This window comes from Spirillospora sp. NPDC046719, assembly GCF_040645715.1.
GTDB lineage: Bacteria > Actinomycetota > Actinomycetes > Streptosporangiales > Streptosporangiaceae > Spirillospora.
On record NZ_JBEYYT010000018.1, the window covers coordinates 1 to 52,564 of the forward strand.

Sequence of the window (52,564 nt, forward strand, 5' to 3'; positions counted from 1 at the left end):
CCGTCCACCGGGGTGGACGGCACGCCGCGAGCCGGCGGGGGTTCAGGCGGGCGTCTCGGCGGGCTCGGGGGCCTTGACCGGGACCTGCTCGGCGTGGGCGGGGAGTGCGGGGACGAGGAGCGCGGCGGCGGTTCCGGCGGCGAGGGCGGCGACGGCGAGCCAGAGGGCGGGCTGGAGGCCGTCGATGAACGCCTGCGGGGTGGTGAAGTCGCCCCGGGCGGCGAAGACGGCGCCGAGGACCGCGATGCCGAGGACGGTGCCGAACTGGCGCAGCGAGTTGCTCACGCCGGACGCGACGCCGGCCAGTTCGGGCGGGGCGAAGCCGAGGACGGCGCGGGCGATGGGCGGGAAGAACAGTCCCATCCCGATGCCGGCGAGGACGAACGCGGGGACCATCTCGCCGTAGGAGGCGGTCGGCGACAGGACGGCGGCGAGCCAGCCGAGGCCGGCGGTCTGGAACGCCAGCGCGAGGGCCAGCACGTTGCGGACGCCGATGCGGGCGATGAGCGGCGCGGTCAGCGGGGCGACGAGCAGCGGCATGCCGGTCCACGGCAGGGAGCGGACGCCGGCGTCGAGCGGGCTCATCCGCAGGACGCCCTGCATGAACTGGATGAGCAGGAACGTGGCGCCGAACATGGCGAACGACATGATCAGTGAGAGGACGTTGACGAGGCTGAACCCGCGGCTGCGGAACATCCGCATCGGCAGGACCGGCTCGGCGGTGCGCAGCTCGCGGACGATGAAGGCGGCCACCAGCACGCCCCCGCCGATCAGGGAGCCGAGGACCTGCGCGCTCGTCCAGCCGTGCTCGTTGGCGCGGACGAGGCCGAGGACGAGGCCGAGGACGCCGCCCGCGATGAGGACGGTGCCGGCGAGGTCGAGGCGCTTGGCGGCGCCGCGGCTCTCGGTGAGGAACCCGGGGGCGAGGGCGAGCAGCACGGCGCCGACGGGGACGTTGATCCAGAAGATCCACTGCCAGGTGGCGGCCTGGGTGACGGCGCCGCCGAGGACGGGGCCGAGTGCGACGCCGAGGCCGCTCATCATGCTCCAGGCGGCGAGCGCGACGCCGCGCCGGGCGGGCGGCACGGCGGCGGCGAGGAGGGTGAGGGTGAGCGGCAGGACGATCGCGCCGCCGGCGCCCTGGACGGCGCGCGCCGCGATGAGCGTGCCGATGTTGGGGGCGAGCGCGGCGGCGGCGGACGCGGCGGTGAAGACGGCGAGGCCGGCGATGAACATCCGGCGGCGTCCCCACCGGTCGGCGATCGCGGCGGCGGGCAGCAGCAGGACGGCGAACGTGAGCGTGTAGGCGTTGACCGTCCATTCGAGACCTTCGAGGCCGGTGCCGAGGTCGGTGCGGATGTCGGGGAGGGCGTTGGTGACGATGAGGTTGTCGAGCGCCACCATGAACAGCGCGATGCCGGTGACGATGAAGGTGCGGAGGGGGTGCGGCCGGTTCATTAGTTATCACTCACTAACTTCAGTGGGCAAGAAAAAAGGGGATGGGACGGCGGGTCGCCGATGCCGTCCCGCTACCTACGACTCCTCCTCCGGGACCGTGGCCGTCGCGTCGAGATCGGCTCCGCGCAGGCTCTCCGCCCAGTCGCGCAGCGACTCGGGGAGCAGGTGCTCGCCGGGGACGTACGGGACCTTGAACGCGGTGAGCACGTTGATCAGCATCCCGATGGACAGGAAACGGGTGACCACCTCCGGCTCCGTGCCGGACACGTCGGCGACCAGCCGCCACAGGCGCGCCCACCGGGCGTGCCCGATCCGGCTGATCTCCTCGTCCTCCACGGCGGCGGCGTAGAGCTGCAGCTGGAAGCGCAGGAGGTGCGGGTCCTCCTTGAGGAGGCCCCGGTAGGCGTCGGCCATCGCGGCGGTCGCGTCCTTGCCGCGGCGGCCGCCGGCCGCCTCCCGGAGCAGTTCCTCCAGGTCGGCGAAGCAGCGGTCGGCCGCGGCCAGGAACAGGGCGCGCTTGGTCGGGAACAGCCGGAACATGTACGGCTGCGAGACGCCGACGCGCTCGGCGATGGAGGCGGTGGACGTGCCCTCGTAGCCGCCGCGCGCGAACTCGGCCATCGCGGCCTTGATCGCCATCTCGCGGCGCTCGTCGGCGCTCATCCTCGGGCTCATGGAGAGAAAGTTAGTGTCCAATCACTAACTTCGTCAAGAGGGTCGCCGATCCCGTTCTGGACGGCCTCCAAAGCGCCTCCTCCACCGCGCCGTCGAGGCGTAGCGGCGCTCTCCGGGCGCGGCCGCCGGGTCAGCCGCCGAGCCCGCGCTCCCCGGGGTGGTCGGCGTCCCAGCGGGCGCGGGCGGCGGCGATGCCGTCCTTGTGGTCGCGGGACCAGTCGGCGAGCGCGGCCACGGCGCCCGCGAGGCTGCGGCCCGTCGAGGTGAGGCGATAGTCGGTCTGCGGCGGGATGGTCGGGTAGGCGGTCCGCTCGACGAGCCCGTCCCGGCACAGCCGCTTGGTCGTCAGCGTCAGCATGCGCTGCGAGATCCCGGGGATCGCGCGCTGCAACTCGCGGAACCGGCGCACGCCCTTCGACAGCTCCACGAGCACCAGGACCGTCCACCGGTCACCGAGCCGGTCGAGCACGTCCCGGATGCCGCAGTCGTCGTCACCGCACGGCCCGGGGGCGGGCGCCTCCCCCGCCTGGGAGGTTACGGCGGTGTTCGTGACTGACATGAGAATGCCTCCTTACGGACCCGCCGGATAGCGCGGATGCTCGGACCTGCCTTCATCCGATCAACACAGGGAGTGTCCCGATGATTCTCGTGACCGGCGTCTCCGGCTCGCTCGGCGGCCTGATCCGCGACGGCCTCTGCGCCGCAGGCGGCCTGGAGGTGGTGGGGGGCACCCGCTCCGGCGACGGCCGCACGGCCCGCCGGATCGACTTCGACGATCACGCGAGCCTCGCCGAGGGCTTGCGGGGCGTCGACGTGCTGGTGCTCGTGTCCGCCGGATACGCCGAGGACGACGTCGTCCTGGCCCGCCACGGGGCGGTGGCCGACGCGGCGGCAGCGGCGGGAGTGCGGCACGTGGTCTACACGAGCCTGGCGGGCTCGGGGGACCTGACGACGCTCGCGCTCCCGCATCGCTGGACCGAGTCCCGCCTGGCGGCCGGGCCGTTCGACGTGACGTTCCTGCGCAACGGCCTGTACGCGGAGGTGCCGGTCGGGCTCGCGGCGGCGGGCGCCGCCTCCGCCGCGCAGACCGGCGTCTTCGCCGCCGCCTTCGGCGACGGCCGGGTGTCCGTGGTGGTCCGGGAGGACCTCGCGGACGTGGCGGTGCGCGTCGCGGCCGAGACCGAGCGGGACCTCGCGGCGGGCGGCCGCGGCCGGCACGCCGGGAAGACCTACGAGCTGGAGGGCGTCACCGCGATCGGCGGCGCGGACATCGCGGACGTCCTCACCGAGGCGCTCGGCCGTCAGGTCCGCTACCAGCCGATCTCCATCGCCGACGCGCGCGGCGCCCTCGCGGGCAGCGGCCTGGAGCCGTACCAGATCACGCACACGCTGTCGGTGTTCTCCAACATCGGCGCGGGCCTGATGCACGCCGGCCGCACCGACCTCACCGCGCTCCTGCCGGCCGCGCCCCGCTCCGTCCGCGACCTCATCGTGGACGCCGTGAAGGCGGGCGGGTTCCGGTCGGAGTCGATCACCGTCCGGTCGCCGGCCGCGACGTAGTGACCCGCTGCGAGGGGGCCCGCGCGGGCCGCCAGGGCACGCGGGCGGTGGTTCAGAGGGTGACGCCGACCATGACGGGCTCGTTCACCAGCTCCACACCGAACGCGTCGCGGACGCCCGCGCGGACCTCCCGGGCCAGCTCCAGCAGATCCTCGGTGGACGCGCCGCCCGGGTTCGTCAGCGCGAGCGTGTGCTTGGTGGAGATCCGCACCGGGCCGCGCGCGTGGCCCTTCGCGAACCCCGCCTTGTCGATCAGCCAGGCGGCGGACGTCTTGGTCCGCCCGTCCGGCTCCGGGTAGCGCGGGAACGCCGCGTCCGGGCCGAGCCGCTCGGCGACGCGGCGCTCCAGCGCGGCGAGCTGCTCCGCGGTGAGGATCGGGTTGGTGAAGAACGAGCCGGCGCTGCGCGAGTCGGGGTCGGCGGCGTCCAGGACCATGCCCTTGCCGCGCCGCAGTTCCAGGACGGCGTCGCGCGCCTCCTTCAGCGACACCCGCTCGCCGGGCGACACACCGAGGCGCTTCGCCAGCTCCGCGTACGCGATCGGCTGCGACTCCTCCGTCTCGCGGAGCGCGTACGTCACGTCCAGGACCACGTACCGGTCGTTGCCCTTGAACACGCTGTGCCGGTAGGTGAAGCGGCACGCGTCGCGGTCGAGGGTGACGCACGCGCGCGCCTGACGGTCATACGCGCGGACTTCCACGATCGTCTCGCTGACGTCCTGCCCGTACGCGCCGACGTTCTGGATCGGGGTCGCCCCGACCCGTCCCGGGATTCCGGACAGGCACTCGACGCCGGCCAGCCCGTCCGTCACGCAGCGCGCGACGAACGGGTCCCAGTCCTCGCCGGCCCGCACCCGGACGAGGACGGTGTCGCCCTCGCCGGCGGTGCGCTCGACGCCGCGCGCGCCGACGTGCACCACGGTCCCGGGGAACCCGGCGTCCGCGACCACGAGGTTGCTGCCGCCGCCGAGCACCAGCACCGGCTCGCCCTCGTCGTCGGCCTTGCGGACCGCCGCGACCAGCTCCGCCTCCGACGTCGCCTCGACGAAGCGCCGCGCCGGACCGCCCAGCCGCAGCGTGGTGTACCCGGCCAGGTTCACCTCTTCCGCGAACACCGCCACCGTGCTGTCCCCTCCCCGTACGTGCACGTCCGCACCGGCCGGACGTCCGGCCGGTGCGTGCCCCGGCGCGCCTCAGGCGAGCCGGACGACGGCCTTGGCGCGCGTGAGGACCTTCTGGTCGTTCGACCGGGCGGTGAGCGCCACGACGACCTTGTTGTCGTCGAGCTTCTCCTCCACCTTGCCGCTGATCTCCAGGGTCGCGCCGCCCTCGTCGGGCACCACGACCGGCGTTGAGAACCGTACCCCGTAGTCCACCACGGCGCCCGGATCGCCGACCCAGTCGGTGACGTACCGGCCGCCCTGCGCCATCGTGAACATGCCGTGCGCGATCACGTCCGGCAGCCCGACGGCCTTGGCGAAGCTCTCCCGCCAGTGGATCGGGTTGAAGTCGCCGGACGCGCCCGCGTACATCACCAGGTTCGCGCGGTCGACCGGGTAGGTCTGCGCGGGGATCTCGGTGCCGACCTCGACGTCTGCGTAGTTCACCTTCGCGGTCATCAGGCCCCCCGCTCCACGATCGTGTTGTAGGACTTGCAGATCAGCTCGCCCTCGACGGTCTTCACGTCCGTCTCGATGACCATCTTCTCGTTGTTGCCGATCGACCTGATCTCGGTGATCGTCGAGGTGCAGGTCACCACGTCGCCGGCGCGCATCGGCCGGGTGTACTCGAAGCGCTGCTCGCCGTGCACGACCATCGCGTAGTTGAGGTTGAGGTCCGGGTCCGCGAGACCGGCGTTGCCGAGCGACACCACGATCGGGAACGTCGGCGGGGCGATGACGTCGGGGTGGCCCGCCGCCTTCGCGGCCTCGCGGTCGCGGTAGATCGGGTTGTGGTCGCCGATGGCGTCCGCGAACTCGCGGATCTTCACGCGGGAGACCTCATAGGGCTCGGTGGGTGGGAAGCTTCGCCCGATGAAGTCGCGGTTGAGTGCCATGCAGTCCGTCCCTCCAGGTCCCGGCGGGGTCGCGCGGCGGCGTCGCCCTCGTCCGAGCACATTTGCAACGTCTCGACGGACCGTAACAGAATGACGTTCAGCCCGCCCCCGCGGGTCTCAGTAGCGGGAAACGGGCTGATCGATGTCAGGGCAAGCGTGCCGAGAAGTCCGTCGCGGTCCGGTCGCCGGAGCGCCGTGATCGCCGGTTCTGCTGTTCTGCCGGGGACGGCGCGGGCGTGGCCGCGGGCCGTCCGGGCCGCTGGTTAGCGGGTCTCCCGGTGCGGGCGGTGGGTCCGGCAGTTGGGGCAGTACTTCTTGATCTCGAGGCGGTCCGGGTCGTTGCGCCGGTTCTTCCGCGTGATGTAGTTGCGGTGCTTGCACTCCTGGCAGGCCAGCGTGATCTTCGGCCGTACGTCGGTGGCAGCCACGATGGAGTGCCTTTCTGAGCTAGGAACATGGACTACGCATCCCGGCCGCCCGTGGAAGGGCGGCCGGAGATTCGACCCAGCCCTGCTCACCCCCGCGGGGGTGAGAGAGATGGGTAGTAGCGAGGGCCGGACTTGAACCGGCGACACAGCGATTATGAGCCGCTTGCTCTGCCTGACTGAGCTACCCCGCCGCGCTGGTCGGTGTGGACCGGTTAGCAAGGATACCGGATGCTCACCTGACCTCGGAAACGCGAATTCCCGGACCGTGATCGGGGAATCGGTGTTCCGCGGCCCCGCGGGCCGAACCCCAGAGTACCCGGTGGATGTGGGTGACCCGGCGAACGCCCTGCTGGAACCGGTGGGACGGTATCACAGGGCCCCGTTCGGAGCGAATCGGTCCGCGCCCGCCCGTCCCGGCGCGCACGGAGGTTCCCCCGTGCGGCGGACGGCGGCCCGGAACGACGAAGGCCGCCCTCCGAGTGTTCCGGATGGCGGCCGTGGTGCCGTTGAGCCCCTTTACGGAATCGAACCGTAGACCTTCTCCTTACCATGGAGACGCTCTGCCGACTGAGCTAAAGGGGCTTGCGTCGTTCGCGCAGGGAAAACGATACACGGACTCGGGACCGCGCGCGAACTGGATTGCCCGGGACTCCGCCGGCAGGCGTCTCCGCTGGTCAGCGCAGCAGGCTCCGGGCGATGACGAGCTGCTGGATCTGGCTGGTGCCCTCGTAGATGCGGAACAGGCGCACGTCGCGGAAGAACCGTTCGACGGAGACGCCGCGCATGTAGCCCATGCCGCCGAAGACCTGGACGCCGCGGTCGGCGACGCGTCCGACCATCTCGGAGCAGAAGTACTTGGCGCAGGACGGGCCGAGCTTGGTGTCCTCGCCGGCGTCGTAGGCGCGGGCGGCCTCCAGCACCATGGACCGTCCGGCGTAGAGCTCGGCCTGGGAGTCGGCGATGAGGCCCTGGATGAGCTGGTACTCGCCGATGGCGCTGCCGCCCTGGCTGCGGTTCTTGGCGTACTCGACGGTGTCGTCGAGGATGCGCTGGGCGAGGCCGACGCAGAGGGCGGCGATGCTGAGGCGCCCGTGGGCGAGGGACGCCATGGCGGTGCGGAAGCCGGTGCCCTCGGGCCCGACCATCGCGGTCGCGGGGACGCGGACGCCGTCGAAGAACACCTCGGCGGTGTGGGCGCCGCGCTGGCCCATCTTCTGGTCGGCGGGGCCGACGCTGAGGCCCGGGGTGCCGCTCTCGACGAGGAAGGTGGAGATGCCGCGAGAGCCGGTGCCGCCGGTCCGGGCGAAGACCATGAAGACGTCGGCCTCGGGGGCGTTGGTGATGAACCGCTTGGCGCCGTCGATCACGTAGTCGTCGCCGTCGCGGACGGCGGCCGTGGACAGCGTGCTCGGGTCGGAGCCGGCCTCGGCCTCGGTGAGCGCGAACGCGCCGACGATCTCGCCGGACGCGAGGCGCGGCAGCCAGGCGGCCTTCTGCCCGTCGGTGCCGGAGTGCACCAGGACCTGCCCGGCGATGCCGTTGCTGGTGCCGAACATGGAGCGGAACGCGGGGCTGGTGTAGCCGAGCTCGAAGACGAGCCGGACCTCCTCGCTCAGCGACAGGCCGAGCCCGCCGTACTCCTCGGGCAGGGCGTATCCGAACAGCCCCATGTCCCGGGACGTCCGCCGCAGCGGCTCCGGGATCTCGTCGGTCTCCTCGATCTCCTCCTCGCGGGGGACGACCTCGTCGCGGACGAAGCTGCGGACGGCCTTGAGCACGTCGGCGAAATCCTGTGGCTCCATGCCGACATTCTAGAATCAGATTCCACAATGTTCGCGCGGCGCCCCGGCTGTGCCAGGGTGATCTTCATGAGTGCGGCGTTCAACCAGATCGTCGACGAGATCGTCCGTGCGGCGCTCGTCGAGGACCGGTCCTTCGGTGACCTCCTCTCCCGGCTGATGCGGGAGGCGCAGGCGGTGCCCGTCGCCGCGAAGACGGCGGCGCTGCCCCGGATGGCGGAGGGCATCCGCGAGGCGCCGGTGAACCTCGGCGGGTGGCTCGCGGTCGTGTCCGGCGCCTGGATCGAGGACGGCGCCGACCCCGACCCGGTCGGCCCCGCCCTCGTCCACCGGCTCACCGAGGCGACCGCGGCGGCCCTCGCGTTCGGCAACGCCTGGACGGAGGCGACCGGCGGCAAACCGCCCGACATGGAGGAGGAGCAGCCCTCCCAGCAGGTCTTCGACACCGTCCGGCCGGTGCTCGGCGACGGCACCGTGACCGCGATGATGTCGTGGTTCGCGCTGCCGCAGTTCGCGATGGCGTCCAGCACCGTCCTGCAGACGTCCCCGGCCACCCGGACCGGCCTCGACGACCGCGACTTCCGCGCGTTCGCCGCCGGAAAGGCCGCCGAGTACCTGCCGCACATGGACCACGTCCAGGCGCTGCTGCGGGTGCTGGACGGCGAGCGGATCCTCGTCCTGGACCGCGCCACCCGGCACGGCTGGACGGTCACCATCGGCGGCATCGGCGACAACTTCCAGCTGCACATGCTGCTCGGCGGCGCCCTCATCGGGCGTCCCGGCTGCATGCCCGGCACCCCGCCGCCGGCCGAGATCGTCGCGTCCTTCCTGGACGCGGACGTCCCGCCGGGCCGGCCGATCGCCTCCAGCCCGTGGAACCTCGTCGACGCCCACGGCGAATGGATCTACAACGAGGGCGTGCCCGCCGACATCCCGGCCGTCAACGGCACCCGCGTCGTCGTCCTGGACCCGCCGTCCTACGAGCGCACCTTCCCGGCGGGACGCCGGTTCCCGCGCATGCCCGCGACCCTGCGCGTCGACGGCATGCACCTGCCGGACGACCTCGCGGCCTGGTGGTCGCACATCGCCCCGGCGACCCGCTGACCCGCCGACCCGCCGGGCCTCCGGGCCGCTGACCCGGCGGGCCGCTGACCGCGTCCTAGAAGCGGACGAGGACGGCGGTCGCGTCGTCGTGGCGCTTGCCCCGCGCGACCGCCTCCTCCGCCTCCTCCGCGGCCCGGGTCCGCCGGACCAGCTCGCGCGGGCCCTCGTCGTCCAGCACGCGCAGCAGGCCGTCCCAGTCCAGCAGGCCGAACCGCTCCACCAGCCGGGACGCGCCGTCGCTCAGCACCGCCGCCCGCCGCAGCCCCGCGGCGGGCACCTCGCCGGTCAGCCCCTCGTACGCCGCCTCCGGCTTCGTGCTCGCCACCCAGAACCCGCCCGGGCTGTTGCGCGCCTTCCGGACCGCGTCCAGCGTGTAGCTCGGCAGCCGATCGACGCGGTCGTCCCGGACCACCCGGACCTCCCCCACGTCCAGCACGATCGGCGAGTCCGCCAGCACGAACCACTCCACCGCGCCGCCACGTCGCCTTAGTAGCGACACCGTGGCGGACGGGCTGTCCGGGTTCGCCAGGTCGCACGTGCCGGTGTGCGCCTCCCCCGTCACCTTGATCGCCTCGGCGACCAGGTCCGGCAGCGGTTTGCCGTCCTCCAGCGCCATCCGCGCCGCGATCTGCCCGCCGAGCCGCCGCACCAGCCACGCCGGGTCGTGCACGCAGCCGCTGTCCACCCCCGGCGGCGCCGTCGCCCCGTCCAGCAGCACGACCCACCCGGGGCCCGCCGCGACGAAGTCCTCGTTCGGCCGCCCCGGCGTCGCCTCGCTCGCATAACTCACCTGCACGAAGCCAGGTCTACCCGTTCGAACCCGACATGCCCGAAACGTCCACGAAACCCTCACCCTCCGTCCCGTGAACCTTGCCCTGAGCAGGGATCACTCGTCGACGGCGACGCCGAATCCGCGGGCCAGCTCCGCGAGCCCGAACTCGTGCCCCTGGCCGACCACCCGCAGCCGCCAGACGTCGCCGCGCCGGTAGACCTCCGCGAGCAGCATCGTCCGCTCGCTCGTCCCCGCGTCGAGCGTCGCCTGGACGAACGCGCTCTCCGCGTCGTCCGGTCCCACCACCAGCTCGACGGCGCCGAGGTCGCCGAACGTCGCGTCGCCGTCGATCGCGGCCGAGACGGTGACCGTCCGCACGGCCTCCGGCAGCGCCGCGAGGTCCACGACGACCTGCTGCTCGGCCGGGCCGTCCGCCACGAGCCGCACCGCCCCGTCCGGCGTCTCCGCCGCGTTGTAGAAGACGAAGTCCTCGTCGCCGGACACCTGGCCGTCCTCGTCCAGCGCGAACGCCACCACGTCCACTTCGCAGGACGGGTGCCGCACCCACGACGCCTCGACCGTCCACCGCCCGCCGCGGGGCAGGTCGACGGCCCCGCCGCGCGGCAGGACCCGCGGCCCCGCGCGCACCGGCCCGCGCTCGGGCGCCTCCAGCCAGCCCTCCTCGTGCACCGGGAGCTCCAGCTCGGCCACCCGTTCCATACGGCGGTCGCCCCCGTCGAGTGCCACCACGTCAGTGACGCTCGCCGAAAGGTTGATCGCCGCCGCCCCTCCCAGTTCCACGACCCGCCCTCGCGCCTGGGACGCCTTCGGATGGGTCCCGCCGAGCACGAGCACCCGCCGCCCGTCCAGCGGCCGCGCGGCCTCGGCTTTCGGAACCGGCGCCCTGACCACGGACCGCGTTTCACCGTGCGGCGCGCCCGGACGCACGTCGTCGAGCAGCCGCAGGAATGCGCGCTCATCGATGACGGGCACACCGTTCTCCCGCGCCTTGCGGGCCTTGGCCGTCGCGGAAGAACCGTCATTGGTCACGAGCACGCTGGTGAAACGGCTGACCGACGACATGACGTTCAACCCGGCGGCCACCGCCCGCGCGACGAGTTCCTCGCGCGGAACACCCGTCTCGCCGGTGATCGCGATTTTCATGCCCTGGACGAGCGGCGCCCCGCCTTCGAGACGCCCCGGGCACCGGAACGCGCAGCGGACCTTCGGCGCGGACGGCCGGAAAACCCCGTTCTGCTTGGGCGGACACGTCACCAGCGGCAGCCGGACCCCCAGCCGCGCCGCCTCGTCGAGCGACCCGCGCAGCACCCCGGCGAGCGCCCGGACGTCCTCCCTCGCGTCGTGCGCCCGCCCCATCCGCACGCCGTAATGCGCGGCCAGGGTGGCGAGCTTCAGATCGGACGTCGCCGGAGCCAGACGCCGGTTGAGGGCGAGCGTGCACAACCTCGACTCGACCGGAAGGCTCTTGCCCGCCCGCATGAACTCCTGAGCGAGGAATCCGTAGTCGAAAGGCGCGTTGTGCGCCACGAGAACCCGCCCTTTGAGCATTCCCGCGACCCGCTCGGCGACGTCGCCGAACTTCGGAGACCCCTTCAGCCGATCGGCCGTCAGCCCATGAATGTGCACCGGCCCCGGATCACATCCCGGATCGAGCAGCGTCGAGAACTCCTCCCCCGGCCGCCCGTCCTTTCCGACCGTCGCCACGGCAATGGAGAGCACCCTGTGCTGGACGGCCCGGAACCCGGACGTCTCCACGTCCACCAACGCCCACTCCTGGGAGAACACGACCATGGCGAAACGCTAGGCATCCCCTCACGCGAATTCGTTCCCCTGCCCACAACCGGTCACGAACCCCGGGGAAAACCCGGACCCGAAAGCGGCAATTCAGGCCGAGACCTCCGATCACCAGGTGGACGGGAACATGCGGTGTCTCAGGACGGCGTCGACCCGCACGGCCGCGGCCTCCACGTCACCGCAGCGCGCGAGGAAGCGGCGCCCACCGCCCACGTCCTCGAAGTAACCCCACGCCCCGCCGGACGTGGCGTGGACACCGACCGCCACCCGCACGTGCCGGTGCCCGCGCCCGAACGCGAACACCCACAGCAGCAGCGGCCGGGCCGGCAGTTCCTCGGCGCGGTAGAGCTTCACGAACCGGTAGCCCTTCGCGAGGACGGCGGTGGCGAGCAGATCGAGATGATGCGTCGCGGCGGCACGGTGCCCGATGCGCCGCCGCAGGACGCACGGCCTCAAGGCGCGTAGGCCGCCCATACGACCTTCCCCTCCTCGACGAGCGGCCGGACGCCCCAGTCCTGCACGAGCTGCGCCAGCATCAGCAGGCCCCGCCCGCTGGTCGCGTCGTGATTCTCCGGACGGACTTCGGGAGTCCCCGCGCCCTGGTCCCAGACCTCGATCCGCACGAGCCCGTCCCGCACGTCCGGCAGGACGCGGACGACGATGTGCCCGAACCCCACGTGCTTGTAGCTGTTGGTCACCAGCTCGGTAACCACGATGCGGCCGACATAGGTCTCCGCGATCCCCAGTTCCTGGAACCGCTCCACAAGGAAGCGGCGTGCCTGGCCCGGCGCCTGATCGGTCGGCGCGAGCACGAGAGCCGGTGACTCCGGCGTGAATGCTGCTGGCTCCATCGGTGTACGCCCTTCGAGCGCGAACGTCGGCGACCTCGGACGGCCCACACCACGAATCGGCAGATCCCGCCCTAAATCACTCTCTGTTATCGAACGAACACCATGAGGCCACAGAAAGCCGTACGATGACAGGCGACTTCAAGAACACTCTCAATCGGGTTGCTTTTACTAGCACCTCGATTGCTCCCCCCGGCAAGGAAGATCGTCATGGCCTCCACCATCGAAAACAGGATGCGCACCCCGGAACTCCAGTCGTTCGGCGCCGAGGTCAGGAGATTGCGTGAAGCCGCGGGACTCAAGCAGGCCGAACTGGGCGCCCTGACGAACGTCACCCGCGCGTACATCGGCCACGTCGAACTCGGCAAGACCCGATGCCGCCTCGACTTCGCCACGCGCCTGGACAACGCCCTCCAGGCCGACGGGGACATCATCCGAGCGTGGCACGAGTTGCTGGAGAAGATGAAGTCCATCAAGTACGCCGCGTACTTCGTCAACTTCCCGAAGGCCGAGTCAACGGCCAACCTCATCCGCGTCTACGAGACTCACATCGTCAACGGACTGTTCCAGACGGAGGCATATACAAAGGTCATCATCAAGGACCCAGACATGCTTGCAACGCGTTTGAACAGGCAAGCACATGTCCTAGCCGAACCCACTCCCAGAATCTTCGTGGTGCTAGAGGAAAGCGTCCTCTACAGGGAGGTCGGTTCACCAGTAATCATGCGAGAGCAACTTCAATACCTAGTCGAGTTGTCAGAGCGGGCTGGTATCCGAATTCAGGTGCTCCCGACCGTATACGTGGAGGAGGCGCGAGCAGCCTTCGCCATCGCCACGCAAACGGATCGTAGCGATGCCGCGTACATCGTCACCGCGACAGAGGGCATGACCAGCGCAAATCCCATCGATCTTGCCAACCTCAACGAGGCATTCGCTAGTCTGCAGTCAGAGGCGCTCAATGTGAGAGACACACGAGCACTGATCAGAAGGGTGATTGACGAGAGATGGACCTGAGCAAAGTAGTGTGGCGCAAGGCTTCGCGTAGCACGGCACAGGGAGACAACTGCGTCGAAGTCGCGGGCGTCTCGAAGGTTGTCGCGCTCCGTGACAGCAAGGACCCCAATGGCCCCAATATCATCGTAAGCCGCAGCGACTTCCGACGCCTGGCCGAGACCGTCAAAGGCATCTAGCCTGCAGGTACAGGCTTCCCCCGTAAAGACGAGGTGTCGAAGTTGAGCAACGTCACCTGGCGCAAATCCTCTTACAGCAGCGAGCAAGGTGATAACTGCATCGAACTCGCAGTGGTGCCGACGTCCGAGCTGGTCTGGCGCAAGGCGTCGCGGAGCACGGCCGAGGGCGACAACTGCGTCGAGGTCGCGTCCGTATCCGTCGCTGAGGACGCCTGGCGCAAGACGTCCCGTAGTCATGACGATGGAGACGCCTGCGTCGAACTGGCCGCAGTGTCGGACTCCGAGCCAGGCTGGCGGAAGGCGTCGCGGAGCACGGCGCAGGCTGACAACTGCGTTGAGGTGGCGGACGGGACGGGTGTCGTGGCGGTTCGGGACAGCAAGGACCCGGACGGCCCGATGCTCGTCCTCAGCCGCGGCGAGTTCCGGCACCTCACCGACGCCATCAAGCACCTCTAGCCCCCACAACTCAACACATGACGGCGGTGGTCACCTCGCAGGCGGCAGCCGGGTCTTGGGAACCGATCGGTGCCCGGCTAGGGCAGAGTATGCGGCTATGGGTCGTATCTCTGTTGTCACGGGGGCCAACCAGGGGCTCGGGTTCGCTCTCGCCGAAGGGCTGGCGCGAGGTCTCGCCGCCGAGGACGTCGTCTACCTGACAGGCCGCGACGCCGGAAGGATCGAGGCGGCGGCGGGACGCATCGCCGCGCCGGTCGCCGAAGTCCGCACCCGCGTGCTGGACGTGACCGAGGACGCGGCGGTGGCCGCGTTCGCCGACGAGGTGCGGGAGCGGCACGGGGGCGTGGACATCGTGTTCTCCAATGCCGCCGCGCGGCTGACGCCCGACACGCCATGGGCCGAGCTGGTGGGACCGTTCGTGGACACCAACAATCTGGGCACGACGCGCATGTTGCGGGCGTTCTCCCCCATCCTGCGGCCCGGCGGCCGGCTGCTGGTGGTGGCCAGCGACTTCGGCACCCTGCGCAGCCTCCCCGCGAGCCTGCACGGAAGGTTCGACACCGAGACGATGTCGTTCGACGACGTCGACGCCGCCATGCTGGCCTGGCGGGACGCGGTGATCGCCGGCACGGCCGCCGCCGAGGGCTGGCCCGACTGGATCAACATCCCGTCCAAGGTGGGGCAGGTCGCCGCCGTGCGGGTGCTGGCCCGCGAGCGCCGCGAGCGGGACGAGGCCGACGGCACGCTCGTCGCGGCGGTGTGCCCGGGACTGGTGGACACCGCGGCGTCGCGGCCGTGGTTCGAGAACATGGCCGAGGCCCAGACGCCCGAGGCAGCCGCCGCCGCGCTGCTCCGGCTGGCTCTCGGACCGGTCCGTCCGGAAACCTACGGTGAGCTCGTGCAGTTCGGCGAGGTCCGCCCCTGGCGGTGAGGTCCCGCCACAGAGCTTGATGACGCCAGCTCCCATTCGTCCAAGACTCCGGTGGGCGGGGTCGATTAGCGTCCGGGGCATGACGACGAACTCGGACGGGCGGCTTCCCGTTCACCGGGCGCCCGGCGAGGGGCGCCACTACGCCATGGGGCGCATCAACGCGGTGTTCAAGGCGGACGGCGCGGAGACGGCCGACCGCTACTCGATCTCGGAGTGGTGGCTCGAACCGCACACCACAGGGCCCGGGGCGCACCACCATCCGGAGGACGACGTCTTCTACGTCCTCGATGGCACGATGACCTTCCTCATCGGGGACCGCTGGATCGACGCCCCGAAGGGCTCGTTCGTGCTGGCCCCCGGCGGCACGCCCCACGACTTCCAGAACCGCACCGGGGAGCGGGCCGGGGCGCTCAATATCTCCGTCCCCGGGGCCTTCGAGCCGCGGATGCCGGGCATCGTGGAGTGGTTCCTCCAGAACCCGCCCGGCGATCCGGCGGACGCCTAGAGCTTGCTCAGGACGGCCGGTGGGGCGATCACCGGCCGCTGTCGAGCGGGATCTCCTGGAAGCCGACCGCCGGTGCCCCTGTGGCGGGACCCGCACGATTACATGGCAGGTAATCGCTGCGGAGCAGGAGGGGCTGTCAAGGTTGGCCGTCCGACCCGGTGGGGATCTGAGGAGGCCGACCATGTCCGTTGACGCCACGCCGACGAGCACGCGAGCAGTGGTGGAGGAGTTGCTGCGCCGGATGGGCGAGGGCGACCCGGAACGGATCGCCGCGATGTACGCCGAGCACACCGACTGGAAGGTGAACTGGCCTGAAGCGGAGCACGGCCGTGCCGCCACACCCTGGATCCGGCACCGGTCCAGCCGTGCTGATGTCGCCGCCCACTTCCGGGAGATCGCCGAGCACCACGTCCCGGAGAAGGCCGACACTCAGGTGGAGCGCGTCCTGGTGGACGGTGATGACGCGGTCGTGCTCGGGGAGATCCGGCTGACCTCCCGCTCCACGGGACGCGCTTATCGTGCCCGGTTCGCCCTGCACCTCACGGTCGAGAACGGCCTCGTCACCCGCTACCACGTCTACGAGGACAGCCTCGCCGTCGCCCAAGCCTTCACGCCCTGATCGGCGACGGCGGCCTCGGCTCGCACCCGTGGCGCGGCCGAGCCGAGCCGTCAGGGTTCAGTTCTCGCGGGTCCAGGCGGGCGTGATCCGCACCTCGCTGAGGCGCCAGCCCGCCGGGGTCCGCACCGCGGTGCAGTCCTGCCGCAGGCCGCCCGTGAAGTGGGGCGCTCGGCCGTCGCGGTAGTAGTACACGATCGAGTTGGACGAGGCGGACGCCCCGTCGCCGTCGAGGTCCACCAGCAGGTCGGTGGTCGTGTGCTGGGTGCGCTGCCCCTCGACCTCGCCCTTTCGCATGAATTCGACGACCGCGCCAAGGCCGCTGAGGTCGCCGCCGCGCGGCGAGTGCACCGTCACGTCGTCGGTGAAGACGGTGCCGGCGTCGTCCCACCGCGCCTCGTCGAGCAGGCGGGCGAAGCGGGCGAACAGGTCGGCGATCTCGATGCGGTCGGCGGTCGGGGTGTGCACGGACATGGGGCGCCTCATTTCGTTGGAGCAACCAACATTGGTAGCACCAACCATAGAGGAATCCGTTGGCCTTGCCAACAGTAGGGCGGTCCGCGAGGACGCTCAGGCGACGTCCGCGCGGGCGTGCGCGCGGACCTCGCCCAGGTAGTCGGCGATCGCGTCCCGGTTGCGGGCGAGGCACTCGATCCGCCGGGTCATGCGGTCGAGCTCGGCCTCCAGGGTCGCGAGCATCTCCGGTGTGGCGTCGGAGAAGACGATGTTCCGCGGCTTGTCGAGGCACGGCAGGATCTGCTTGATGATGCGGGTCGGCAGTCCCGCGTCCAGCAGCCCGCGGACCTGCAGGACGCGGTCCACTGTCTGCTCGTCGTAGTCGCGGTAGCCGTTCGCGCAGCGCTGCGAGACGATGAGGCCCTGCTCCTCGTAGTAGCGCAGGAGCCGCCGGGAGACGCCGGTCACTTCCGAGAGCTGCCCGATGCGCATATGATCCACCTCACGCGATGCCGGGTTGACCTTCACATGGATGTGAAGGTTTGACGATACCCGGCATGTCGACCGAGAGCATCGACCGGCCCGCCGATGCGCGGGTGCCGGTCCGCGAAGAGAAGCTTCCGATGGCCGCGCTGACGGCCCTGGCGACCGCCGTCTTCATCACCAGCCTGACCGAGACGCTCCCCGCCGGGGTCCTGCCCGCCATGAGCGACGGCCTCCAGGTCAGCGAGTCCGCGGCGGGCCAGGCGGTGACGGTCTACGCCGCCGGCACCGCCCTCACCGCCATCCCGCTGACCGCCGCCACCGCGGGATGGCGGCGCAAGCGGCTGCTCCTGGCGTCCATGGCCGGGTTCGCCGCGGCCAACACGGTCACCGCCGTCTCGTCCGACTACCCGCTGACCCTGATCGCCCGGTTCGTCGCCGGGGTGGCCGCCGGGCTCGCCTGGGCCCTCCTCGCCGGCTACGCCCGCCGCCTCGCACCGGCCAACCTCCAGGGCAAGGCGGTCGCCGTCGCCATGTCCGGGATTCCCGTCGCCCTGTCCCTGGGCGTCCCGGCGGGCACCTTCGTCGGCGGGGCGCTCGGCTGGCGGTCGCCCTTCCTGATCATGACGGGCCTCACCGTCGTCCTGCTCGGCTGGATCGTCGCGACCGTCCCCGACCACCCGGGGCAGCCCTCGCAGGAGCGGCCCGGGATGCTGCGGGCGCTGACCGTCCCGGGCGTCGCGCCGGTTTTGTTCGTGACGCTCGTCTTCGTCCTGGCCCACACCATCCTCTACGCCTACATCGCCGCGTTCCTGAAGCATGCCGGCATGGGCGGCTCGACCGACCTGGTCCTGCTGGCGTTCGGGATCGCCTCGCTGGTGAGCATCTGGTTCACCGGGGCCCGCATCGACCGGCGCCTGCGCGCCCTCGCCGTCGCCAGCGTCCTGCTGGTCGGCGCGGCGGCGGGCGTCCTCGCCGTCCCCGCCCACGACGAGGCGCTCGTCTACCTGGCGGCGCTGCTGTGGGGCCTCGGCTGGGGAGGCGTCCCCACCCTGCTCCAGACGGCCGCCGCCGACGCCGGAGGCAGCGCCGCCGACGCCGCCCAGGCCATGCTGGTCACCCTGTGGAACGTCGCGATGGCCGCGGGCGGGATCGTCGGCGGGGTCCTGCTCGACGCGCTCGGCACGGCGTCCCTTCCCTGGAGCGTCCTGCTGCTCCTGGTCCCGGCCTTCGCCGCCGTCGCGGGCGCCCGTGTCCACGGCTTCCCGGCCGTCCGGCCGCGCGCGTCCGAGTGAGGGCGCCATGGGCGCGGGCGGCCCCGCCCGCGCCCCCGGCGCGCGGTTCGGCGCCGGTGCTCAGGACTTGCCGTCGAAGGCGTCCTGCAGCGCCTGGACGTCCAGCTTCTTCATGGCGAGCATGGCCTTGGTCGCCCTGGCCGCGCCCTCCTGGTCCGGCGAGAGGATCATCTCGTGCAGCGCCCGCGAGTCGATCTGCCAGGACAGCCCGAACCTGTCCTTCAGCCACCCGCAGGGGCCCTCCTCGCCGCCGGCCGCGGTGAGGGTGCTCCACAGCTCGTCGATCTCCTCCTGCGAGTCGCAGGTGACGTGGACGGACACCGCCTCGTCGAAGGTGAACTGCGGGCCGCCGTTGAGGCCGATGAACTGCTGCCCGTCCAGCTCGAACATCACGATCATGACTGAGCCCGGCTCGCCCGGGCCTGCCTCGCCGTACGGCACGACGCCGGTGATCCGCGAGTTCTTCACGACGGACGTGTAGAACCGCGCCGCCTCCTCGGCCTGGCCGTCGAACCACAGGCAGGTGCTGACTTTCCCCATGTCCCCGCTCCTGACGGTCGTGGGTGGTCACTACCCAGGCAGACCATCCCCATCCCCGGAACTCATCGCCGCGCCGCCCGCCCGTCTCACCAGTCCCGCCACCGGTCCGTGAGCGCGGACGGGTCGATGCCCTGCCGGCGGGCCAGCGCCTCGACGTCGACGCCGGCGGCCGTGACCGCGTGGTCGATGTAGTCGCAGAGTTCTTCGCGGTCGACGGTGTCGAAGCCGCCGCCGTCGGTGCCGTCGACCTCGTTCAGCGCGACGACCACGTGCTCGACGGCGGCCATGACGGCCTGGTCGGAGGTGACGTCCAGGGCGGTCAGCTCGTTCTCGAACGCGCGCAGCGCCCGGTCGACCCGCTCCAGGAACGCGTCGGAATGGACGCCGAGCGGCCGCCAGTTCTCGGTGGGGCGGGAGATCATGCCGGAACGGTAGCGACCACGTCCGACAGCGCGCCCGCCCGGACCGGGCCGCGCGGACGTCAGACCGGGGAGCCGTACGGACTGCTCATCAGGGCGAGGACGGCGGCGAGGATCGCCACGGAGAGGACGGCGACGATCCAGGCCACCGCCAGCCGGTCCGGCTTGTCCTTGGCGTTGGGCTGCTCCCGGGTGCCGGGCTGCTCGCTGGTGTCGCGCTGCTCCCGCTCCGCGAGGTACGCCCTGAGCATCCGGCCGCGCACGGGGAAGATCGCGATCGGGATGGCGGCGAACGCGACGCTGAACAGGAACAGCATCGGCGACGACGGCCCGGGACGGAGCAGGCTCGTCGCCAGGACGCCCGCGGCGAGCAGCGGCGTCACCACGTAGAACGCCCGCTTGCCGGGCCCGCTGCCCGCGGCCCACTCGGCGCACACGTCGTCCGGGACGTCCAGCCCGGCGGGCAGGGCGCGGATGCCCAGCAGGAGGAACGCCGTCGCGGCGATCGCGATCGCCCACCAGCCGGGCTCGGGGATCGAAAACAGCATGTCGTCTCGTCCTCTGCCGTCGCGGTCGGCGACGGGTGCGGAGGGGCGGATCCGGACGCGCGCGGCCCTCCGGTGGGAGCGGCCGTGCGGTTCGCCCGGTCAGACCTTGATTATCCCCGTATTGATCACGGTGCGGGACGGCCGCCCGGCGGTCACGGGATGGCTTCGAGTTCGAGCTGCTCGGCGACGGGCGTGGGGGCCGGGGCGGGCGGGGGCGGCGGGACGGGACGGCCCCGGCCGGGCCACCACCAGTTCGCGTGGCCGAGCAGGCTCATCAGCGCGGGGACCAGGACGAGCCGGACGATCGTGGCGTCCACGGCGACGGCGACGGCGAGGCCGAGCGCCATCATCTTGACGGTCGGGTCCGGCTGCGGGACGAACCCCGCGAACACGAAGATCATGATGAGCGCGGCGGAGGTGATCAGCCGGGCGGTGGCGCCGATGCCGATCACCACGCTCTCGTGCGGGTCGCCGGACCGCTCGTACTCCTCCTTGATCCGCGACAGCAGGAACACCTCGTAGTCCATGGACAGCCCGAAGATCAGCGCGAACATGAACAGCGGCACGAACGACATGATCGGGATGGCCTGGTCGACGCCGAGGAGGTGGACGCCCCAGCCCCACTGGAACACGGCGGTGACGACGCCGAACGAGGCGCCGATCGACAGCAGGTTCATCAGCGCCGCCTTGATCGGCACGACGATCGAGCGGAACGCGATGACCAGGAGCAGCAGCGCGACGCCGACGACGGCGATCACGACGGTCCGCATCCGGGACCCGACGGTGTCGGCGAGGTCGATGATCGCGGGGTTCTCGCCGCCGAGGTAGACCTTCGCGCCCGGGTGCGCGTCGCGGACGGCGGGGATCGCGGTGTCGCGGAGCCGGTGGACGAGGTCGGTGGTCGACTGCTCGTGCGGGGCGTCGCGGGGGACGACCAGCAGCGTCGCGGTGGTGCCGATGACGACGGGCTCGCCGACGGACACCACGCCCGGCACCGCGGAGATGCGCTGCCGGAGCTCCTGGGCGATGAGCGTGGCCTGCTTGTCGGGCTTCTTGCTGAGGTCGGGGGCGCCCTTCACGGCCGGCGCGGCCGGCGCGGACGACGCGGGCGGCTCCGTGGCCGGGCCGGTGAGGCCGCCGAGGCCCTGGGGGCCCTTCACGACGGGCGGCTTGCGCTTGGCGGTCCGCTCCGGGCCGGGCGCCTCCGCGACGACGACGAACGGGCTGTAGTGGCCGGCGCCGAACTCCCGCGCGACGATGTCGTACGCCTGCCGCGCCTCCAGCTTCTTCGACGACATGCTGTCGGCCATCACGCCGAACCGCAGGCTGAGGGCCGGCACGGCGAGGGCGAGCAGGACGAGGGTCGCGACGATCGCGTACGGCCAGGCGTGCCGGTCGACGTGCCGGCCCCAGGCCGTCCAGCGAGCGGACGAGCGGTCCGGCCGGACGCGCGGCAGCCGGTACCGGTCGATGCGGGGGCCGAGCGCGCCGAGCACGGCGGGCAGCAGGGTCAGCGACGCCGCCACCATGATCGCCACGGCGACGGCGGTGGCGAGCCCGATCCGGCCGATGAACCCGACGCCGGACAGGAACAGCCCGCAGATCGCGAACACGACCGTCCCGCCGGCGAACACGACGGCGTGGCCGGAGTGCGCCATGGCGCGCCCGACGGCGGTCTCGGTGTCGTCGCCCTCGGCGAGCTGCTGCCGGTAGCGGGTGACGATGAACAGCGCGTAGTCGATGCCGGCGCCGATGCCGAGCATCGCGGCGACCTCCGGCGCGGTCGGCGCGACCTGGAAGAGCGACGCGGAGAAGTGGATCAGCGAGTAGGCGACGGCGAGCCCGCACAGCGACACGATGATCGGGATGCCGGCGGCGAGGAACGACCCGAACGCGAGGAGCAGCACCAGCATCGCCAGGAAGAGCCCGGCGCCCTCCTGCGGGCCGGTCTTCGGCTGGTTGAGGAGCATCGCGGCGATGCCGCCGAACTTGACGTCCAGCCCGGTCATCCGGGCCGGTTCGACGGCCTCCCGGAGGCGGTCGAGGTCGGCGGCGGTGAGGTCGCTCATCGTGCCCTTGAAGTTGACCTGCACGACGACGGCCTTGTCGTCCTTGAGCCCGCCCATGCCGGTGGCGTACGGGTTCTGCACGAACGCGACCCGGTCGAGCCTGCCGATGTTCTCGATCGACTGGCCGATGGTGAGGGCGACGCGCCAGTCCGCCGGGCTCGCCTCCGGCGTCTGGGCGAACACGACCGTCGCGGTGGGCCCGGTCTGCGCCGGGAAGTCCCGGGCCAGGGTGTCGATCGCCTGCTGGGTCTCGGTGCCGGGCAGGCTGCTCTGCTGGACGAACATGCCGCCGTGCATGAGGCCGAGGACGCCGGCGCCGAGCATCAGCGCGAACCAGAGCTCGAAGACGGTGCGCCGCCGGCGCACGCACGAACGCCCCAGAGCGTCCAGGAAACGGGCCATGCTCGCAGAACAGCATGTCTCCATGCATATTTGCAATAGATGCAACTTTGCAGTCGTGGTAACGTCCGTCACATGGACGAGCGGACCGGCCTGCGCGAGCGCAAGAAGCGCCGCACCCGGCACGCCATCGCGACCGCCGCGCTGCGGCTGTTCGCCGAGCGCGGCTACGAGGAGACGACGATCGCCGACATCGCCGCCGCCGCCGACATCGCGCCCCGCACGTTCTTCGGCTACTTCCCGAGCAAGGAGGACGTCGTCTTCGCCGAGGTCGACGACCGGCTCGCGGAGGTCGCCGAACGCCTCGCCGACCGCATCCCCGGCGAGTCCCCCATCCAGGCGATCCGGCGCGGCGTCGTCGACGTCCTGGAGGCGATCGTCAGCGAGCACGGCGAGTACGGCGCCGTCCAGGTTTCGCTGGTCCTCGAACGCCCTGGCCTGCAGGCGCGCGCGCTACAGCGCCTCACCGACACCCAGGAGAAGATCGAGAGCCTCCTCCACGACCTTTGCCCCGCCATAGACGAGATCGACGCCGCCGCCGCGGCGGGCATCGCCGTCGGCGGGATGCAGGCCGTCGTGGTGCACTGCCGCCGCCACGGCTACGACCCGCTCTCGATGCGGACGGCCCTGGACCGCGCCGTCACCATGATCGAGAACGGCCTGGTCACCGTCGACGCGCTGAACCGGCCCTGGGACGAGCCGTCCCCCTAGAACGTCGGGCACCGGGAGCGGAGGCGCCCGCTCCCGGTGCCCGACCCCTTCAGTCCTCGATCCTGATGCGCAGGCGGCGGAAGCCGCGCCCCTTGTTCTCCACCTTCGCCACCGTGATCCGGCCGATCTGCCGCGTCGAGCCGACGTGCGTGCCGCCGTCCGCCTGCGTGTCGAGCCCGACGATGTCGACGATCCGGACGTCCTGGACCTCCGGCGGGACCAGGTTCGTCGCCGTCCGGATGATGTCCGGGATCTCGAACGCCTCGTCGCGCGGCAGCGTCCGGACGTCGATGCGCCGGTCCGCCTCGATCTCCTTGTTGCAGGCGTCCTCGACGGTCTGCTTGAACCCCGGCGGCACCTCGCGCAGATCGAAGTCCATCCGCGCCGTCAGCGGCTCCATGTTGCCGCCCGTCACGAGGCAGCCGTAGTCGCGGAACACCACCCCGCACAGCAGGTGCAGCCCCGAATGGGTCCGCATGAGCGCGGTGCGGCGCGCGTCCTCGACCGCGCCGCCCACCACCGTGCCGACCGGCGGGACCGGATCGTCCTCCACCGGGATCAGCACCAGGTCGTCGCCCTTCCGGACGCCCGCGATCCGCGTCTGCACGCCCTGCCACAGCAGGACGCCGTGGTCCGGCGGCTGCCCGCCGCCGCCCGGATAGAACGCCGAGCGGTCCAGGACGATCCCGTCCGGACCCGCGTCCAGGACGACGGCCTCCCACTCGCGCAGCGCCTGGTCGTCCAGTTCCAGCCGGGTCGTCCGCCCCAGGGTCTCCGTGCTCATGCGATCACCCTAGAACCCCCGCCGCAGCGCGCGCGGCCGGTTCACCAGGGGCCGTACGGGCCCATGTTCGTGCTGCCGCGCCCGCCGCCGCGCTTCTTGAACGGGGCGACGGCCGGCCGGACGTCGGCCAGGTAGACGGCCCCCGCGATGAACGCGGCGACCGGCAGGATGTTCAGCAGCAGCGCGATCGGGTGCACGCCGAGCGCGTAGGGCACGGCCGCGTACGCGCCGCCGACGACCGCCGCGACGATCAGGATGATCATCCACAGCTTCTTGCTCTGCTTGCTCGCCGCCGCGTACGCGCCCTGCGGCACGGTCAGCGCGTCGATCAGCGCCCAGGCCTCCATCACGAACGCGATGATCAGCAGCAGCCAGAAGAAGTAGTCCAGCACACTGAAGTCCGCCATCGGTGATCAGCACTCCCGCTCGTCTCGGACGGCGACCCTCGCGTCGCGCACCTTGCGTCCCAACCCTATGCGGCCCGTCCAGCCCCGGCCCGGAACCACGGTCGACAGGGCCGGATACCGTCCGCCGGGCCCCTGATCCGCGAGCCCGCGACCGGGCCCGGCGGGCCTCCTGGCCGGGTCCCGTTCACAGTGAAAGACGTCAGGGCCCGCCCGTGTGTTCCCCGAGGGGCCCTGAATCCGCTGCTCAGGCGGGTGCGCCTCAGGCGCCGCTCTTCTTGGCGGAGCGGGCCTGCGGGGCCTTCCTCGGCTGCGCGGTGCGCGCCTTCGGCGCGGGCTCGGCGTCCGCCTCGGCGATCGCGGCGACCTCGGCGGCCTCGCGGTGCACGACGCGCTTGCCGCGCTCGGTCAGCTCGTCGATGAACTCGACGGTGCGGGTGCCGACGTGGGTCACGTACGCGACCGCGGCGCCCGGCAGGTCCTTGGCGTCGACGCGCTCCTGCACGCGGCCGACCTCGTCGCGGTAGCGGTCCACGGTCTTGCGGACCTCACCGCGGTAGCGCTCGACGGTCTCGCGGACCTCGCCCTGGTACTTGGACGCGGCCTCGCGGGCCCTGCCCTGGTACCGCGTCACCTGCTCGGGGACCTCGCGGAGCTTCTCCACCGCGAAGTCGCCGGCGCCGGCCACGGCGTAGACGGCCTTGTTCTCACGGAGACTGCTGGCCAGCGTCATCCGACCTCTTCCTTTCCATCCTGCTCTGGGGTGTCGTGCCCGGCTTCTCCGAACACGCCTGCGGCTTCGTTCTCCTTGCGGAACGACTCGTAGATGTCGAGCAGCACCTGCTTCTGGCGCTCCGTGAGGAGGAGGTCGGCCCGGACGGCGGCCTGCACGTCGGTGTCGGCCTCGCGTTCCTCCAGGATTCCGGCCTGCACGTACAGCGCCTCGGCGGAGATCCGCAGCCCCTTGGCGATCTGCTGCAGGATCTCGGCGCTCGGCTTGCGCAGCCCGCGCTCGATCTGGCTCAGGTACGGGTTGGAGATGCCCGAGACGTCCGCGAGCTGGCGCAGCGAGATCTTCGCCCGCGTCCGCTGCTCCCGGATGTACTCCCCGATCGAGCCGACCTTCGAACTTGCCATGTCTCCACCCTGCGTCATCGTGCTTGCTATTGCAAGCACATCAGCTAGCACTCGGCCGTGAGTCCCCTCACAGTCACCCACACCAGCATCGGGCCTCGCGCACCCGGGGTGCGCACACACCGGCACGCCCCCGCGCGAGGCGGTCGCCACCCCGCCGGGAACGACCCCGGAAATGGCGCTCGCCGCACACCGGCCCCACCACCGGACATCACACCCGGACGGGCCGACAGGAGGGCACAGCGGTTCCACGACAATGATCGGGGCCTCCGGACCGACAAGGGATTCCCGACGCCAATCGCCGTTCCGGGGCGAAAAAAGGTGGGCCGATTGGAGAAACCGGTGCGGCGCGCGCCGGAACGGCTCCCGCCGGAGGAACCGGAGAAAAGCACGGCCGCGCGTTGTCCGTGGCCCCCGGTCCGGAGGCCGTCTCGGAGCGCAGGCCGTAACCTGCGCGAACGAGGGACGTTCGGAGTTGTCCCGCGTTGGCCGGGAACCGGGGTTGTCCACTCGTTCACTCCTTGACAAGCAGACTGACCGGGGCTGTCGCGGACAACAGGTCCTTGACACCCGGCGCGGCCCTCGCTGATAGTCATCGAGTTGACCAAAGACGGCGTGCGGCGGCCGGCCGGCCGATGAGTCCGTCCGTCGGAAAGTCACGGTCGAAAGCCGTCCCGGCGCCGCGAACGCCCGTTGCGGGAATGGCGGGAAACGCGTGTCGCCCGCTCGGCGCCATCGTCGACCGAGCCGAATTCCATTCAGTGACGTGAAAGGGGAAGAACGACGTGCGCACCTTCCCGCCGGCGCGGCGGAGCGCGCCGCCGGGGGCGGCAGGGCCGCTCTCGGCGGCGGTGCGCTCCTAGCCGGGCGCGGCGATGCCGCGACCCGAATCCCCCCTCGACCCCTCGGAAGGGCCTGTCCCCGCGTTCGCCCAGGACCTGCGGCACCTGAGGGCCAACGCCGGGAACCCGAGCTACCGGGCCCTGGCGGCGGTCTCGCACTGCGGGCGCACGACGCTCGCCAAGGCGGCGGCCGGGCGGCGGTTCCCCAGTTGGGAGGTCACGCGGGCCTACGTCGAGGCCTGCGAGGGCGACGTCGAGGCGTGGCGCCGGAAATGGCAGGCGACGGACGCCCTGCTGAAGGCGGAGGGCCGCGCTTCCGGTGATCCCGTCCCCGCGCGGGAGCTGGCCAGGACCGCCGCCCCCGGCCGCCGGTCGCACGGCCCGTCACCGCAGGGCGACGATCCGCTCCAGGCCGCGACACCGGACGAGCTGGTCGGCATGCTCCGGCGGCTCTGCAGGCGGGCCCGGATCGAGCCGCATCAGCTTCCCCGGTTGTCCGCCAAGGCCGGCGGCACCGACGCATACGCGGCTCTGTCGGGAGCGCAGATGTCCGGCCTGTTCTACGGGCACCGCGCCCCAAGGGCGCACGAGGTCCTGCGGATCGTCGAACTCTGCCGCGTCGACACCGGCCAGATGCGCCTCTGGGCGATCGCCTGCGCCCGCCTGCTGGACGCTCCGGCGGCCCGGCCGGAGGAGGCGGGGAGCGATCATCCGGGCGGGAACGGCCGCGCGAAAAACCTCGCACGGCGACCGGCGGGCGCCGCCTACCCGGAGCGCGTCCTGCTCGGGATGATGCTGCACCGGCTCCGCGAGGCGCGCGGCCTCCCCGCGCGCGAGGCCGGCGAGGCCATCGGCGCGTCCCCCGCCAAGATCAGCCGCATGGAGCTCGGGCAGGTGAGCCTCCGGGAACCTGACGTCGCCGCGCTCCTGACCCTCTACGGCGTGGAGGACGGCGCGCTGACCGCCTCGCTGCTCGAACTCGCCCGGAGAGCCCCGTCCCCCGGCTCGGCGAACCGGCAGGATGACGGTCCCACCGCCTGGCTGCGCGCCTACTCGGGGCTGGAGGAGTCCACCTCGCTAATCCGGACATGCGGGATCCGCCACATCCCGAGCCTCCTGCAGACCGAGGCGTACGCCCGCATCGTCACCGCCAGGAGCGGCCCGCACCTGGCGGCGGACGACGTCGACGAACTCGTCCGGCTGCGGATGGCGCGGCAGCGGCGGTTCAGCGCGGACGGCGAGCGCCGGCTGTGGGCGATCGTGGACGAGAGGGTGCTGCGGCGGCCGGTGGGCCCGCCGCCGATGTGGCGGGAGCAGATCGCGCACCTCATCGGCATGACCACGTGGCCGAACGTGACGCTGCAGATCCTGCCGTCGGAGTCGCGGCCCCGCCGGGCGTCCCGCGGCCAGATCACCTGGCTCCGCTTCGGCGACGAGGCCCTCCCGGACATCATGTGCCGCGAGGGGCTGACCGGAATCGACTACGTGACGGAACCGTCGGACGTCAACGCGCACATGGTCGCGCTGAACACGCTCGGCGTGCACGCCCGCTGGCCGGAGAAGAGCCTGGAGATCCTCACCGAGATCCTCCACGACCCGACCCCGGAGGCCCCCGGCTGGTTCACCGGCCGGCCCACGCTGCCGCCGCCCGGCGGCGACCGGGAACGGCGGTGAGGGTGGCCGTCCCGCGCATGGCCGTCCCACGCGTCCCGTGCATTCCGCGAGCACCGCCGCCGGACCGGCCCGTGAACGCGACGAGCCCCCGCGACCCTGCAAGTCGTGGGGGCCTGCCGCGGGCGGCGTCCTGATTGCGCCAGGACGCCGCCCACCGTGGCGAGCAAACCCGGCCAGAAGAAGGCATCCACCGGAAAGGTTCACCCTTATGGGCAGAGTAGTGCCCGCGATTCCCCACGAGATTTCGGACACGCTCGAATGGCGTAAGAGCCGCTTCTCGCGGGACGGCAACGAGTGCGTCGAGATGTGCCGTCCGGCCGGCGGGCTGGTCGCGATCCGCGACAGCAAGGACCCCGGCGCCGGCGCGCTCGTCGTCACAGGCGACGAGGGCCGTGCGCTGATGGCGCGGATCCGGAACGGCATGTTCGACCCGCCCGCGCGCCGCTGAGCGGAGGCGTCCATGCGTCCGGCCTCCGCGCGCCGCGCGGAGGCCGGAACCGGCCATGCGGCCCGGCGGGCGCCGGGTCACGCGGACGGGGTGGCGAAGGGGTCGTGCTCGGCGAGCAGCTTGTCGAGCCGCGCCTGGTCGACGCGGCTGGTGACCGCCTGGCTCTCCTGGCGGTCGCGGACGCACTTGGCCAGGGTGAACGTCGAGGTGATCACGTACAGCAGGCCGACCGCCAGGAACGCCCGGACCCACGCGCTGACCGGCAGGTAGACCACGCCGGCGGCGACGGCGACGCTGGAGACCACGAACGAGATCGCGGCCTGGACGAAGAACGCGGTGCTGCCCGCCTGCGCGGGCGGTGTGGAGTTCGTCATGGCCCGAGTCTGCGGCGGCGCGGCGCGGCGGGCATGAGTACCGAGGCTCAATTACCCATGAGTAGCCCGCACCCGGCCCACACGGGCCGGCGGGCGGGGCCGGGGGTCAGCTGACGTCGGAGGGCGGGACCGTCCAGGTGTTGCAGACCGACAGGTCGCGGCCCTTGAAGCCGGCGATCACCCAGCCCGCGTAGTGCCGTCCGGACCCGTGGTCGCGCTGGTCGGGCGGCAGCCGCTCGTCGCCGCGCCCCCGCACGTCGATGATCATCGCGGTGTACTGGGCCTGCGTCATCGGCAGCGTCGCCCGCTCCGAGCTGAGGAACGTCCCGGCGAAGCACTGCGCCTGCAGCTCGATGCGGCGGCTCGCCTCCGTCCGGGTCGCGGTGTCGCCCTTCTCCATCTCGGCGTCGCCGTACAGCAGGATGCCCGCCCGGTCCTGGACGTGGTGGCCGTACTCGTGCGCGATGACCCGCGCGAACACCGCGTAGTGCGACAGCGGCTCGCCGCCGGACGTCTCCACCACGTTCGTCAGACCCACGTACATCGTGTTGTTCGCCGGGCAGTAGAACGCGGACGCGCCCGGCGCCGGGTAGCTGCCGCACGGGCTCGACCCCGGCGTCTGCCAGAAGACCCGGTTCGGGGTGTCGAACCGTATCCCGGCCTTCTTGAACTGCTTGCTCCACGACGCGTCCAGGCAGTCGCTCAGGACGTTCATGAACCGGCGCATCGACGCTGGGCCCGGCACGAGCCGGGGCAGGACGCACCGCACCGGCGTCAGCGCACCCGTCGCGTACAGCTTGTTGTCGGTCGCCGTGCTGCGCGACGCCGTCCGCGGCGCGGCGGAACGGACGTGGGTGCCGATGCCGCCCTCGCCGCCGAACAGCGAGAAGCCGAGGATGCCGAGGACGACGAACGCCGTCAGCCCGCCGAAGATCCCCGCGATCGTCCCGCCGGCGCTGCGGCGCGGCGGCCTGCGCGCCGGGACGTACCGGTACTGCGGCGGCGGACCGTAGGCAGGCGGACCGTACGGAGGCGCCGGCCGAGGCGGGGGGTAGTGACCTGCCATAGCGAAGAATCATCGCACGCATAGCCGATACCATTTGCGGCCATGTCTGCTCTTGCGGCGTTGTGTCGTTTGCGACCGGTGGTGCTCGCGCTGGCGGCCGGTTCCCTCCTGCCCCTGGCGACCGGCGTATCCGCGGCGGCGGCGGACGTGCGTTCCGCGGCCGCGCCCGGGCGGGCCGCCGGGGCCGAGCGGGTGCTGAAGGACGACGTGGCCCTGGCCCCCGGCAAAGGCGGCGTGATCCGGGTCAAGGAGACGATCGTCTACCAGTTCGCGGGGCGTTCCCGGCTGCAGCGGACGTTCCCGACGCGCAGCCACGAGAGCATCACCCAGGACCGCGTCTACGAGATCGGCTCCCTGCGCGCCACCAGCCCGGACGGCGGCCCCACCCGCGTCTCCACGTCCGCCGGCGACACCGACACCACGGTCAAGGTGACCGGAAGCGGCAAGCTGACCGGCGCGCACACCGTCGTCCTCGAATACGACCTGCGCGGCGCCATCGACCAGCTCGGCTCCGCCGAGGAGCTGCGCTGGCCCGCCGCGGGCGGCTGGAGGGTCCCCGTCGACGCGGCCACCGCGACCGTCGACGCCACCGCGATGATCCGCAGCGTCAACTGCTTCGCCGGACCGCTGAAGAGCACCATCGGCTGCACGCAGTACTACACCAACCACGCCCACACGCAGGGCGTCTACAGCCAGCGCGAGATGCTGCCCGGCGAGTACCTCACCGTCGTCGCCGGGCTCCCGCCCGGCACCACCGGCGGCCGCGCGATCTACGAGCGGCGGCACACCGTCGCGACCGCGTTCTCCGTCAACGCGGTCACCGGCGGCGTCCTGCTCGGCCTGCTGGTGCTGCTCGGCGGCGGCGTCGCCGCGCTGTACCTGCTGCGCGGGCGCGACGCCCGCGTCGTCGGCAAGCACGCCTCCGTGGGCGACCAGGCGCCGGTCGTCGGCGCCGAGTTCGAGCCGCCGAACGGGGTGCGGCCCGGCCAGATCGGCACCCTGATCGACGAGCAGGCCGACGTCATCGACGTGACCGCGACGATCGTGGACCTCGCCGTCCGCGGCTACCTGCTCATCGAGGAGGAGGACCGGGCCCGCACCGGCCGCCTCGACTGGACGCTGCGCCGCCTCGGCCGGCCCCCCGTCGACCTGCTCCCCTACGAGCGGATCCTGCTGGACGCGCTGATGACCGGCCGGGACGGCGCGCCGCGCGACGCGGTGAAGCTGTCCGAGCTCGGCGGCACGTTCGCCACGAAGCTCGCGCAGGTGCGCGCCGCGATGTACGACGACGTGGTGAAGCAGGGCTGGTTCGCGCGGCGGCCCGACACCGTCCGGTCCCGGTGGACCGTGTTCGGCATCGCGCTGACCGTCCTCGGCATCGCCGCGACCGTCGCGCTCGCCCTCACCACCGAGTGGGCGCTCGCCGGCCTCGCGCTGATCATCGCGGGCGCCGCCCTCGCCTACGGCGGCCAGTACATGCCCGCCAAGACCGCGCGCGGCTCCACCGTCCTCGCGCACACGATCGGCTTCCGCGCGTTCCTGGAGCGCGGCGCGATCCCGGACGGCGAGGCCGTCGCGTCCCAGCAGCGCATCGCGCTGTTCTCCCGCTTCCTGCCGTACGCGGTCGTCTTCGACGTCGTCGGCAAGTGGGCCGAGACGGTCAAGGACGCCGGCGAGCGCGCCGAGGGCGCCGACAACCTCTACTGGTACGAGGGCCCCGCCGAGTGGGACCTGTCCAACTTCGCCGAGTCGATGCGCACCTTCACCCTCGCGACGTCCGGCTCGATCTCCCAGTCCCGCGGCCTCTGACCTGGCGGAACCGTCCCCGGCCCGTCCCGGCCGGGGACGGATCGGGCACGGAGGAACCCGCGAGGGCGGATCGGACCCGCGACGGGCGCCGGGATGGGTCCCGGCGGCCGCCGCGGGGTCGGACGGCGCCTGCCGATCCGGGGGGTGGGTGAGTGGCCGTTCCGGCAGGCGCCGCGTCGGGGGGAGATGCGGTCCGGGCTCGCATCACCTGACCTGGCGGATGTCGCCCGCGTGCCTCTTGTGGATCCAGCGGAGCGGGCCGAACTTGCGCCGCGTCGCGGCGGCGCGGGCTTTCGCGGCGCGTTCCCGTTCGGCGGCGTCGCGTGCGGCGGCCTCCCGGCGCGCGGCCTCCTCGCGCTCGGCCTCCAGCCGCGCCAGCTCCCGCTCGGCCGGGGTGAGCGCCGGGTCGCGGCGGTTGCGCTGCGACGGGCTGCCGCGCAGGACGCCACCGGTCACCTCGCCGCGGTGCGGCATCTGCGTGTCCCGGCCCGCCGACCGCCGGGGATCCTTGGACGCGAAGATCGTGAGGAAGAGCCAGCCCGCGATCGCCAGGAAGATCACCACGGGGGCGATCGTGTACAGGTAGATGTCCCCGATGTGAACGGAACTGCCGAGCATGTGGCGACACCTCCTCGCCACGGGTGGGTACCCGGTGTCCGCGTTTCAACCATCCGACCGCGCACGCCCCGCCCCACGAACGCCCCCCACACCACGAACGCCCCCACGCCACGGGCGGGCGCGGCACCAGGCGAGCCTTGAGACCGTCCCCCACCTCTCGAAGGCGCGAGGGCATTTCGTAAGATGTCTGACATCTTACAGAGGGAGGTCATGGTGGCGCTGAGTCCCGTTCCGAGCGGGTCGACCGTCGACGCCGTGCTCGACCAGCTCCAGCGGCAGGTCAGCGGCGGCTCCTGGCCGGTGGGCGAGCGCATCCCCGGCGAGCTGGACCTCGCCGCGCAGCTCGGCGTGAGCCGGCCCGCCGTCCGCGAGGCGATCCGCGCGCTGTCGCACTGCGGCGTGCTGGAGGTGCGGCGCGGCGACGGCACCTACGTGCGCAGCAGCGCGGACCCGCGCCCGCTGCTCGGCGGGGTCGCGCACGCGACGGCCCGGGACGTCTTCGAGGTGCAACTCGCCTACGACGTCCAAGCCGCGCGGCTGGCCGCGCGGCGGCGCACCCCCGCAGACCTGGAGCGGCTCGAGGAACTGCTGCGCGCCCGCGACGAGGCCACCGGCGCGGACGAGCACGGCGCCGCCGAGTTCGGCGCCGCCGACGCCCGCTTCCACCTCGGCGTCGCCGAAGCCAGCGGCAACCCGGTGCTCATCGAGGCGATGCGGTTCTTCATCGTCCGGCTCGGCGAGGCGATGCGCGCCGTCCGGCTCGACCACGAGATCCCGGAGGCCGGCCCGGCCAGGCACCGGGCCGTGCTCGACGCGATCGCCGCGTCCGACCCGGACGCGGCCGCGCGGGCCGCCGCCGAGGTCGTCGAACCGACCCTCGCCGTGCTGGACGCCCTGCTCGGCCTCGAGGAGGACCGGTGACGGCGCGGCGGACCGGACTGCTCGGCTCGGTACTGCTGATCGTCCTGGTCGCGGTCAACCTGCGCCCGGCGATCTCCGCGGTCGGGCCGGTGCTGACCGAGATCCAGGACGCCTTCCACCTGTCCGGGACGGCGGCGGGCGCGCTCACCACGCTGCCGCTGGTGTTCTTCGGGTCCTACGGCCTGGTCACCCCCTTCCTGCGGCGGCCCCCACGCAGCGAGACGCTGCTGGTCATCGCCATGGGCCTGCTGATCGCCGGGCTGCTGCTGCGGCTCGTGGACGCCCCCTTCCCGCTGTTCGCCGGGTCGCTGGTCGCGGGCATCGCGATCAGCGTCGGCAACATCGCGATGCCCGCCATCATCAAGCGCGACCACCCGGACTCCATCACCACCGTCACCGCGGTGTACACGCTCGCCGTCAGCGGCGGCGCGTCGATCTCGTCCGGGCTGGCCGTGCCGGTCGAGGACGCGTTCGGCTCCTCGTGGCGGCTGCCGCTCGGGCTGCTGGCGGTGCCCGCGGCGATCGCGGGCCTGATCTGGCTGCCGAAGGCGGTGCGGGCCTCTCGCGCCGCGCGGTCGGCGCCGTCCGCGCCCCCCTCCCGCGCCGCCGCGGCGCTGGTGTGGCGCACGGGCCTGGCCTGGCAGGTCACGGTCTTCATGGGCCTCCAGTCGCTGCTGGCGTACGTGGTGCTCGGCTGGCTGCCGACGATCTGCCAGGACCGCGGGATGACCGACACCGCCGCCGGCTACGTCCTGGCCCTGACCGCGGCGATCCAGGCGGTCGGCTCGCTGGGCGTGCCGCTGCTGGAGCGCCGGATGCGCGACCAGCGCCCGCTGGTGACGCTCACGTGCTCGCTGTGCGTGGTCGGCTTCGCCGGGATCGCCTGGGCGCCGATCGCCACGGTGTGGCTGTGGGCGATCGTCCTCGGCATCGGGCAGGGCCTCGGGTTCGCCACCGCGCTGTCGTTCATCGGCCTGCGCGCGCATGACGCCGGGGTCGCCGCGCAGCTGTCCGGCATGGCGCAGGGCGTCGGCTACGTGATCGCGGCCCTCGGCCCCCTCGTCATCGGCGCGCTGCACGACGCCACCGGCGGCTGGACCGTTCCGATGATCGCCGTGCTGGCGGTCTGCGGGGCGCTCGCCGTCCCCGGCCTGCCCGCCGGACGCAACCGGACGCTCGGTTCGACGGTACCGATACCAGCACCTGAGGTTAATGCGGCGAATTAACGGACACACCCCTAGGCGTCGCAACGGCCGACCATCGGGAGGTGGACGGGATGCTCGCCATGGCCTACGCCAACACCGATCCCATCGGACCGATCTTCTGGGCCTGGATCATTCCCCTGATCGGCACGGTGGCGCTGTTGGCCTGGCTCTACGTCACGATCAGCGCGTCGTCCCGGAAGGTCCATCCGGAGCGCCGCAACGACCAGACGAACCACCGCGGCATGGAGCAGGGCGGGCTGTACTACTACCGTCCCGGCATGTTCTCGCACAGCTACCCGCCGACCTCCGAGCAGGAGGAGGAGTTCCTGTACGAGAACCCGCAGCCGGGCCGCGAGCCCCGTGTCCAGACCGGACCGGGCCTGGCCAACAAGACGCTCAAGGAGCGCGCCAAGATCGTTAAGGATCGGCAGGCCCTGAAGAACGAGGTCGACTCCCTGAAGCGCCCGAAGCGCAACACCTGACCACGCCCCCAGCCCCATCCAGGCCCCGGCCCACCCGCCGGGGCCTCCCCCTTTCCACCCCCTTTCGCCCCCTTTCCACCCTCGCCCCACCCCAGCACCCCCAGTCGCCCACCCCCGCCAACTCCCAGCCCCCACACCGGCAGCCTCCCGGGCCGACGGACTCCCAGCCCGGCTCTGGCGGCTCCCCACCCCCACACCGACAGGCCCCCGCCCCTGCACCAGCAGGCTCAGGGCCCCCGCTCCGACAGGCTCCCGGTCCCCGCACCAACAGGCTCCGAGCACACCCACCCGCACAAGCTCCCAACCACCACACCGGCAGGCGCCCGACCGCACACCAGCAGCCTCCCCGCTCCACACCCGCCAGGCCCCCGCCCCCGGCACCGGCGGCCTCCCCGCCCCGCACCAGCAGGCTCCCGGTCCCGGCACCAGCAGGCTCCGAGCAGACCCACACAAGCTCCCCACCCCCGCACCGGGAGGCGCCCGGCCCCACACCGGCAGGCTCCCCGCCCCTGCACCCGACAGCCTCCGATCCCACCCACACAAGGTCCCCGCCACCACACCGGCAAGCGCCCGACCGCATACCGGGAGCCTCCCCGCCCCACACCGACAGGCTCGCCGCCCCTGTACCAGCAGGCTCCCGGTCCCCGCACCAACAGGCTCCAGGCACAACCGCACAAGCTCCCAACCACCACGCCGGCAGGCGCCCGACCGCACACCGACAAGCTGCCCGCTCATGCACCGGCTGGTTCTCGGCGCCGCACCGGCAGGCTGCTGGCACACCCACGCAGGGACACGGCTCGCGTTCCTCTCGCGCCGTACGGCCACGCTGGGCAGTGCCACGGGTCGGCGTGGGCCGGGGTCACCTGAGCGGTGGGTCCGGGGTCACGTGGGCGGTGGGTCCCGGGGGCACGTAGGCGCTGGGCACGGGGTCACGTGAGCAGTGGAGCCGGTTACGTGGGTGGTTGAGTGAAGACTTCGGGGGCTGGGCGGATGGCTCCCACCTGCGCTTCGCCGCCGTGGAGGGGGACGGTCGCCAGGTCGTCCAGGGCGCTCGGGGCGTCCTGGTCGATGCCCAGGGCGCGGACCAGGGCGACCGTCACCGGTGTGCGGGCTCGCATGGAGCCGTCGTCGATCTTGACGGCGCCGGCGCGGCCGTCGGTGAAGGCGAACGCGTCCACGCCCTCGGCGCCGCATTTGACGAGCAGGCCCGGGACGGCGTCCATGAGCAGGCGCTCCTCGCGGCGCGTCCCGGACGTCCACTGCGGGTGCGCGCGCATCGCGTCGGCGACGCGGCGCTCGGGGGTGCCGGGGCCGGCGAGGACCAGGGCGCGGAACGCGCGGGCGACGCCGGCCACGGACACGGCGAACAGCGGCGCGCCGCAGCCGTCCACGCCGACGGCGCCGACGGGCTCCTCCGCGAGTTCCTCGACGACGGCGCGGACCGCGAGCTGCAGCGGGTGGCCGTGGTCGAGGTAGCCCTCGGTGGGCCATCCGGCGGCGACGCAGGTCGCGAGCATGGCGGCGTGCTTGCCGGAGCAGTTCATCCGCATCCGGGACGGGCCGCCGCCCGTCCGCGCGACCTCCTGCTGGGTCGCGGGGTCCAGCGGCCACTGCTCGGGGCAGCGCAGGTCGGCGGCGCCGAGGCCGGCCCCGGCGAGGATCTTCTCCACGCCTTCGACGTGGAAGTCCTCGCCGGAGTGGCTGCCGGCGGCGAGGGCGAGCAGCTCGCCGTCGAGGTCGAGCCCGGACCGGAGCATCGCGACGGCCTGCATCGGCTTGTTCGCCGAGCGCGGGAAGATCGGCTCCTCCGGCGCGCCCGCGCGCACCGCCGGTTCGCCGCCGGTGTCGAGGCCGATCGCGGCGCCGCGGTGCCGCGACTCCACGAACCCGGACCGCTCGACCTCCACGAGTACGGGATTGATCTGCACTGCGCCCCCTGTCGTCGGTGAACGCGGGCCGCCCGAGCCCGCGTGTCACCATGGTGGTTACCCACCGCACCGAAGTGAATCCGAACTGTGTTCTGTGGATAACCGTCTGGCGCCGCCCCCGCCGGGAATCGGCGGGACGGACGGTGTCCGCGCAGGTCAGCGGCGTTTGACGGCCAGGAGGGCGCGGGCGTCGGCGACGGGCATCGCGGGCCGTTGCGCCAGCGCGGCGGCGGACGCGGCGCGCTCCACGAGCTGAACGTTGGCGGTCACCGGCTGCCCCTTGGCGAAGGTGACGGTGTCCTCCATGCCGACCCGCAGGTGCCCGCCGGCCGACAGTGCGGCGAACATGACGGGCAGGGACGTCCGGCCGATGCCGGTGGCCGACCATGTCGCCCCTTCGGGGAGCGCCTCAACGGCCGCGACCAGCGAGCGCGCGTCCCCGGGCATCCCACCGGGGACGCCCATGACGAGGTCGCAGTGCACATGGCCGCCGTATGGCGGTCCGTGCTTGTCCAGGAGGCGGTTCAGGGCCGCCACCTGTCCGAGGTCGAACAGCTCGAACTCGGGCACGACCTCCAGCTCCTGCGTGCGCTGATACAGCTCCACCATGAACGGCCACGGGTTCATGAAGACGTCGTCGCCGAAGTTGACCGTGCCGCAGGTGAGCGAGCACATGTCCGGTTCCGCGTCCAGGACGCGCAGGCGGTCCTCATAGGGGTCGGTGACGGCACCCCCTGTGGACAGTTGGACGATCAGTCCCGTGCTCTCCCTCAGCGCCGCGACCGTGTCCCGCAGCCGGGACGGGTCGAGGGTGGGCCGCGCGTCGTCGTCGCGGATGTGCACGTGGATGACGGCCGCACCGGCCGCCTCGCATTCCTTGGCCGTCTGGACCAGTTCATCCAGGGTGACGGGCAGGGCGGGGACGTCCGCCTTGGCGGACTCCGCGCCCGTGGGCGCCACCGTGATGAGCGTCGTTGCTCCCATAGGCGGCAGAATGCATGGTCATGCGTGCCGTAGTCCAGAGGGTGAGTCAGGCGAGCGTGTCCGTGGAGGGGCGCGTCGTGGGGCAGATCGACGGGCCGGGACTGATGGTCCTGGTGGGGGTGACGCACGACGACGACGAGGCGAAGGCGCGGAAACTGGCGTCCAAGCTGTGGGGCCTGCGCATCCTCAAGGACGAGAAGTCGTGCTCGGACCTGAACGCGCCGCTGCTCGTGGTGAGCCAGTTCACACTGTACGGGGACGCGCGGAAGGGCCGCCGCCCGACCTGGACGGCCGCCGCGCCCGGCCCGGTGGCGGAACCCCTGGTGGACGCGGTGGTCCAGGAGCTCCGGACGCTGGGCGCCAAGGTGGAGACGGGCGTCTTCGGCGCCGACATGGCCGTCTCGCTGGTGAACGACGGCCCGATCACCCTCGTCGTCGACATCTGACCCGCAGCGCCGACGCCCCCGGAACGGCGCCCGGGGTCAGCCGAAGCCGTAGATCATCCCGACGACCGTGACGATGGTTCCGGCGCCCGCGAGCAGGATCAGGGCCCGGTCCGCCGGGGCGAGCCGTCCGCGCACGCTGGCGGAGTGCACGACCACGCCGGTGCCGCCCTCCGCCTCCTCCGGGCCGGGCTTCCTGCGGGACGGGTTGCGCATACCGATGAGCTTCCACAGCGCGTCGTTCTTCACGTGCTGGTGGCTGGACGAGCACGCGAACAGCCGTCCGCGCGCGCGCTCGATGCAGGGGGCTCCCTGACGCGTCAGCACCCGGCACAGCGTCGGGACGAGCAGGAACTCGTACAGGCACCAGCCGAGGAGCCCGAGCAGCGCCACCCGCCACGAGTGCAGGTACCAGGCGGCACCGGCGACCACCGCGAACAGGGCCCACCACACCAGCGCGGACTCCCGGCGGGGACGGCGGCGGCGGGTGCCCCTGCGCGCGGCCGGCGGCTTCTCTCTCCCCAGGTTCGCGACCATCGGTAGGAATCCACCTTCCCCGGGCGGTGGCCGGTCAGAAATCGTCTATATCAGACGATATTGCCCCGCAGGTCGCCGCTTTACCCGCGATTTGCGGGCCGCCTCCGGAGATCGATCTGCGCGTTGGCCCCCGTTTCCGGCGACACCACGACCTCCTGCGCGGCGGCCACGCCGCCCGCCAGCAGCTCCGCGTCGACGGGCACGTTCCGCTTGACCAGCGCCAGCGCGATCGGCCCCAGCTCGTGGTGGCGCGCCGCGGACCCGACGAACCCGATCGTCCGCCCGCCGGGGACCTCGACCGGGTCGCCGTGCGCGGGCAGCCGGTCGACGCTGCCGTCCAGGTGCAGGAACACCAGGCGGCGGGGCGGGCGCCCCAGGTTGTGGACGCGCGCGACCGTCTCCTGGCCCCGGTAGCAGCCCTTGTTCAGGTGGACGGCCGTCTCGACGTACCCCACCTCGTGCGGGATCGTCCGGTGGTCGGTGTCGAGGCCGAACCGGGGGCGCCGCTCGGCGATCCGCAGCGCCTCGTACGCCCAGATCCCGGCGGGGCGCAGGCCGTCCGGGAAGCCTTCCGACCTCGGGACGATCCGGGTGAACGTCCCGGCGACGTCGGGCCAGGCGAGACCGCCGCCCTCCGGCCCGGTGATCACCGCGTACTCGTCCGACACGTCCGCGACCTCGACGCGCAGCATGAACCGCATCCGGTCGAGGAACTCCGCGAGCGCGGGCGCCCGGCCCGGCTCGACGTGCGCCCACACGGCCTCGCCGTCGTCGATCAGGAACATGTGGTGCTCGATGTGGCCCTGCGGGCTGAGCAGCAGCGCCTCGGTCGGCTCGAACGGCTTCAGCGCGTCCAGATGCTGGCTCAGCAGGCTGTGCAGCCAGCTCAGGCGGTCCGGCCCGGAGACCCGCACCACGCCGCGGTTGCCGCGATCGACGAACGCCGTGCCGCCTTCGAGGGCGCGTTGCTCCTGCGACGGCTCCCCGTAGTGCGCGGCGACTTCCTGGTCGGGCTCATCGGCGGCGACGGCTCCGGGCGACTGCAGCAGCGGGCTCTCCATGGAGCCAGACTATGTCGCGCGGCAGTCCTTGCACCGCCCGTAGACCGTGAGGTGGTGCACGTCCGTCTCGAACCCGAAATCGTGCTCCAGCAGGTCCGCGAGACCGGCGGCGGCCTTCGGGTCGACGTCCTGCACGGTGTGGCAGCCGCGGCACACCAGGTGGATGTGCTCGGCCTCGGCGGCGAGGTGGTAGTTCGGCGGTCCGTGGCCCAGGTGGGCGTGCTTGACGAGCCCCAGCTCCTCAAGCAGCTCCAGCGTCCGGTAGACGGTGGAGATGTTCACGCCGCGGGCGGTGCGCTGCACCTCGGTACAGATGTCCTCGGGTGTCCCGTGTTCGAGGTTGGTGACGGCCTCGAGCACCAGCTGGCGCTGGGGGGTGACCCGGTACCCCTTGGCCCGCAGCTCCTCCTGCCACGACTCGACCATGCCCCGAGTGTATGCCGGACGGGGTCGCCGAAAACTCGTTTGCCTCCACGCCGGGGGCTCGCATAGCGTGCGGGGTACGCGCGAAAGGAGGTGGTCCAAGAAATGGTTGATTCTGGGACTCGCGAGGTGGCTGTCCGCTAGTCGCCGTTCCGCCTCGGCGCCGCCGCCCTCGGGCGGTGGCAACCGGTCGCGACGGTGACCGGCGAATACCAGGCAGTTACCCGATCCCCGGACCGATGGACCAGTCCTGTCCATCGCCCCGCACCCGCGGGAAGGTCCGGGGATCGTTCCATGTCCGGGCCGTCAGCCGACGCGCTTCAGCTGCGCCGAGAGGTGCGACTGGAGCGGCTGCCCCATGGCGGCCATGTCGTAGGCCCAGCCGAGGTCCTCGCCGATGAGGCCGTACAGGCGCGAGCCCCCGGTGACCTCCTTGGCCGACTCGGTCCGCGCCACCACGTCGGTCTGGAGCTCGACGCGGTTGAAGGCGACGTTGCCCACGTAGATCTCGACGATGCCGGTGGGGTGGGCGAGCGTGACCTCGACCTCGTGGTTCGGCCGCGGACGCCAGTAGCCGGTCTCCACGGCCAGCGGACGGCCCAGCGTGCCGTCCGGCTCGATCAGCCAGCTGCGGCTGGCGTAGACGAGGAACGGCTTGCCGATGTGGGTGAAGGAGATCTCCTGCCCGAAGTTGAAGCCCTCGATGGTGGGATAGCCGCCGACGCCGGCGCCCTCCCACGTGCCCAGGAGGAACTTCAGCGGCTCAAGGTCGGGGTGCAGCTCAAACTCCATGGGCACCGAGCGTAGCGGTCACTTCAGCCGTCCGAGCCGCACCACCAGCAGGACGGCCGCCACCGCCACCAGCGCGAGAGCGAGGACCAGGACACCCGCGTTCACCATGCCGCTCACGCCGCACGATGCTACGCGGGCTCGCGGGACTAGAGTGCGGCTATGGCGAGACCTCTGGTTATCAAGGTGACGGCGGGGGCCGACGCGCCGGAGCGGTGCAACCAGGCGTTCACGGTAGCGGCGGCCGCCGCGGCCAGCGGCGTGGCGATCTCGCTGTGGCTGACGGGCGAGTCCGCGTGGTTCGCCCTGCCCGGCCGCGCCGCGGGCTTCGAGCTGGAGCACGCGACGCCGCTGGACGACCTGCTCGCCGTGATCCTCGCCGCCGGACGCGTCACGCTGTGCACGCAGTGCGCGGCACGCCGGGGCATCGGCCCGGACGACGTGCTACCGGGCGTCCGGATCGCCGGCGCACCGACGTTCGTCGAGGAGATCACCGCACCGGACGTGCAGGCGCTCGTCTACTGAGCACGGCCCGTCCGGCCCGTCGGCGGAAGCCGATCAGGCGTTCACGCCTGCCCTGAAACGGCCTGCCCCGAGCGGCGCGCACGCCCGGCCTGCCCCCGAGCGGCGCGCGCCGGAACACCACGCGATTCAGCCAGCCCGGCCTGCTCAGCTCCATTTGTTCAGTTTTAACTGGACAGCTCAGCCTGATGAAACTACTGTGGAGGGCATGGACGAAACGGGCGGAACGGAACGAGGACGGGAAGGGACCGCGCCGCGGGGACGGCGAGGCCGATGACCTCGGTGCTCACCCGGGTCACGGGCTCGCTGCGCCGGCGCCGCACCGGGCGGGAAGGCCCGCCGGACGGGTTCGACCGGCGGCTCCTGGCGCCGATGATGCTCGGCAGCGTCCTGAACCCGGTGAACTCGTCGATCATCTCCGTCGCGCTGGTGCCGATCGGCGCCGCGTTCGGGGCGCCGCCGTCCCGCACCGCCTGGCTGATCTCCGCGCTGTACCTGGCGACGGCGATCGGGCAGCCGGTGGTCGGGCGGCTGATCGACCTGTTCGGGCCGCGCCGGCTGTTCCTCGCCGGGACGGCGCTGACCGGCCTCGCGGGCGTGGTCGGCGTGCTCGCGCCGAACCTGTGGGTGCTCATCGGGGCGCGGGTGCTGCTCGGGTTCGGGACGTGCGCCGGCTATCCGGCGGCGATGTCGCTGATCCGGAGCGAGGCGCGGCGGACCGGGCACGACAGCCCCGCCGGCGTCCTCACGGCGCTCGCGGTGACCACGCAGACGATCGCGGTCATCGGGCCGTCCCTCGGCGGGCTGCTGATCGGCCTCGGCGGATGGCGCACCACGCTCGCGCTCAACATCCCGCTGGCGCTGGCCGGGATCGCGCTGGGCCTCCTGCGCCTGCCCAGGACGCCGCTCCCCGAACGCGCCGCCGGTGAGCGCCGCCTGGCGGGCCTGGACATGGCGGGCATGGGCCTCTTCGCCGTCATGCTCATCGCGCTGCTGGTGTTCCTGATGGAGCCCGCCATAGCGCACCTGTACCTGCTGGGCGTGGTGGCCGTGGCGGCGGCGGCCTTCACCGTCCGCGAGCTGCGGGTGGAGGCGCCGTTCATCGACCTGCGCGTCCTCGGCGGCAACAAGCCGCTGCTCATCACCTATGTGCGCGCGCTCCTCGCCTACATCGTCATGTACGCGTTCCTCTACGGCTACACGCAATGGCTGGAGGAGGGGCGCGGCCTGTCGGCGTCCCAGACGGGCCTCGTGCAGCTCCCGCTCTTCGGCACCGCGATCATCGTCTCGACCCTCACGGGACGGCGCGCGGAGATCCGCGGGAAGCTCCTCGCGGGCGCGGTCGGGCAGGTCGCCGCGTGCGCGCTGCTGCTGGTGCTGCACTCCGCCAGCCCGATCTGGGTGATCGTGGCCGTCGCGGTCGTCGTCGGCGTCCCGCAGGGGCTGAACAGCCTCGCCCTCCAGAACGCCGTCTACCACCAGGCCGACCCGGAGCGGCTCGCGTCGTCCGCCGGGCTGCTGCGCACCTTCGGCTACCTCGGCGCGATCGTCGCGTCCGCGGCCGACGGCGCGTTCTTCGGGCAGCGCGCCGGCACCCCCGGGATGCACCACCTGGCCTGGTTCATGCTCGCCATCTCCGTCGCGTTCCTGCTGGTGACGGTGGTGGACCGCTCGCTGGGCCGCATCGGCCCCGCCTCCCGAGAGATTGGACAGTCATGACGAACACCGCCCTGCTCGCGATGGACCTGCAGAACGGGATGGTCGGGCGCGTCGAGGACGACGCCTACCTGCCGCGCGTGGTCGGCGCCGTGAACGCCGCGCGCAAGGCCGGCGTGCCCGTACTGCACGTCGTCGTCGGCTTCCGCGAGGGCCACCCCGACAAGAACCCCCGCAACAAGGCGTTCGGGGCGCTGCCGGACGGCGCCTTCACCCCGTCCGACCCGAACGCCGCGATCCACCCCGACCTCGGCGTGCGGCCCGACGAGCCGGTGATCACCAAGAAGCGGGTGAGCGCGTTCGCGGGCAGCGACCTGGACCTCGTCCTGCGCTCGCGCGGGATCGACCACCTGGTGCTGGCGGGGATCGCGACGAGCGGGGTCGTCCTGTCGACGCTGCGGCAGGCCGCCGACCTCGACTTCCAGATCACCGTCCTCGCCGACGGCTGCGCCGACCCCGACCCCGAGGTCCACCGCGTCCTCACCGAGAAGGTCTTCCCCCGCCAGGCCGACGTCGTCTCCGTGGACGCCTGGACGAGGATCCTGACCGAAGCCTGAAAGAAGGCTGGGTGAACGGGGAAGAGCGCGTTAACCCTGCGCTAACCTTCGCCCGCCCGCCTTCTGCCCCCGCCCCGAACCCGCCTATGGTGCGATGACCAGGGAAAACGCCGGGTTCTCAGCACTCTCGGGTTCGGGGAAGGGGCGGGTCCATGGCAGCGAAGGTCATCCTGCATATCGGGCAGCAGAAGTCGGGCACCACCTACCTGCAGGACGTGCTCGGCCACATCGCGGAACCGCTCGCGCGGGAGGCGGGCATCCTCTACCCGGACTCGATCAGAGAGGTCCTCCCGGACGCGATCGAGAACCACGAACGCGCGACGCGCGGGCTTCTCGGCGACGAGTACCCATGGGTCTCGGCCGACGACGCCGCCGGGGAGCGCGACAAGTGGCTGCGGCTGATGGAGAAGGTCCGCGCCTGGCCGGACACCGTGCTGATCTCCGCCGAGGCGCTGTCGGTGATCCGGTCGGCGGCGGTGGCCCGGCTGCTCGCGGAGTTCGACGGCGCGGACGTCGAGATCGTGATCACCACCCGGCGGCTGGACCGGTCGCTGCCGTCGCTGTGGCAGCAGCACGTCCGCAACGGCCGGCACTCCACGATCGAGGAGTACTTCGCGGCGCTGGTCGAGCAGCGCGAGCGCGGCCCGGAGGCGATCGAGGAGGAGCTCGACCTGCACCTGTGGCGGGCCTTCTGGCTCGGCGGCCTGGTCCGGCGGTGGGCCGCCGCGGTCGGCCCGGACCGGGTCCGCGTCGTGATCAACCCCGGTTCCCCGGCGGACCTGCTGTGGCGCCGCTTCGCCGCCGCCGTCGGCGCGCCCGGCTGCTCCGGCCGGCCGTCCGCCGACGTGCGGGCGCGCCGCACCCACGGCGGGCTGACCAGCGAGGAGACCGAGCTGATGGTCGCGCTGAACCGGCGGCTGGAGGACTCGGGCTGGAGCACCTTCGAGTGCCGGGCGCTGCGCGAGGAGATCCTGCTGAACGGCCTGCTCGTGCGCGGCGAGCGCGGCGGCCCGGTCGCCGTCCCCGACTCGGCGCGGGACCTCGTGGCGGCGTGGGCGGAGGAGGACGTGGCCGCGCTGCGGCGGAGCGGGGTGGAGATCGTGGGACGGCCCCGCGAGCTGCGGCCCGCGCCGGAACCGCCGGACGGCCCCGGCCTGGCGTCGTCGGAGCGGGTCGCGGACGCCGCCGCGGCGGCGATCATGGCGGTGGCGCCGCGCGGCCGGTACCGGCCGGAGCCCCGGCGCAAGTCGCTCCCGGCCTGGATCCGGACCCGCGTGCGGCCCGAGCAGGAGATCCCCGGGCCGCCGAGTCCGGACGCACCCGCCACGCCCACCGCAGGTGCCGTGATTCGCGGAGCAGCCATGCCCGACGCAGCCGAGGCGCCCGACGCAGCCGAGGCGCCCGACGCAGCGGAGGTGCCCGGCGCACCGGACTCGACGGACGCCTTCGGCGCACGGGACCCTCGGGAGGGCCGGGACGCGGGATCGCCGCAGTAGGGCCCCGCCCGTCAGGCGGGTCCGGAATCCGCTGCCGGGGGCTCCGCCGCTGAGGGGTCCGCCGCTGAGGGGTCCGCCGCTGAGGGGGCCGCCGCTGAGGGGGCCGCTGCCGGGGGTTCCGCTGGTGCGGGTTCCGTTGGTGCGGGTTCGATCGGGAAGAGGATCGGGCTCAGCAGGTACTGGGCGCGGCCGGGCGCCGGGCCGTTCGCGAGCCGCGGGGCGATCGCGGCGCGCATCCCGGCGATCAGTTCGAGCAGCTCCTCCTCGCTGAGCCAGACGGCGTGCTGCCGGTATCCGACCAGGTCGGCGGCCGGGTCGCTGCCGTCGCGGTCGAGGTAGGCGCCGAACGCGGCGATGAGGGCGGCGGTCGCCGCCGCGAACCCTCGCCGGTGGTCGTCCCGGGACAGCGGCGCGGCCGGGTCGATCACCGCGCGCTCCTGGCGGAGCCGGTAGCGGCGCTCGACCGCACCGCGCACCCGGCGCTCCTCGGCGACCTCCAGGACGCCGCCGTCGACCAGCAGCTCGATGTGCCGGTAGACGGTCGCCTTCGAGACGTCCGGGATCCGCTCGCGGAGCTCGGACGTGCTGAGCGGCCGGCCGCCGCGCAGCGCGTGGACGACGCGCAGCCGGACGGGGTGGGCGAGCAGCTCCAGGGTGTCCATCCCCCTACGATCTCATCCGTGTTACCTTTCTCAAACTTGAGAGGGGTTGGCATGGGAGACGCGGGAGCCATCGCCGCCGGGGTCGCCCGGTCGCTGCGGGACGGGCGGTTCGCCGAGGTCGAGGCGCTGTTCGCGGCCCCGCTGCGGGCCGTCGTGCCCGCCGGTGCGGTGGGCGCCGCGTGGGCGGCGGAGATCGCGCGGCACGGCCCGGTGACCTCCGTCGGCGACCCGGCGGCCGAGCCGCTCGGCACGGACCTGACCCGGGTGAGCGTCCCGGTCGCCTGCGAGCGCGGGGCGCTGACCGTCGTCATGTCCGTGGACGGCGCGGGCCTGCTGAACGGCCTCCGGCTCGCGCCCGGCGGCGGCGAGGCGTGGAACCCGCCGCCCTACGCCGACCCGTCCGCCTTCGAGGAACGCGAGGTCACCGTCGGCACCGGCCCGCTGGCCGTCCCGGGGACGCTCACCCTGCCCCGGGGCGCCGGACCGCATCCGGGCGCCGTCCTGCTCGCCGGCGGCGGGCCGTTCGACCGCGACGCGACCAGCGGCCCCAACAAGCCGCTCAAGGACCTCGCCTGGGGCCTCGCCACCAGCGGCGTCGCAGTCCTGCGCTTCGACAAGGCGACCTGCGCCCATCCCGCCGAGGTGGCCGCCGACCCCGCCTTCACGATGGCGGACGAGTACGTCCCGCACGCCGTCGCGGCCGTCCGCCTGCTCCGCGACGATCCGGCCGTGGACGCCGGGCGCGTCTTCGTGCTCGGCCACAGCATGGGCGGCAAGGCGGCCCCGCGCGTCGCCGCCGCCGAGCCGTCCGTCGCCGGCCTGGTGATCATGGCGGGGGACGCGCAGCCGATGCACGAGGCCGCCGTCCGCGTGACGCGGTACCTCGCGTCCCTGAACCCGGGTCCGGACGCGGACGCCGCCGTCGCGGCGATCACCCGGCAGGCCGCCAGGGTCGCGGACCCGGCGCTGTCCCCGGCGGATCCCGCGGCGGACCTGCCGTTCGGCCTCTCCGCGCCGTACTGGCTGGACATGCGCTCCTACGACCCCGTCGCGACCGCCCTCGCGGTCGGCAAGCCCATGCTGATCCTGCAAGGCGGGCGCGACTACCAGGTCACCGTCGAGGACGACCTGTCCCGCTGGCGGGCGGCCCTGGAGGGGCGTCCCGGCGTGACCGTCCGCGTGCACGCCGCCGACGACCACCTGTTCTTCCCGGGCACCGGACCGTCGACGCCCGCCGGCTACGACCGCCCCCAGCACGTCGACCCGGCCGTGCTGGACGACATCGCCGCCTGGCTGAACGCCTAGCCCCGGCCCGCGGCACGCGCCTCGTCGCGGGCCTCGGCGCCGGGTTCGGCGGGGGCTGCGGCACCCCGTGCCTCGCCGCCCGCAGCGTCCGGCTCGCCACCGGCTTCGTCGCCAGCTTCGTCGCCGAGGCTGAGCAGCAGCGTGCGCAGGGTCGCGGCGAGACCGTCCCGCTGGTCCCGGTCGAGCGCGGCGAGGATGCGCCGCTCGTTCTCGAGGTGCGCGACCACGGCGCGGTCGATGAGGTCGCGGCCGGCGGGCGTGAGGGCGACGATGACGCTGCGCCTGTTGGTGGGGTCGACGTCGCGGGTGACGTGGCCCTTGGCGACGAGCCGGTCGAGCCGGTTGGTCACGGCCCCCGACGTCACCATCGACGAGCGGGCCAGGTCGCCCGCCGTCATGCCGCCGTCCGCGCCCGCCCGCCGGAGGGTGGCGAGGACGTCGAACTCGCCGCGCTCCAGCCCGAACTCGCTGAACAGCGCCTTGAGCTCGCGTTCGGCGATGCGCGCCACCCGGGACAGGCGGCCGAGCACGCCCATCGGGGACGCGTCGAGGTCAGGGCGCGCGCGGGCCCACTGCTCCAGGACGAGGTCGACGGCGTCACGCCCCACGGCAACTCCTCAACGTTGAACTGTTTGACACAAAGGTATCACCGGGTTACCTTCCTCAACGTTCAACATTTCAACGTTGAAAGGTCACTGCGATGGTCGCACGCACCGCGCGCCCGCACTCGCTCCTGCGGGCCTGGCTGGGCGTGGCCGTGATCACGGCCAGCCTCTTCACCTTCCTCACCACCGAGCTGATGCCCGTCGGCCTGCTCACCCCGCTCAGCTCCAGCCTGGACGTCCCCGTCGGCGTCGCCGCGCTGATGGTCACCCTCTACGGCGTCTCCGCCGGCCTCGCCGTCACGTTCATCGTCGCCTGGACCCGGCGCGTCGACCGGCGCGTCCTGCTGTCCGCGCTGCTGGCCGTCCTCACCGTCGGGAACCTCGTCACCGGCGTCTCGCCGAACTTCCCGCTCGTCCTCGCGACCCGGCTCGTCATGGGCTTCGCCAGCGGCGTGTTCTGGGCCATCGGCGTCAGCATGGCGATGCGCCTCGTCCCGGAACGGCACGCCAGCCGCGCGTCCGCGATCGTCATGTCCGGCATCTCGATCGCCACGGTCGTCGGCATCCCCCTCGGCACCCTCCTGGAGGACCTCACCGACTGGCGGACCACCTTCCTCATCTGGTCCGGCCTCAGCCTGCTGGTGTTCCTCCTGGTCGCCGCGATCGTGCCTGCGCTGCCGTCCGACAACGCCGTCTCGGTCCGCGAGGTGTTCGGGCTGCCGCTCCGGAACGTCCCCCTGCGATCCGTGCTGATCACCGTCGTGCTGTTCGTGCTCGGCCACTTCGGGGCGTACACGTTCGTCCGCCCCTTCCTGGAGGACCACACCTCCGCGACGCCCCTGTTCATCACCGTCGTGCTGATCATCTTCGGGATCGGCGGCGCCGCCGGGAACTTCATCGCCGGCTACACCGTGAACAAGAGCCTGCGCGGCAGCTTCGTCATCGGCTGCACGGGCCTCGTCGCGTCCCTGCTGCTCCTGCTCGCCCTCGGCGACGCGAAGGCCGGCGCGATCGCCGCGCTGGTGCTGTGGGGGCTGTCGTTCGGCGTCGTCCAGCTCTCCCAGGTCAACATGACCCTCGCCGCCGCCCCCGAGACGTTCGAGGCGGCGATGTCGCTCAACACCATGGCCTACAACACCTCCATCGCGCTCGGCGCGCTCTTCGGCGGCCAGCTCGCCGACAACCTCGGCGTCACCAGCGTCGTCTGGTTCGGCGTCGCGCTGACCGCCGGCTCCCTGCTCCTCGCGCTCGGCACCGGCCGGCGGGCCTCACGCGCCGTCGCCCATGACGCGCCCGCCGCGCCGTCGCCGCTGCTGAAGGACTGAACGCCGGGCCCCTTCGCTCGCCGCCGCCGTCACCGCGACGGCGGCGGCGAGCAGCGCCGCCCACCCCGAGAACAGCAGCAGCTGGACGACCGCCACGCACGCGACCGCCGCCGCGACGCGCACCGGACCGCTCAGGATCCGCACCGCCGCCGCCATGCACCCGAGGTAGACGACGAGGAACAGCGCCGTCGGGACGGCGACGAACTGCGCGGTGCCGACCAGCCCGCTTCCCGCCAGGCCCAGCAGCAGCCCGCCGGTCGCGGCGATCGCCGCGACGAGCCCCGCCGTCCGCCCCCGCCCCGTCCCGTCAGCCGCCCCGCCGGTCGTCTGGCCGGACCGGCCTCGCCTCGTCCCGGCCAGGGCGGACGCCATCGCCGTCGCACCCGTCAGGTAGGCGTTGGTCGCCGCCAGCGTCAGGACGACCGCGCCGGCCGCCGCGATCGCCCGCCCGCTCCCGCCGACGGCGACCTCCAGCAGGCCCGCCAGCGGCACCGAACTCCCCGCCCGCGGACCGAGCACCCCGACCGTGGCGGCCGCCAGCGCCAGGTACAGGACGGCGGTCACGGCGAACGCGGCGCCCACGACCCGCGGAAGCTGCCGCCGCGGATCCCGCAGCCGCGCCGTCAGCGGAGCCGCCGCCTCCCACCCGACGAACGCCAGCATCAACGGCGACGCCGCCCGCGCGATCGACCCCCACCCGTGCGGGGCGAACGGATGCCAGTACGCGGCGCGCGCCGACGGCGCGGCCCCGCCCACGGCGAGCACCACCAGCGCCACCAGCAGCCCGACCAGCGCCAGTTGCACCCGCACACCCGTCCTCGCACCGGCGAGACGCATCGCCAGCACCAGCGCCAGCAGGGCCCCGGCCGCCAGGAACGCCGTCCGGTCCCCCGCCCGCAGCAGCTCCGCCACGTACGCGCCGCCGATGAGGCACACCACGGGCGCCCCCGTGACGACCCCGCCGAGGAAGCACCAGGCCGCCGCGCGCCCGGCGCGCGACCCGAGCCCGGCGGCCGCGTATCCCGCGACACCGCTCGTCGACCCCACCGTGGTCCCGAGGCGGCTGAACACCACCGCGATGAGGCCGGACAGCACCAGCAGGCCCGCCCACGCCAGCAGGGAGGCGGGCCCGGCGGCACGCGCGGCGAGCCCCGGCAGGAGCAGCAGGCTGGGGCCGAGCAGGGCCCCCACGTACAGGGCCGTGGCGCCCATCGTGGACAGATCGTTCCGGTTCGAAGTCATGCCAGGAGCATCGTCCGAAACGCGCGGCACGCGATGGCATGTTGTGGCTCATATGACGTCTCAGACGCAATGCCGTGCCGCTGCGAGGTCAATATGCTGCACGGCATGCCGCAACAGGGTTACGACCGCATCGATCGCGCCATCCTCGACCGACTCCAGCAGCACGGCCGCACCGCCAACGTCGATCTCGCCGAGGCCGTCCGCCTCTCCCCCTCCTCCTGCCTGCGCCGCACCAAGGCACTGGAGGACGACGGCGTCATCGCCGGATACCGCGCGGAACTCGACCGGGACCGCCTCGGCCTCGGCCTCACCGTCTTCATCGCGCTGAAGGTCGACCAGCACTCGCGCGAGACGTCCCGGACGATCGAGGCGGCCCTCACCGCCATCCCGGCCGTCGTCGCCTGCTACGTCGTCTCCGGAGAGGCCGACTTCCTCGTGGAGGTCGCCGTCTCCGACCTCGCCGCCTACGAGCGGGTGCTCCTCGACGAGATCCTCGCGATCGGCCCCGTCCGCGACGCGCGGAGCACCTTCGCCATCCGCAGCGTCCTCAGCCGCGGCCCGCTCCCGCTGTCCGGCTGGCCGCCCAAGCGGTGACCCGCCCCGGTCACTCCGTCAGCGACTCCGCCAGCCCGTCCGCGAGGGCGGTGATCTGCTCCAGCGCCAGGCCGCCGCGAGCCACCCGGAATCCCTGGCGGCGCGCCCAGAACGCGCCCTGGACGGCGTGCAGCTGCGCCCACCGCTGCACGCGCCCCCGGTCGAGCTCCGCGGCCTCCGCGAACACGTCCATCGCGCGGTGCAGGGCCTTGCCGAGGTCATCGGCCTCGATGAGCCGCAGCAAGAGCGCCTTCAGCAGCGCACCGGCGTCGTAGGCGCGGTCCCCCGCGTACCCCTTCGGGTCGACCGCCAGCCACGGCTCGCGGTCGGCCCGCAGGATGTTCCTCGCATGCAGGTCGCCATGGACGAGCGTGTCCGGCTGGACGCGCCCCAGCTCCTGCACCGTCGCCAACGCCGCGTCCAGCACACGCGGGGGAAGGCCGTGCACCAGCTCCCGCGCGTCCTTGCGCAGTTGCTCCTCCCACCCGTCGGCCCGGTCCCGCAGCCGGGGCAGGCCAGGCGGTGCCGGGACGCCCAGCCGCCGGCTCAGGCGGCCCGCGACCCGCACCATCTCGTCGACGTCCTCGATCTGCGCCAGGGAATCCGTCCGGGCCCGCTCCAGCAGCATCGCGAACCGCTCGTCGTCGCGCTCATGCAGCAGGACCGCGCCCTGCCCGCCCCACACCGCGAACGCGTCCGGCTCATGGACGTTGCCAGGATGCGGAAAGGACACCTTCACGACGGCCGGCTCCCCGCCCCGCCGCACCGGGACGATGATCCCCACGCCCCCGTGCATGACGCCACCGTCCGGCACGCAGTCCCAGCGGTCCAGGAGCTCCTTCACGATCCCCGGCAACCCAGCGAGCCACTCCGTGCCCGCCTCCCCTTCACGCTCGACGGTGCTCCGCGCGAACACCTCCGGTATCACCACCACGCGGGCACGCTACGCGAACCGGCCCCTTCCCGCCCCGTCCTCCTAGGCTTCGTCGCCATGGGGACCTTCCTCACCACCGACCGGCTCCTGCTGCGCCACTTCACCACCGAAGACGCCGACCACCTCGTCGAACTCGACGGCGACCCCCGCGTCATGCGCTTCCTCACCAACGGGAAACCGACCCCGCGGACCCTGATCGAGAACGACGTCCTGCCCCGGATCCTCCGCCAGTACGGCGAGGGCCCGCTCGGCCAATGGGCCGCCCACGAACGCGCCACCGGCGACTTCACCGGCTGGTTCGCCCTCACCCCCGTCGACGGCCGCAGACCCAACGGCAGCGGACCCAACGAAGCCGAACTCGGTTACCGCCTCCGCGCCGCCCACTGGGGACGCGGCTACGCCACCGAGGCGTCCCGCGCACTGATCCGCAAAGCCTTCACCGAGCTCGGCGTGCAACGGATTATCGCCCAGACGATGGCCGTCAACACCGCCTCCCGCCGCGTCATGGAAAAGGCGGGCCTGACACATGTACGCACCTTCCACCTAGA

The 52,564-nt window shown here is 72.5% G+C and carries 60 protein-coding genes and 2 tRNA genes (1 of these 62 cut by a window edge); 25 read left to right on the top strand and 37 right to left on the bottom strand.

Annotation, left to right across the window (positions count from 1 at the left end; genetic code table 11):
* Positions 1 to 42: 42 nt before the first annotated feature.
* The 3 genes from ABZ914_RS05330 to ABZ914_RS05340 form a co-directional block, all read right to left on the bottom strand.
* On the bottom strand, positions 43 to 1,458 hold the full coding sequence (locus tag ABZ914_RS05330) for an MFS transporter (RefSeq protein WP_500191822.1): 1,416 nt from the start codon (positions 1,456 to 1,458) through the stop codon (positions 43 to 45).
* Positions 1,459 to 1,533: 75 nt separating this feature from the next.
* Positions 1,534 to 2,133, bottom strand: coding sequence for a TetR/AcrR family transcriptional regulator (locus ABZ914_RS05335; RefSeq protein WP_500191823.1), 600 nt, complete (start codon positions 2,131 to 2,133; stop codon positions 1,534 to 1,536).
* Between the two features lie 130 nt (positions 2,134 to 2,263).
* The gene (locus tag ABZ914_RS05340; protein ID WP_500191824.1) at positions 2,264 to 2,692 is read right to left on the bottom strand and encodes a winged helix-turn-helix transcriptional regulator; all 429 of its coding nucleotides are present in this window, start codon (positions 2,690 to 2,692) and stop codon (positions 2,264 to 2,266) included.
* A gap of 80 nt (positions 2,693 to 2,772) precedes the next feature.
* On the opposite strand from ABZ914_RS05340, the gene ABZ914_RS05345 reads away from it, so the two are divergent.
* On the top strand, positions 2,773 to 3,693 hold the full coding sequence (locus ABZ914_RS05345) for an NmrA family NAD(P)-binding protein (protein WP_500191826.1): 921 nt from the start codon (positions 2,773 to 2,775) through the stop codon (positions 3,691 to 3,693).
* A 52-nt stretch (positions 3,694 to 3,745) separates the two neighbouring features.
* Here ABZ914_RS05345 and ABZ914_RS05350 read toward each other — a convergent pair whose 3' ends face one another.
* From ABZ914_RS05350 to ABZ914_RS05380, 7 genes are all read right to left on the bottom strand, one after another.
* Complete coding sequence (locus ABZ914_RS05350; protein WP_500191886.1) at positions 3,746 to 4,813, bottom strand: UDP-N-acetylmuramate dehydrogenase; 1,068 nt, start codon at positions 4,811 to 4,813, stop codon at positions 3,746 to 3,748.
* 72 nt (positions 4,814 to 4,885) lie between these two features.
* Entirely contained in the window at positions 4,886 to 5,311 is a 426-nt protein-coding gene (locus ABZ914_RS05355; protein WP_190863936.1) for a MaoC family dehydratase, read from the bottom strand.
* The gene (locus ABZ914_RS05360; protein WP_433142162.1) at positions 5,311 to 5,748 is read right to left on the bottom strand and encodes a MaoC family dehydratase N-terminal domain-containing protein; all 438 of its coding nucleotides are present in this window, start codon (positions 5,746 to 5,748) and stop codon (positions 5,311 to 5,313) included. Before ABZ914_RS05360 ends, ABZ914_RS05355 begins: the two co-directional genes overlap by 1 nt.
* A gap of 263 nt (positions 5,749 to 6,011) precedes the next feature.
* A complete protein-coding gene (gene rpmG, locus ABZ914_RS05365) occupies positions 6,012 to 6,176 on the bottom strand; it encodes a 50S ribosomal protein L33 (RefSeq protein WP_026404241.1) in 165 nt (54 codons plus the stop codon).
* A gap of 117 nt (positions 6,177 to 6,293) precedes the next feature.
* Positions 6,294 to 6,367 (bottom strand) — tRNA-Met (locus tag ABZ914_RS05370).
* Positions 6,368 to 6,685: 318 nt separating this feature from the next.
* A tRNA-Thr gene (locus ABZ914_RS05375) sits at positions 6,686 to 6,758 on the bottom strand.
* 92 nt (positions 6,759 to 6,850) lie between these two features.
* Positions 6,851 to 7,978 carry an acyl-CoA dehydrogenase family protein gene (locus tag ABZ914_RS05380; RefSeq protein ID WP_500191828.1) on the bottom strand — a complete coding sequence of 376 codons (1,128 nt, stop codon included), beginning with the start codon at positions 7,976 to 7,978 and terminating at the stop codon, positions 6,851 to 6,853.
* A 66-nt stretch (positions 7,979 to 8,044) separates the two neighbouring features.
* Here ABZ914_RS05380 and ABZ914_RS05385 point away from each other — a divergent pair, with 66 nt between their 5' ends.
* On the top strand, positions 8,045 to 9,079 hold the full coding sequence (locus tag ABZ914_RS05385; RefSeq protein WP_500191830.1) for a hypothetical protein: 1,035 nt from the start codon (positions 8,045 to 8,047) through the stop codon (positions 9,077 to 9,079).
* A gap of 55 nt (positions 9,080 to 9,134) precedes the next feature.
* Here the strand turns inward: ABZ914_RS05385 and ABZ914_RS05390 are convergent, their stop codons facing one another.
* The 4 genes from ABZ914_RS05390 to ABZ914_RS05405 form a co-directional block, all read right to left on the bottom strand.
* Positions 9,135 to 9,875, bottom strand: a complete 741-nt coding sequence (locus ABZ914_RS05390) for a protein phosphatase 2C domain-containing protein (protein WP_190863928.1) — start codon at positions 9,873 to 9,875, stop codon at positions 9,135 to 9,137.
* A gap of 90 nt (positions 9,876 to 9,965) precedes the next feature.
* Positions 9,966 to 11,663, bottom strand: coding sequence for a TerD family protein (locus tag ABZ914_RS05395; RefSeq protein ID WP_500191832.1), 1,698 nt, complete (start codon positions 11,661 to 11,663; stop codon positions 9,966 to 9,968).
* 111 nt (positions 11,664 to 11,774) lie between these two features.
* Positions 11,775 to 12,140, bottom strand: coding sequence for a hypothetical protein (locus ABZ914_RS05400; protein WP_500191833.1), 366 nt, complete (start codon positions 12,138 to 12,140; stop codon positions 11,775 to 11,777).
* A complete protein-coding gene (locus ABZ914_RS05405; protein WP_433142178.1) occupies positions 12,119 to 12,517 on the bottom strand; it encodes an ATP-binding protein in 399 nt (132 codons plus the stop codon). The genes ABZ914_RS05400 and ABZ914_RS05405 overlap by 22 nt, the downstream gene beginning before the upstream one ends.
* Positions 12,518 to 12,724: 207 nt before the next feature.
* On the opposite strand from ABZ914_RS05405, the gene ABZ914_RS05410 reads away from it, so the two are divergent.
* The 6 genes from ABZ914_RS05410 to ABZ914_RS05435 all read left to right on the top strand — a co-directional run bounded on the left by ABZ914_RS05410 (position 12,725) and on the right by ABZ914_RS05435 (position 16,215).
* On the top strand, positions 12,725 to 13,528 hold the full coding sequence (locus ABZ914_RS05410; RefSeq protein WP_500191835.1) for a helix-turn-helix domain-containing protein: 804 nt from the start codon (positions 12,725 to 12,727) through the stop codon (positions 13,526 to 13,528).
* A complete protein-coding gene (locus tag ABZ914_RS05415) occupies positions 13,519 to 13,704 on the top strand; it encodes a DUF397 domain-containing protein (protein WP_500191837.1) in 186 nt (61 codons plus the stop codon). Before ABZ914_RS05410 ends, ABZ914_RS05415 begins: the two co-directional genes overlap by 10 nt.
* 42 nt (positions 13,705 to 13,746) lie before the next feature.
* Positions 13,747 to 14,160 (top strand): DUF397 domain-containing protein, encoded by a 414-nt coding sequence (locus ABZ914_RS05420; RefSeq protein WP_500191839.1) that lies wholly within the window; start codon positions 13,747 to 13,749, stop codon positions 14,158 to 14,160.
* A gap of 97 nt (positions 14,161 to 14,257) precedes the next feature.
* A complete protein-coding gene (locus tag ABZ914_RS05425; protein ID WP_500191840.1) occupies positions 14,258 to 15,091 on the top strand; it encodes an SDR family NAD(P)-dependent oxidoreductase in 834 nt (277 codons plus the stop codon).
* A gap of 79 nt (positions 15,092 to 15,170) precedes the next feature.
* Positions 15,171 to 15,596 carry a cupin domain-containing protein gene (locus ABZ914_RS05430; RefSeq protein ID WP_500191841.1) on the top strand — a complete coding sequence of 142 codons (426 nt, stop codon included), beginning with the start codon at positions 15,171 to 15,173 and terminating at the stop codon, positions 15,594 to 15,596.
* Between the two features lie 181 nt (positions 15,597 to 15,777).
* Positions 15,778 to 16,215, top strand: a complete 438-nt coding sequence (locus tag ABZ914_RS05435) for a nuclear transport factor 2 family protein (RefSeq protein WP_500191843.1) — start codon at positions 15,778 to 15,780, stop codon at positions 16,213 to 16,215.
* Positions 16,216 to 16,272: 57 nt separating this feature from the next.
* On the opposite strand, the gene ABZ914_RS05440 is transcribed toward ABZ914_RS05435, so the two are convergent.
* Positions 16,273 to 16,686, bottom strand: a complete 414-nt coding sequence (locus ABZ914_RS05440; RefSeq protein WP_500191845.1) for a nuclear transport factor 2 family protein — start codon at positions 16,684 to 16,686, stop codon at positions 16,273 to 16,275.
* A 96-nt stretch (positions 16,687 to 16,782) separates the two neighbouring features.
* Entirely contained in the window at positions 16,783 to 17,160 is a 378-nt protein-coding gene (locus ABZ914_RS05445) for a MerR family transcriptional regulator (protein WP_500191846.1), read from the bottom strand.
* 65 nt (positions 17,161 to 17,225) lie between these two features.
* On the opposite strand from ABZ914_RS05445, the gene ABZ914_RS05450 reads away from it, so the two are divergent.
* Positions 17,226 to 18,446: an MFS transporter gene (locus ABZ914_RS05450; RefSeq protein WP_500191848.1), complete on the top strand. Its 1,221-nt coding sequence runs from the start codon at positions 17,226 to 17,228 to the stop codon at positions 18,444 to 18,446.
* Positions 18,447 to 18,506: 60 nt separating this feature from the next.
* On the opposite strand, the gene ABZ914_RS05455 is transcribed toward ABZ914_RS05450, so the two are convergent.
* The 4 genes from ABZ914_RS05455 to ABZ914_RS05470 form a co-directional block, all read right to left on the bottom strand.
* Positions 18,507 to 18,986 carry a VOC family protein gene (locus ABZ914_RS05455; protein WP_500191849.1) on the bottom strand — a complete coding sequence of 160 codons (480 nt, stop codon included), beginning with the start codon at positions 18,984 to 18,986 and terminating at the stop codon, positions 18,507 to 18,509.
* Positions 18,987 to 19,072: 86 nt separating this feature from the next.
* A complete protein-coding gene (locus tag ABZ914_RS05460) occupies positions 19,073 to 19,408 on the bottom strand; it encodes a hypothetical protein (protein WP_500191851.1) in 336 nt (111 codons plus the stop codon).
* Positions 19,409 to 19,467: 59 nt separating this feature from the next.
* The gene (locus tag ABZ914_RS05465; protein ID WP_500191852.1) at positions 19,468 to 19,953 is read right to left on the bottom strand and encodes a hypothetical protein; all 486 of its coding nucleotides are present in this window, start codon (positions 19,951 to 19,953) and stop codon (positions 19,468 to 19,470) included.
* Positions 19,954 to 20,105: 152 nt separating this feature from the next.
* Positions 20,106 to 22,424, bottom strand: a complete 2,319-nt coding sequence (locus tag ABZ914_RS05470) for an MMPL family transporter (protein WP_500191853.1) — start codon at positions 22,422 to 22,424, stop codon at positions 20,106 to 20,108.
* A gap of 72 nt (positions 22,425 to 22,496) precedes the next feature.
* Here ABZ914_RS05470 and ABZ914_RS05475 point away from each other — a divergent pair, with 72 nt between their 5' ends.
* Positions 22,497 to 23,132 (top strand): TetR family transcriptional regulator, encoded by a 636-nt coding sequence (locus tag ABZ914_RS05475; protein ID WP_500191855.1) that lies wholly within the window; start codon positions 22,497 to 22,499, stop codon positions 23,130 to 23,132.
* Positions 23,133 to 23,181: 49 nt separating this feature from the next.
* Here ABZ914_RS05475 and ABZ914_RS05480 read toward each other — a convergent pair whose 3' ends face one another.
* From ABZ914_RS05480 to ABZ914_RS05495, 4 genes are all read right to left on the bottom strand, one after another.
* On the bottom strand, positions 23,182 to 23,916 hold the full coding sequence (locus tag ABZ914_RS05480) for an alanyl-tRNA editing protein (protein WP_500191856.1): 735 nt from the start codon (positions 23,914 to 23,916) through the stop codon (positions 23,182 to 23,184).
* 41 nt (positions 23,917 to 23,957) lie between these two features.
* The gene (locus ABZ914_RS05485; RefSeq protein WP_194737415.1) at positions 23,958 to 24,323 is read right to left on the bottom strand and encodes a DUF2516 family protein; all 366 of its coding nucleotides are present in this window, start codon (positions 24,321 to 24,323) and stop codon (positions 23,958 to 23,960) included.
* Positions 24,324 to 24,582: 259 nt separating this feature from the next.
* A complete protein-coding gene (locus ABZ914_RS05490) occupies positions 24,583 to 25,053 on the bottom strand; it encodes a hypothetical protein (RefSeq protein WP_500191858.1) in 471 nt (156 codons plus the stop codon).
* Positions 25,050 to 25,457: a helix-turn-helix domain-containing protein gene (locus ABZ914_RS05495; protein ID WP_151540435.1), complete on the bottom strand. Its 408-nt coding sequence runs from the start codon at positions 25,455 to 25,457 to the stop codon at positions 25,050 to 25,052. Before ABZ914_RS05495 ends, ABZ914_RS05490 begins: the two co-directional genes overlap by 4 nt.
* Before the next feature lie 872 nt (positions 25,458 to 26,329).
* On the opposite strand from ABZ914_RS05495, the gene ABZ914_RS05500 reads away from it, so the two are divergent.
* Positions 26,330 to 27,970 carry a Scr1 family TA system antitoxin-like transcriptional regulator gene (locus ABZ914_RS05500; protein ID WP_500191859.1) on the top strand — a complete coding sequence of 547 codons (1,641 nt, stop codon included), beginning with the start codon at positions 26,330 to 26,332 and terminating at the stop codon, positions 27,968 to 27,970.
* Positions 27,971 to 28,178: 208 nt separating this feature from the next.
* Positions 28,179 to 28,418: a DUF397 domain-containing protein gene (locus tag ABZ914_RS05505; protein WP_500191861.1), complete on the top strand. Its 240-nt coding sequence runs from the start codon at positions 28,179 to 28,181 to the stop codon at positions 28,416 to 28,418.
* Between the two features lie 77 nt (positions 28,419 to 28,495).
* Here ABZ914_RS05505 and ABZ914_RS05510 read toward each other — a convergent pair whose 3' ends face one another.
* Complete coding sequence (locus tag ABZ914_RS05510; RefSeq protein ID WP_190863882.1) at positions 28,496 to 28,792, bottom strand: YiaA/YiaB family inner membrane protein; 297 nt, start codon at positions 28,790 to 28,792, stop codon at positions 28,496 to 28,498.
* 106 nt (positions 28,793 to 28,898) lie between these two features.
* Positions 28,899 to 29,858: a neutral zinc metallopeptidase gene (locus ABZ914_RS05515; protein ID WP_190863880.1), complete on the bottom strand. Its 960-nt coding sequence runs from the start codon at positions 29,856 to 29,858 to the stop codon at positions 28,899 to 28,901.
* Positions 29,859 to 29,900: 42 nt separating this feature from the next.
* Here ABZ914_RS05515 and ABZ914_RS05520 point away from each other — a divergent pair, with 42 nt between their 5' ends.
* Complete coding sequence (locus tag ABZ914_RS05520; protein WP_500191862.1) at positions 29,901 to 31,667, top strand: DUF2207 domain-containing protein; 1,767 nt, start codon at positions 29,901 to 29,903, stop codon at positions 31,665 to 31,667.
* Between the two features lie 204 nt (positions 31,668 to 31,871).
* Here ABZ914_RS05520 and ABZ914_RS05525 read toward each other — a convergent pair whose 3' ends face one another.
* The gene (locus tag ABZ914_RS05525; protein WP_500191863.1) at positions 31,872 to 32,285 is read right to left on the bottom strand and encodes a hypothetical protein; all 414 of its coding nucleotides are present in this window, start codon (positions 32,283 to 32,285) and stop codon (positions 31,872 to 31,874) included.
* Positions 32,286 to 32,495: 210 nt separating this feature from the next.
* Between ABZ914_RS05525 and ABZ914_RS05530 the strand changes: the two genes are divergently transcribed.
* From ABZ914_RS05530 to ABZ914_RS05540, 3 genes are read left to right on the top strand one after another with little or no spacing between them, the layout of a single operon-like run.
* Positions 32,496 to 33,206 (top strand): FadR/GntR family transcriptional regulator, encoded by a 711-nt coding sequence (locus ABZ914_RS05530; RefSeq protein ID WP_500191865.1) that lies wholly within the window; start codon positions 32,496 to 32,498, stop codon positions 33,204 to 33,206.
* Complete coding sequence (locus ABZ914_RS05535; RefSeq protein WP_500191866.1) at positions 33,203 to 34,432, top strand: CynX/NimT family MFS transporter; 1,230 nt, start codon at positions 33,203 to 33,205, stop codon at positions 34,430 to 34,432. The genes ABZ914_RS05530 and ABZ914_RS05535 overlap by 4 nt, the downstream gene beginning before the upstream one ends.
* 41 nt (positions 34,433 to 34,473) lie before the next feature.
* Positions 34,474 to 34,893 (top strand): hypothetical protein, encoded by a 420-nt coding sequence (locus ABZ914_RS05540; RefSeq protein WP_190863868.1) that lies wholly within the window; start codon positions 34,474 to 34,476, stop codon positions 34,891 to 34,893.
* Positions 34,894 to 35,843: 950 nt separating this feature from the next.
* On the opposite strand, the gene ABZ914_RS05545 is transcribed toward ABZ914_RS05540, so the two are convergent.
* Both ABZ914_RS05545 and ABZ914_RS05550 read right to left on the bottom strand, forming a co-directional pair.
* Positions 35,844 to 36,821 (bottom strand): asparaginase, encoded by a 978-nt coding sequence (locus ABZ914_RS05545; RefSeq protein WP_500191868.1) that lies wholly within the window; start codon positions 36,819 to 36,821, stop codon positions 35,844 to 35,846.
* Between the two features lie 156 nt (positions 36,822 to 36,977).
* The gene (locus ABZ914_RS05550; protein ID WP_433142242.1) at positions 36,978 to 37,805 is read right to left on the bottom strand and encodes a beta-keto acid cleavage family enzyme; all 828 of its coding nucleotides are present in this window, start codon (positions 37,803 to 37,805) and stop codon (positions 36,978 to 36,980) included.
* A 20-nt stretch (positions 37,806 to 37,825) separates the two neighbouring features.
* Between ABZ914_RS05550 and dtd the strand changes: the two genes are divergently transcribed.
* A complete protein-coding gene (gene dtd, locus ABZ914_RS05555; protein ID WP_190863862.1) occupies positions 37,826 to 38,251 on the top strand; it encodes a D-aminoacyl-tRNA deacylase in 426 nt (141 codons plus the stop codon).
* 36 nt (positions 38,252 to 38,287) lie between these two features.
* On the opposite strand, the gene ABZ914_RS05560 is transcribed toward dtd, so the two are convergent.
* The 4 genes from ABZ914_RS05560 to ABZ914_RS05575 all read right to left on the bottom strand — a co-directional run bounded on the left by ABZ914_RS05560 (position 38,288) and on the right by ABZ914_RS05575 (position 41,061).
* Entirely contained in the window at positions 38,288 to 38,785 is a 498-nt protein-coding gene (locus tag ABZ914_RS05560) for a hypothetical protein (RefSeq protein ID WP_500191870.1), read from the bottom strand.
* Between the two features lie 80 nt (positions 38,786 to 38,865).
* Positions 38,866 to 39,846, bottom strand: a complete 981-nt coding sequence (ygfZ, locus tag ABZ914_RS05565) for a CAF17-like 4Fe-4S cluster assembly/insertion protein YgfZ (RefSeq protein ID WP_500191872.1) — start codon at positions 39,844 to 39,846, stop codon at positions 38,866 to 38,868.
* Positions 39,847 to 39,855: 9 nt separating this feature from the next.
* Complete coding sequence (locus ABZ914_RS05570; protein ID WP_190863855.1) at positions 39,856 to 40,272, bottom strand: Fur family transcriptional regulator; 417 nt, start codon at positions 40,270 to 40,272, stop codon at positions 39,856 to 39,858.
* Positions 40,273 to 40,575: 303 nt separating this feature from the next.
* A complete protein-coding gene (locus ABZ914_RS05575) occupies positions 40,576 to 41,061 on the bottom strand; it encodes a heme-binding beta-barrel domain-containing protein (protein WP_190863853.1) in 486 nt (161 codons plus the stop codon).
* A gap of 159 nt (positions 41,062 to 41,220) precedes the next feature.
* On the opposite strand from ABZ914_RS05575, the gene ABZ914_RS05580 reads away from it, so the two are divergent.
* The 4 genes from ABZ914_RS05580 (at position 41,221) to ABZ914_RS05595 (ending at position 45,349) form a co-directional block, all read left to right on the top strand.
* On the top strand, positions 41,221 to 41,583 hold the full coding sequence (locus ABZ914_RS05580) for a DsrE family protein (protein ID WP_190863851.1): 363 nt from the start codon (positions 41,221 to 41,223) through the stop codon (positions 41,581 to 41,583).
* Between the two features lie 270 nt (positions 41,584 to 41,853).
* Entirely contained in the window at positions 41,854 to 43,299 is a 1,446-nt protein-coding gene (locus ABZ914_RS05585) for an MFS transporter (RefSeq protein WP_500191874.1), read from the top strand.
* Complete coding sequence (locus ABZ914_RS05590; RefSeq protein WP_500191875.1) at positions 43,296 to 43,853, top strand: cysteine hydrolase family protein; 558 nt, start codon at positions 43,296 to 43,298, stop codon at positions 43,851 to 43,853. Before ABZ914_RS05585 ends, ABZ914_RS05590 begins: the two co-directional genes overlap by 4 nt.
* Positions 43,854 to 44,005: 152 nt before the next feature.
* Positions 44,006 to 45,349, top strand: coding sequence for a hypothetical protein (locus tag ABZ914_RS05595; protein WP_500191877.1), 1,344 nt, complete (start codon positions 44,006 to 44,008; stop codon positions 45,347 to 45,349).
* Positions 45,350 to 45,360: 11 nt separating this feature from the next.
* Here ABZ914_RS05595 and ABZ914_RS05600 read toward each other — a convergent pair whose 3' ends face one another.
* Positions 45,361 to 46,011 carry a helix-turn-helix domain-containing protein gene (locus ABZ914_RS05600; protein ID WP_500191878.1) on the bottom strand — a complete coding sequence of 217 codons (651 nt, stop codon included), beginning with the start codon at positions 46,009 to 46,011 and terminating at the stop codon, positions 45,361 to 45,363.
* Positions 46,012 to 46,062: 51 nt separating this feature from the next.
* Here ABZ914_RS05600 and ABZ914_RS05605 point away from each other — a divergent pair, with 51 nt between their 5' ends.
* Positions 46,063 to 47,316, top strand: coding sequence for an alpha/beta hydrolase family protein (locus ABZ914_RS05605; RefSeq protein ID WP_500191880.1), 1,254 nt, complete (start codon positions 46,063 to 46,065; stop codon positions 47,314 to 47,316).
* Here ABZ914_RS05605 and ABZ914_RS05610 read toward each other — a convergent pair.
* The gene (locus ABZ914_RS05610) at positions 47,313 to 47,924 is read right to left on the bottom strand and encodes a MarR family winged helix-turn-helix transcriptional regulator (protein ID WP_500191881.1); all 612 of its coding nucleotides are present in this window, start codon (positions 47,922 to 47,924) and stop codon (positions 47,313 to 47,315) included. The two genes, ABZ914_RS05605 and ABZ914_RS05610, sit on opposite strands and share 4 nt — an antisense overlap.
* 92 nt (positions 47,925 to 48,016) lie before the next feature.
* Here ABZ914_RS05610 and ABZ914_RS05615 point away from each other — a divergent pair, with 92 nt between their 5' ends.
* Positions 48,017 to 49,246, top strand: coding sequence for an MFS transporter (locus ABZ914_RS05615; RefSeq protein ID WP_500191882.1), 1,230 nt, complete (start codon positions 48,017 to 48,019; stop codon positions 49,244 to 49,246).
* Here the strand turns inward: ABZ914_RS05615 and ABZ914_RS05620 are convergent.
* On the bottom strand, positions 49,190 to 50,488 hold the full coding sequence (locus tag ABZ914_RS05620; RefSeq protein ID WP_500191883.1) for an APC family permease: 1,299 nt from the start codon (positions 50,486 to 50,488) through the stop codon (positions 49,190 to 49,192). The two genes, ABZ914_RS05615 and ABZ914_RS05620, sit on opposite strands and share 57 nt — an antisense overlap.
* A 105-nt stretch (positions 50,489 to 50,593) precedes the next feature.
* On the opposite strand from ABZ914_RS05620, the gene ABZ914_RS05625 reads away from it, so the two are divergent.
* The gene (locus ABZ914_RS05625; RefSeq protein WP_190863837.1) at positions 50,594 to 51,082 is read left to right on the top strand and encodes an Lrp/AsnC family transcriptional regulator; all 489 of its coding nucleotides are present in this window, start codon (positions 50,594 to 50,596) and stop codon (positions 51,080 to 51,082) included.
* A gap of 10 nt (positions 51,083 to 51,092) precedes the next feature.
* Here the strand turns inward: ABZ914_RS05625 and ABZ914_RS05630 are convergent, their stop codons facing one another.
* A complete protein-coding gene (locus tag ABZ914_RS05630; RefSeq protein WP_500191884.1) occupies positions 51,093 to 52,016 on the bottom strand; it encodes an aminoglycoside phosphotransferase family protein in 924 nt (307 codons plus the stop codon).
* A 57-nt stretch (positions 52,017 to 52,073) separates the two neighbouring features.
* On the opposite strand from ABZ914_RS05630, the gene ABZ914_RS05635 reads away from it, so the two are divergent.
* A protein-coding gene (locus ABZ914_RS05635) for a GNAT family N-acetyltransferase (RefSeq protein ID WP_500191885.1) crosses the window boundary here: on the top strand, positions 52,074 to 52,564 show its 5' portion. The gene runs 88 nt beyond the window's last position; only the first 491 of its 579 coding nucleotides appear in the window; its start codon is at positions 52,074 to 52,076; the stop codon falls past the right edge of the window.

Excerpts from the sequence above, each read along its gene's own strand:
- ABZ914_RS05330 (WP_500191822.1), bottom strand. The coding sequence starts at position 1,458 with ATGAACCGGCCGCACCCCCTCCGCACCTTCATCGTCACCGGCATCGCG.
- ABZ914_RS05335 (WP_500191823.1), bottom strand. The coding sequence starts at position 2,133 with ATGAGCCCGAGGATGAGCGCCGACGAGCGCCGCGAGATGGCGATCAAG.
- ABZ914_RS05340 (WP_500191824.1), bottom strand. The coding sequence starts at position 2,692 with ATGTCAGTCACGAACACCGCCGTAACCTCCCAGGCGGGGGAGGCGCCC.
- ABZ914_RS05345 (WP_500191826.1), top strand. The coding sequence starts at position 2,773 with ATGATTCTCGTGACCGGCGTCTCCGGCTCGCTCGGCGGCCTGATCCGC.
- ABZ914_RS05355 (WP_190863936.1), bottom strand. The coding sequence starts at position 5,311 with ATGACCGCGAAGGTGAACTACGCAGACGTCGAGGTCGGCACCGAGATC.
- ABZ914_RS05360 (WP_433142162.1), bottom strand. The coding sequence starts at position 5,748 with ATGGCACTCAACCGCGACTTCATCGGGCGAAGCTTCCCACCCACCGAG.
- ABZ914_RS05380 (WP_500191828.1), bottom strand. The coding sequence starts at position 7,978 with ATGGAGCCACAGGATTTCGCCGACGTGCTCAAGGCCGTCCGCAGCTTC.
- ABZ914_RS05385 (WP_500191830.1), top strand. The coding sequence starts at position 8,045 with ATGAGTGCGGCGTTCAACCAGATCGTCGACGAGATCGTCCGTGCGGCG.
- ABZ914_RS05395 (WP_500191832.1), bottom strand. The coding sequence starts at position 11,663 with ATGGTCGTGTTCTCCCAGGAGTGGGCGTTGGTGGACGTGGAGACGTCC.
- ABZ914_RS05400 (WP_500191833.1), bottom strand. The coding sequence starts at position 12,140 with ATGGGCGGCCTACGCGCCTTGAGGCCGTGCGTCCTGCGGCGGCGCATC.
- ABZ914_RS05405 (WP_433142178.1), bottom strand. The coding sequence starts at position 12,517 with ATGGAGCCAGCAGCATTCACGCCGGAGTCACCGGCTCTCGTGCTCGCG.
- ABZ914_RS05410 (WP_500191835.1), top strand. The coding sequence starts at position 12,725 with ATGGCCTCCACCATCGAAAACAGGATGCGCACCCCGGAACTCCAGTCG.
- ABZ914_RS05415 (WP_500191837.1), top strand. The coding sequence starts at position 13,519 with ATGGACCTGAGCAAAGTAGTGTGGCGCAAGGCTTCGCGTAGCACGGCA.
- ABZ914_RS05425 (WP_500191840.1), top strand. The coding sequence starts at position 14,258 with ATGGGTCGTATCTCTGTTGTCACGGGGGCCAACCAGGGGCTCGGGTTC.
- ABZ914_RS05430 (WP_500191841.1), top strand. The coding sequence starts at position 15,171 with ATGACGACGAACTCGGACGGGCGGCTTCCCGTTCACCGGGCGCCCGGC.
- ABZ914_RS05435 (WP_500191843.1), top strand. The coding sequence starts at position 15,778 with ATGTCCGTTGACGCCACGCCGACGAGCACGCGAGCAGTGGTGGAGGAG.
- ABZ914_RS05440 (WP_500191845.1), bottom strand. The coding sequence starts at position 16,686 with ATGTCCGTGCACACCCCGACCGCCGACCGCATCGAGATCGCCGACCTG.
- ABZ914_RS05445 (WP_500191846.1), bottom strand. The coding sequence starts at position 17,160 with ATGCGCATCGGGCAGCTCTCGGAAGTGACCGGCGTCTCCCGGCGGCTC.
- ABZ914_RS05450 (WP_500191848.1), top strand. The coding sequence starts at position 17,226 with ATGTCGACCGAGAGCATCGACCGGCCCGCCGATGCGCGGGTGCCGGTC.
- ABZ914_RS05455 (WP_500191849.1), bottom strand. The coding sequence starts at position 18,986 with ATGGGGAAAGTCAGCACCTGCCTGTGGTTCGACGGCCAGGCCGAGGAG.
- ABZ914_RS05460 (WP_500191851.1), bottom strand. The coding sequence starts at position 19,408 with ATGATCTCCCGCCCCACCGAGAACTGGCGGCCGCTCGGCGTCCATTCC.
- ABZ914_RS05465 (WP_500191852.1), bottom strand. The coding sequence starts at position 19,953 with ATGCTGTTTTCGATCCCCGAGCCCGGCTGGTGGGCGATCGCGATCGCC.
- ABZ914_RS05470 (WP_500191853.1), bottom strand. The coding sequence starts at position 22,424 with ATGGCCCGTTTCCTGGACGCTCTGGGGCGTTCGTGCGTGCGCCGGCGG.
- ABZ914_RS05475 (WP_500191855.1), top strand. The coding sequence starts at position 22,497 with ATGGACGAGCGGACCGGCCTGCGCGAGCGCAAGAAGCGCCGCACCCGG.
- ABZ914_RS05480 (WP_500191856.1), bottom strand. The coding sequence starts at position 23,916 with ATGAGCACGGAGACCCTGGGGCGGACGACCCGGCTGGAACTGGACGAC.
- ABZ914_RS05485 (WP_194737415.1), bottom strand. The coding sequence starts at position 24,323 with ATGGCGGACTTCAGTGTGCTGGACTACTTCTTCTGGCTGCTGCTGATC.
- ABZ914_RS05490 (WP_500191858.1), bottom strand. The coding sequence starts at position 25,053 with ATGACGCTGGCCAGCAGTCTCCGTGAGAACAAGGCCGTCTACGCCGTG.
- ABZ914_RS05495 (WP_151540435.1), bottom strand. The coding sequence starts at position 25,457 with ATGGCAAGTTCGAAGGTCGGCTCGATCGGGGAGTACATCCGGGAGCAG.
- ABZ914_RS05500 (WP_500191859.1), top strand. The coding sequence starts at position 26,330 with ATGCCGCGACCCGAATCCCCCCTCGACCCCTCGGAAGGGCCTGTCCCC.
- ABZ914_RS05505 (WP_500191861.1), top strand. The coding sequence starts at position 28,179 with ATGGGCAGAGTAGTGCCCGCGATTCCCCACGAGATTTCGGACACGCTC.
- ABZ914_RS05510 (WP_190863882.1), bottom strand. The coding sequence starts at position 28,792 with ATGACGAACTCCACACCGCCCGCGCAGGCGGGCAGCACCGCGTTCTTC.
- ABZ914_RS05515 (WP_190863880.1), bottom strand. The coding sequence starts at position 29,858 with ATGGCAGGTCACTACCCCCCGCCTCGGCCGGCGCCTCCGTACGGTCCG.
- ABZ914_RS05520 (WP_500191862.1), top strand. The coding sequence starts at position 29,901 with ATGTCTGCTCTTGCGGCGTTGTGTCGTTTGCGACCGGTGGTGCTCGCG.
- ABZ914_RS05525 (WP_500191863.1), bottom strand. The coding sequence starts at position 32,285 with ATGCTCGGCAGTTCCGTTCACATCGGGGACATCTACCTGTACACGATC.
- ABZ914_RS05530 (WP_500191865.1), top strand. The coding sequence starts at position 32,496 with ATGGTGGCGCTGAGTCCCGTTCCGAGCGGGTCGACCGTCGACGCCGTG.
- ABZ914_RS05550 (WP_433142242.1), bottom strand. The coding sequence starts at position 37,805 with ATGGGAGCAACGACGCTCATCACGGTGGCGCCCACGGGCGCGGAGTCC.
- dtd (WP_190863862.1), top strand. The coding sequence starts at position 37,826 with ATGCGTGCCGTAGTCCAGAGGGTGAGTCAGGCGAGCGTGTCCGTGGAG.
- ABZ914_RS05560 (WP_500191870.1), bottom strand. The coding sequence starts at position 38,785 with ATGGTCGCGAACCTGGGGAGAGAGAAGCCGCCGGCCGCGCGCAGGGGC.
- ygfZ (WP_500191872.1), bottom strand. The coding sequence starts at position 39,846 with ATGGAGAGCCCGCTGCTGCAGTCGCCCGGAGCCGTCGCCGCCGATGAG.
- ABZ914_RS05570 (WP_190863855.1), bottom strand. The coding sequence starts at position 40,272 with ATGGTCGAGTCGTGGCAGGAGGAGCTGCGGGCCAAGGGGTACCGGGTC.
- ABZ914_RS05575 (WP_190863853.1), bottom strand. The coding sequence starts at position 41,061 with ATGGAGTTTGAGCTGCACCCCGACCTTGAGCCGCTGAAGTTCCTCCTG.
- ABZ914_RS05580 (WP_190863851.1), top strand. The coding sequence starts at position 41,221 with ATGGCGAGACCTCTGGTTATCAAGGTGACGGCGGGGGCCGACGCGCCG.
- ABZ914_RS05585 (WP_500191874.1), top strand. The coding sequence starts at position 41,854 with ATGACCTCGGTGCTCACCCGGGTCACGGGCTCGCTGCGCCGGCGCCGC.
- ABZ914_RS05590 (WP_500191875.1), top strand. The coding sequence starts at position 43,296 with ATGACGAACACCGCCCTGCTCGCGATGGACCTGCAGAACGGGATGGTC.
- ABZ914_RS05595 (WP_500191877.1), top strand. The coding sequence starts at position 44,006 with ATGGCAGCGAAGGTCATCCTGCATATCGGGCAGCAGAAGTCGGGCACC.
- ABZ914_RS05600 (WP_500191878.1), bottom strand. The coding sequence starts at position 46,011 with ATGGACACCCTGGAGCTGCTCGCCCACCCCGTCCGGCTGCGCGTCGTC.
- ABZ914_RS05605 (WP_500191880.1), top strand. The coding sequence starts at position 46,063 with ATGGGAGACGCGGGAGCCATCGCCGCCGGGGTCGCCCGGTCGCTGCGG.
- ABZ914_RS05615 (WP_500191882.1), top strand. The coding sequence starts at position 48,017 with ATGGTCGCACGCACCGCGCGCCCGCACTCGCTCCTGCGGGCCTGGCTG.
- ABZ914_RS05620 (WP_500191883.1), bottom strand. The coding sequence starts at position 50,488 with ATGACTTCGAACCGGAACGATCTGTCCACGATGGGCGCCACGGCCCTG.
- ABZ914_RS05625 (WP_190863837.1), top strand. The coding sequence starts at position 50,594 with ATGCCGCAACAGGGTTACGACCGCATCGATCGCGCCATCCTCGACCGA.